Annotated in this window: 49 protein-coding genes; 12 read left to right on the top strand and 37 right to left on the bottom strand. The window is 58.9% G+C overall.

Going from position 1 to position 53102, the window contains the following annotated elements:
• Positions 1-226 precede the first annotated feature (226 nt).
• The 6 genes from Q668_RS01320 to Q668_RS01295 form a co-directional block, all read right to left on the bottom strand.
• Entirely contained in the window at positions 227-844 is a 618-nt protein-coding gene (locus Q668_RS01320; protein WP_022987783.1) for a sulfite oxidase heme-binding subunit YedZ, read from the bottom strand.
• Positions 844-1815, bottom strand: a complete 972-nt coding sequence (gene msrP / locus Q668_RS01315; RefSeq protein ID WP_022987782.1) for a protein-methionine-sulfoxide reductase catalytic subunit MsrP — start codon at positions 1813-1815, stop codon at positions 844-846. Before msrP ends, Q668_RS01320 begins: the two co-directional genes overlap by 1 nt.
• Before the next feature lie 90 nt (positions 1816-1905).
• Complete coding sequence (gene pssA, locus Q668_RS01310; protein WP_022987781.1) at positions 1906-2718, bottom strand: CDP-diacylglycerol--serine O-phosphatidyltransferase; 813 nt, start codon at positions 2716-2718, stop codon at positions 1906-1908.
• A gap of 90 nt (positions 2719-2808) precedes the next feature.
• Positions 2809-3825, bottom strand: coding sequence for a ketol-acid reductoisomerase (gene ilvC, locus Q668_RS01305; protein WP_022987780.1), 1017 nt, complete (start codon positions 3823-3825; stop codon positions 2809-2811).
• A 64-nt stretch (positions 3826-3889) separates the two neighbouring features.
• On the bottom strand, positions 3890-4381 hold the full coding sequence (gene ilvN, locus Q668_RS01300; RefSeq protein WP_036218832.1) for an acetolactate synthase small subunit: 492 nt from the start codon (positions 4379-4381) through the stop codon (positions 3890-3892).
• A 2-nt stretch (positions 4382-4383) separates the two neighbouring features.
• Positions 4384-6102, bottom strand: a complete 1719-nt coding sequence (locus Q668_RS01295; protein ID WP_036218829.1) for an acetolactate synthase 3 large subunit — start codon at positions 6100-6102, stop codon at positions 4384-4386.
• A 470-nt stretch (positions 6103-6572) separates the two neighbouring features.
• Here Q668_RS01295 and Q668_RS01290 point away from each other — a divergent pair, with 470 nt between their 5' ends.
• A complete protein-coding gene (locus Q668_RS01290; RefSeq protein WP_022987777.1) occupies positions 6573-7049 on the top strand; it encodes a DUF4124 domain-containing protein in 477 nt (158 codons plus the stop codon).
• Between the two features lie 86 nt (positions 7050-7135).
• On the opposite strand, the gene clpB is transcribed toward Q668_RS01290, so the two are convergent.
• The 3 genes from clpB to rluD all read right to left on the bottom strand — a co-directional run bounded on the left by clpB (position 7136) and on the right by rluD (position 11593).
• Positions 7136-9712, bottom strand: coding sequence for an ATP-dependent chaperone ClpB (clpB, locus tag Q668_RS01285; RefSeq protein WP_022987776.1), 2577 nt, complete (start codon positions 9710-9712; stop codon positions 7136-7138).
• 158 nt (positions 9713-9870) lie between these two features.
• Positions 9871-10626: a peptidoglycan editing factor PgeF gene (gene pgeF / locus Q668_RS01280; protein ID WP_022987775.1), complete on the bottom strand. Its 756-nt coding sequence runs from the start codon at positions 10624-10626 to the stop codon at positions 9871-9873.
• Complete coding sequence (gene rluD / locus Q668_RS01275; RefSeq protein WP_022987774.1) at positions 10616-11593, bottom strand: 23S rRNA pseudouridine(1911/1915/1917) synthase RluD; 978 nt, start codon at positions 11591-11593, stop codon at positions 10616-10618. Before rluD ends, pgeF begins: the two co-directional genes overlap by 11 nt.
• A gap of 63 nt (positions 11594-11656) precedes the next feature.
• Here rluD and Q668_RS01270 point away from each other — a divergent pair, with 63 nt between their 5' ends.
• A complete protein-coding gene (locus Q668_RS01270; protein WP_022987773.1) occupies positions 11657-12490 on the top strand; it encodes an outer membrane protein assembly factor BamD in 834 nt (277 codons plus the stop codon).
• A gap of 11 nt (positions 12491-12501) precedes the next feature.
• Here Q668_RS01270 and Q668_RS01265 read toward each other — a convergent pair whose 3' ends face one another.
• A complete protein-coding gene (locus tag Q668_RS01265) occupies positions 12502-14166 on the bottom strand; it encodes an NAD+ synthase (RefSeq protein ID WP_022987772.1) in 1665 nt (554 codons plus the stop codon).
• 90 nt (positions 14167-14256) lie between these two features.
• On the opposite strand from Q668_RS01265, the gene Q668_RS01260 reads away from it, so the two are divergent.
• The 3 genes from Q668_RS01260 (at position 14257) to Q668_RS16570 (ending at position 18000) form a co-directional block, all read left to right on the top strand.
• Positions 14257-15903, top strand: coding sequence for a sensor histidine kinase (locus tag Q668_RS01260; RefSeq protein WP_022987771.1), 1647 nt, complete (start codon positions 14257-14259; stop codon positions 15901-15903).
• Positions 15904-15953: 50 nt separating this feature from the next.
• Positions 15954-17360, top strand: coding sequence for a sigma-54-dependent transcriptional regulator (locus tag Q668_RS01255; protein WP_022987770.1), 1407 nt, complete (start codon positions 15954-15956; stop codon positions 17358-17360).
• A gap of 73 nt (positions 17361-17433) precedes the next feature.
• Entirely contained in the window at positions 17434-18000 is a 567-nt protein-coding gene (locus Q668_RS16570; protein WP_022987769.1) for a GspH/FimT family pseudopilin, read from the top strand.
• A 15-nt stretch (positions 18001-18015) separates the two neighbouring features.
• Here the strand turns inward: Q668_RS16570 and Q668_RS17580 are convergent, their stop codons facing one another.
• The 11 genes from Q668_RS17580 to murJ all read right to left on the bottom strand — a co-directional run bounded on the left by Q668_RS17580 (position 18016) and on the right by murJ (position 31208).
• Entirely contained in the window at positions 18016-18468 is a 453-nt protein-coding gene (locus Q668_RS17580; protein WP_022987768.1) for a type IV pilin protein, read from the bottom strand.
• Complete coding sequence (locus tag Q668_RS01240) at positions 18461-21526, bottom strand: pilus assembly protein (protein WP_022987767.1); 3066 nt, start codon at positions 21524-21526, stop codon at positions 18461-18463. The genes Q668_RS17580 and Q668_RS01240 overlap by 8 nt, the downstream gene beginning before the upstream one ends.
• 38 nt (positions 21527-21564) lie before the next feature.
• Positions 21565-22098, bottom strand: a complete 534-nt coding sequence (locus Q668_RS16565; protein ID WP_022987766.1) for a PilX N-terminal domain-containing pilus assembly protein — start codon at positions 22096-22098, stop codon at positions 21565-21567.
• 2 nt (positions 22099-22100) lie between these two features.
• A complete protein-coding gene (locus Q668_RS01230) occupies positions 22101-23114 on the bottom strand; it encodes a PilW family protein (RefSeq protein ID WP_022987765.1) in 1014 nt (337 codons plus the stop codon).
• Complete coding sequence (locus Q668_RS01225) at positions 23114-23527, bottom strand: prepilin-type N-terminal cleavage/methylation domain-containing protein (RefSeq protein ID WP_081697535.1); 414 nt, start codon at positions 23525-23527, stop codon at positions 23114-23116. The genes Q668_RS01230 and Q668_RS01225 overlap by 1 nt, the downstream gene beginning before the upstream one ends.
• A 214-nt stretch (positions 23528-23741) precedes the next feature.
• Positions 23742-24692 carry a 4-hydroxy-3-methylbut-2-enyl diphosphate reductase gene (gene ispH / locus Q668_RS01220; protein WP_022987763.1) on the bottom strand — a complete coding sequence of 317 codons (951 nt, stop codon included), beginning with the start codon at positions 24690-24692 and terminating at the stop codon, positions 23742-23744.
• A gap of 2 nt (positions 24693-24694) precedes the next feature.
• Positions 24695-25147 carry an FKBP-type peptidyl-prolyl cis-trans isomerase gene (gene fkpB, locus Q668_RS01215; protein WP_022987762.1) on the bottom strand — a complete coding sequence of 151 codons (453 nt, stop codon included), beginning with the start codon at positions 25145-25147 and terminating at the stop codon, positions 24695-24697.
• A gap of 5 nt (positions 25148-25152) precedes the next feature.
• Entirely contained in the window at positions 25153-25677 is a 525-nt protein-coding gene (gene lspA, locus Q668_RS01210; protein ID WP_036218826.1) for a signal peptidase II, read from the bottom strand.
• The gene (gene ileS, locus Q668_RS01205) at positions 25677-28496 is read right to left on the bottom strand and encodes an isoleucine--tRNA ligase (protein WP_022987760.1); all 2820 of its coding nucleotides are present in this window, start codon (positions 28494-28496) and stop codon (positions 25677-25679) included. Before ileS ends, lspA begins: the two co-directional genes overlap by 1 nt.
• 33 nt (positions 28497-28529) lie before the next feature.
• Complete coding sequence (gene ribF / locus Q668_RS01200; RefSeq protein WP_022987759.1) at positions 28530-29498, bottom strand: bifunctional riboflavin kinase/FAD synthetase; 969 nt, start codon at positions 29496-29498, stop codon at positions 28530-28532.
• Positions 29499-29618: 120 nt separating this feature from the next.
• Complete coding sequence (gene murJ / locus Q668_RS01195; RefSeq protein WP_081697538.1) at positions 29619-31208, bottom strand: murein biosynthesis integral membrane protein MurJ; 1590 nt, start codon at positions 31206-31208, stop codon at positions 29619-29621.
• 267 nt (positions 31209-31475) lie between these two features.
• On the opposite strand from murJ, the gene rpsT reads away from it, so the two are divergent.
• Positions 31476-31745 carry a 30S ribosomal protein S20 gene (rpsT, locus tag Q668_RS01190; RefSeq protein WP_022987757.1) on the top strand — a complete coding sequence of 90 codons (270 nt, stop codon included), beginning with the start codon at positions 31476-31478 and terminating at the stop codon, positions 31743-31745.
• A 75-nt stretch (positions 31746-31820) separates the two neighbouring features.
• Here the strand turns inward: rpsT and proB are convergent, their stop codons facing one another.
• The 4 genes from proB to rplU form a co-directional block, all read right to left on the bottom strand.
• Positions 31821-32945 (bottom strand): glutamate 5-kinase, encoded by a 1125-nt coding sequence (gene proB, locus Q668_RS01185; RefSeq protein WP_022987756.1) that lies wholly within the window; start codon positions 32943-32945, stop codon positions 31821-31823.
• 26 nt (positions 32946-32971) lie between these two features.
• Entirely contained in the window at positions 32972-34165 is a 1194-nt protein-coding gene (gene cgtA / locus Q668_RS01180; protein ID WP_022987755.1) for an Obg family GTPase CgtA, read from the bottom strand.
• Positions 34166-34301: 136 nt separating this feature from the next.
• Positions 34302-34562 (bottom strand): 50S ribosomal protein L27, encoded by a 261-nt coding sequence (gene rpmA, locus Q668_RS01175; RefSeq protein ID WP_022987754.1) that lies wholly within the window; start codon positions 34560-34562, stop codon positions 34302-34304.
• A gap of 35 nt (positions 34563-34597) precedes the next feature.
• Complete coding sequence (gene rplU / locus Q668_RS01170) at positions 34598-34909, bottom strand: 50S ribosomal protein L21 (RefSeq protein ID WP_022987753.1); 312 nt, start codon at positions 34907-34909, stop codon at positions 34598-34600.
• A 241-nt stretch (positions 34910-35150) separates the two neighbouring features.
• Between rplU and ispB the strand changes: the two genes are divergently transcribed.
• Positions 35151-36119 (top strand): octaprenyl diphosphate synthase, encoded by a 969-nt coding sequence (ispB, locus tag Q668_RS01165; RefSeq protein ID WP_022987752.1) that lies wholly within the window; start codon positions 35151-35153, stop codon positions 36117-36119.
• 7 nt (positions 36120-36126) lie between these two features.
• Here ispB and Q668_RS01160 read toward each other — a convergent pair whose 3' ends face one another.
• Positions 36127-37113, bottom strand: coding sequence for a glutathione S-transferase family protein (locus Q668_RS01160; protein ID WP_022987751.1), 987 nt, complete (start codon positions 37111-37113; stop codon positions 36127-36129).
• Between the two features lie 303 nt (positions 37114-37416).
• Between Q668_RS01160 and Q668_RS01155 the strand changes: the two genes are divergently transcribed.
• Both Q668_RS01155 and Q668_RS01150 read left to right on the top strand, forming a co-directional pair.
• A complete protein-coding gene (locus Q668_RS01155; RefSeq protein ID WP_022987750.1) occupies positions 37417-38331 on the top strand; it encodes a LysR substrate-binding domain-containing protein in 915 nt (304 codons plus the stop codon).
• 93 nt (positions 38332-38424) lie between these two features.
• Entirely contained in the window at positions 38425-39951 is a 1527-nt protein-coding gene (locus tag Q668_RS01150) for a WS/DGAT/MGAT family O-acyltransferase (RefSeq protein ID WP_022987749.1), read from the top strand.
• Positions 39952-39989: 38 nt separating this feature from the next.
• Here Q668_RS01150 and Q668_RS01145 read toward each other — a convergent pair whose 3' ends face one another.
• Complete coding sequence (locus Q668_RS01145) at positions 39990-40640, bottom strand: DUF2057 family protein (RefSeq protein WP_036218822.1); 651 nt, start codon at positions 40638-40640, stop codon at positions 39990-39992.
• Between the two features lie 138 nt (positions 40641-40778).
• Here Q668_RS01145 and Q668_RS01140 point away from each other — a divergent pair, with 138 nt between their 5' ends.
• Positions 40779-40982 carry a DUF6316 family protein gene (locus tag Q668_RS01140; protein WP_022987747.1) on the top strand — a complete coding sequence of 68 codons (204 nt, stop codon included), beginning with the start codon at positions 40779-40781 and terminating at the stop codon, positions 40980-40982.
• 9 nt (positions 40983-40991) lie between these two features.
• Here Q668_RS01140 and Q668_RS01135 read toward each other — a convergent pair whose 3' ends face one another.
• From Q668_RS01135 to glyA, 8 genes are all read right to left on the bottom strand, one after another.
• Positions 40992-41501, bottom strand: coding sequence for a phosphatidylglycerophosphatase A (locus Q668_RS01135; RefSeq protein WP_022987746.1), 510 nt, complete (start codon positions 41499-41501; stop codon positions 40992-40994).
• 14 nt (positions 41502-41515) lie between these two features.
• Positions 41516-42466 (bottom strand): thiamine-phosphate kinase, encoded by a 951-nt coding sequence (gene thiL / locus Q668_RS01130; RefSeq protein ID WP_022987745.1) that lies wholly within the window; start codon positions 42464-42466, stop codon positions 41516-41518.
• A gap of 3 nt (positions 42467-42469) precedes the next feature.
• Positions 42470-42946 carry a transcription antitermination factor NusB gene (gene nusB, locus Q668_RS01125; protein WP_022987744.1) on the bottom strand — a complete coding sequence of 159 codons (477 nt, stop codon included), beginning with the start codon at positions 42944-42946 and terminating at the stop codon, positions 42470-42472.
• The gene (gene ribE, locus Q668_RS01120; protein ID WP_022987743.1) at positions 42946-43422 is read right to left on the bottom strand and encodes a 6,7-dimethyl-8-ribityllumazine synthase; all 477 of its coding nucleotides are present in this window, start codon (positions 43420-43422) and stop codon (positions 42946-42948) included. The genes nusB and ribE overlap by 1 nt, the downstream gene beginning before the upstream one ends.
• A gap of 48 nt (positions 43423-43470) precedes the next feature.
• Positions 43471-44586, bottom strand: a complete 1116-nt coding sequence (gene ribBA, locus Q668_RS01115) for a bifunctional 3,4-dihydroxy-2-butanone-4-phosphate synthase/GTP cyclohydrolase II (protein ID WP_022987742.1) — start codon at positions 44584-44586, stop codon at positions 43471-43473.
• Positions 44587-44649: 63 nt separating this feature from the next.
• Positions 44650-45765: a bifunctional diaminohydroxyphosphoribosylaminopyrimidine deaminase/5-amino-6-(5-phosphoribosylamino)uracil reductase RibD gene (gene ribD / locus Q668_RS01110; protein ID WP_022987741.1), complete on the bottom strand. Its 1116-nt coding sequence runs from the start codon at positions 45763-45765 to the stop codon at positions 44650-44652.
• Positions 45762-46280: a transcriptional regulator NrdR gene (nrdR, locus tag Q668_RS01105; protein ID WP_022987740.1), complete on the bottom strand. Its 519-nt coding sequence runs from the start codon at positions 46278-46280 to the stop codon at positions 45762-45764. Before nrdR ends, ribD begins: the two co-directional genes overlap by 4 nt.
• A 74-nt stretch (positions 46281-46354) precedes the next feature.
• Positions 46355-47608, bottom strand: coding sequence for a serine hydroxymethyltransferase (glyA, locus tag Q668_RS01100; protein ID WP_022987739.1), 1254 nt, complete (start codon positions 47606-47608; stop codon positions 46355-46357).
• A gap of 413 nt (positions 47609-48021) precedes the next feature.
• On the opposite strand from glyA, the gene ettA reads away from it, so the two are divergent.
• Positions 48022-49683, top strand: a complete 1662-nt coding sequence (gene ettA, locus Q668_RS01095; protein ID WP_022987738.1) for an energy-dependent translational throttle protein EttA — start codon at positions 48022-48024, stop codon at positions 49681-49683.
• Positions 49683-51059 (top strand): DNA repair protein RadA, encoded by a 1377-nt coding sequence (gene radA, locus Q668_RS01090; protein ID WP_022987737.1) that lies wholly within the window; start codon positions 49683-49685, stop codon positions 51057-51059. Before ettA ends, radA begins: the two co-directional genes overlap by 1 nt.
• Before the next feature lie 201 nt (positions 51060-51260).
• Here radA and Q668_RS01085 read toward each other — a convergent pair whose 3' ends face one another.
• A complete protein-coding gene (locus Q668_RS01085) occupies positions 51261-51629 on the bottom strand; it encodes a PilZ domain-containing protein (protein WP_022987736.1) in 369 nt (122 codons plus the stop codon).
• 323 nt (positions 51630-51952) lie between these two features.
• Positions 51953-53017 carry a uroporphyrinogen decarboxylase gene (hemE, locus tag Q668_RS01080; RefSeq protein WP_022987735.1) on the bottom strand — a complete coding sequence of 355 codons (1065 nt, stop codon included), beginning with the start codon at positions 53015-53017 and terminating at the stop codon, positions 51953-51955.
• Positions 53018-53102 lie beyond the last annotated feature (85 nt).

The following is a 53102-nucleotide window of genomic DNA, read 5'->3' as shown; positions in this document are numbered from 1 at the left end:
TTTCGAATAATTTCTGAAGCATTTTTTCGAATACTTTCAATCGGTTGCATTCCTTCCGAAAGTTGCCGTAAGTGGCTTGTCCCTCAGAAGTGGTGCGCATTCTACAGGCGTAAGAAAAACTGTCAACGCCCTTTTCCGAAAAAACCTGGCAGGCTTCGGTTTCCACCTACATGCCTGATCAATCGCTCACCACAATGACTATTTATTGTCCATTTTGTGACGTATTTCAAGTTCTTTTTAGTGGCACCAGAGACGAAACACCAAACCACCTGGCCCGCACCACCAACAATCCCGCCAGAATTACCGCGTAAACCACCATTTCGGTAATGTCACTTCTTGCCTGCCAGAGGAAGTGCACCCACGCGAGTATCGCAGCCGGATAAATCAAACGGTGCAACGGCTTCCACCACCGCCCGGTACGCTTCATCATTCTCCGGGTAGATGTAATCGCCAGGGGCACCATCGCCAGAAATGCGGCAGCACCGGCAATAATGTAAGGGCGCTTGGTAAAGGTCGCCCAAAGATCCATCCAGCCCAGAATCAGCTGCAGGAAGGCCAGCAGATGCAACGCGGCATAGAAAAAGGCAAACAACCCCAGCATCCGCCGGTAACGCAACCAGCCCGACCAGCCGGTTACTTTCTTTAATGGGGTAATAGCGAGCGTAACCAGAAGCAGCTGGAATGCGGCAATGCCAAGCGCTTCCGTAATGACCTGCCCGGGGTCCGGCCCCAGGTTGGCATTGACAATGTCTGCCACCAGGAAGCCCAGCGGCAGCAGGGCCAAACCAAACACCAGGCACTTTCCGACAATACCGCGCCACTTGTTTGCCACAGCGGACGCCATCAGTAATACCTGGACAGGTCCATGCCCTTGTAAAGGCCGGCCACCTGCTCGCCGTAGCCATTAAACTTTTCCGTCTCGATCCAGTTGGGCCGGAACACGCCCGAAGGCAAACGGCGCTCCATCTTCTGGCTCCAGCGCGGGTGATCCACTTCCGGGTTCACGTTGGCATAGAAACCGTATTCGCTTGGCGCAATCATTTCCCAGCTGGATTTCGGCTGCTCTTTCATAAAGCGGATACGCACAATCGACTTGATACTCTTGAAACCGTATTTCCAGGGCACCACCAGGCGGATCGGCGCACCGTTCTGGTTGGGCAAGGTCTTTCCATACAGACCTACCGCCAGAAACGACAACTCGTTCATCGCCTCATCCATACGCAGGCCTTCCCGATAGGGCCAGTCGATGGTACTGAACAGAGATCGCTGTCCGCGCATCTGCTCCGGGGCATTCAGCGTTTCGAAGTAGACGAATTTCGCATCCGAGTTCGGCTCCAGGCGTTTGATCACCTCCGCCAGCGGTACCCCCACCCACGGGATCACCATTGACCAGGCCTCCACACACCGCAACCGGTAGATCCGCTCCTGGTACTGGTGAGGCTTCAGCAAATCCTCCAGCGCGTACTTGCCGGGATTCGCACACTCCCCTTCTACTTCAACGGACCAGGGGTCCACAGACATTTCCGAAGCGTAGCGGGATGGGTCCTGCTTGCCGGTGCCGAATTCGTAGAAATTGTTGTACGTGGTGATGGCATCATACGGGGCCGGTTTCTCGCCTGTGGAGAATTGCGGCGCAGCCTTGTAGTCCAAAACCGTTCCCGGCCGGGTATCTTCCGCCCGAACCAGTCCCGGAATCGACAGCGCTGCGGCTGAAACAATAGCACCGGTCATGAACTTGCGCCGGTTAACGTAAACAGATTCAGGGGTTACTTCAGATTCGGGGACAGACCAGGAAGGGCGTTGCTTGATAAACATCGGAGGCTCCAGAGTTCGCGGTTAACAGATAGACCGAACATTCCCGGAGAAATTCCCGCCCGGGCGGATCCGGGCGGGAGGCAGTTGTCGTCAGGCGCGCTTTGGCTTTTTGCGGAACAAGGCACGGACCGGACCCGACAACGCATAGATCAGGAACGCAGTGAACAATACGGTGGCCGGGTCTACAGCGATCACTACCAGTATCAAAACCACCAGCAAGATAGCGGCGAAAGGCACCCGGCCCCGCAAATCCAGGTCTTTGAAGCTGCGGTAAAGAACGTTGCTCACCATTAGCACGCCGGCACCGCCGACGACCACAATAGACAGCAAGGTCAGCCAGGCGGACGGTTCAAACTGATGGAAGCACCAGACCAGGCCTGCCACACAAGCGGCTGCAGCCGGGCTCGGCAAACCCACAAAGAACTTTTTATCAACAGAGCCAATCTGGGTGTTGAAGCGAGCCAGCCGCAATGCCGCGCCGGCCACGTAGATGAACGTAATAGCCCAGCCCACTTTATCCAGCCCGTTCAGGGCCCAGAAGAAGGCCACCATACCCGGAGCCACGCCGAAGGCCACCATATCGGCCAGGCTGTCATACTCTTCACCGAACTTGCTCTGGGTGTTGGTCATCCTGGCCACCCTGCCGTCCAGACCATCCAGAACCATCGACACGAAAATAGCGATGGCGGCGTTATCGAACACGCCGTTAGCGGCAGAGACAATGGCATAGAACCCGGAAAACAGGGATGCGGTGGTCAGGGCATTGGGCAGCAGGTAGATGCCCTTGCGGCGCACCTTGGCTCCCTCAACCAACTCTTCCTCGACAACCTCGCCACTTTCAAGGTCCAGCTCTGCAGCCTTGTTCGGTTCAGGCTTGTCGACAGATTTATTCTCTTCAGTCATTCCATAAACTCCGGAAAGCATTTGGGCGGAGTATATACGAAAAACGCGGCCACTAGGGCCGCGCTTTCAAACCGTACCGGAAATTCCGGATCAGTTCTTTTCTTTATCCACGATCTTGTTCGCGGAAATCCACGGCATCATGGAACGCAGCTTCTCGCCCACAGTCTCGATCTCGTGAGCCGCGTTCTGGCGACGACGAGCAGTCATGGACGGATAGTTCAGGGCACCTTCAGAGATGAACATCTTGGCGTATTCGCCACTCTGGATGCGCTTCAGTGCGTTACGCATGGCTTCGCGGGACTGCTCGTTGATCACCTCCGGGCCGGTTACGTACTCGCCGTACTCAGCGTTGTTGGAGATGGAGTAGTTCATGTTGGCGATGCCGCCTTCGTACATCAGGTCAACAATCAGCTTCAGCTCGTGCAGACACTCAAAGTAAGCCATTTCCGGAGCGTAGCCTGCTTCAGTCAGGGTTTCGAAACCGGCTTTAACCAGCTCAACCGCGCCACCACACAGAACCGCCTGCTCACCGAACAGGTCAGTTTCGGTTTCGTCTTTGAAGGTGGTTTCGATGATACCGGTACGGCCGCCGCCGATGCCGCTGGCGTAGGACAGGGCTACGTTCTTGGCGTTGCCGGAAGCGTCCTGGAAGATCGCGATCAGGTCAGGAATACCGCCGCCCTTGGTGAACTCGGTGCGTACAGTGTGGCCCGGTGCCTTCGGAGCAACCATGATCACGTCCAGGTCTTTGCGCGGAACGATCTGGTTGTAGTGGATAGCAAAGCCGTGAGCGAAGGCCAGGGTAGCGCCCTGCTTCAGGTTCGGCTCGATTTCGTCACGGTACAGCTGGGCCTGGAACTCGTCCGGAGTCAGCACCATAACAACGTCAGCGGAAGCAACGGCAGAAGCCACGTCGCTGGTCTTCAGGCCGTAGGCTTCAGCCTTGGCGATGGAGGAGGAGCCGGCACGCAGGCCAACCACTACGTCTACACCGGAGTCCTTCAGGTTGCACGCGTGCGCGTGGCCCTGGGAGCCGAAGCCCAGAATGGCAACTTTCCTGCCCTGGATGATGGAAAGATCACAATCCTTATCGTAATAAACCTGCATGAGAAACCTCTGTTATCAGTAACAGCCCTTAAGGGCCATAGTGTTCAAATTTTTCGGGCAGCCCTTACAGGCTGAGAACCTTTTCGCCACGGGCGATGCCGGATACACCGGTACGCACCACTTCCAGCACGCCAGACGTGCCTACAGCCTGGATAAAGCCATCAAGCTTGCTGCTGTCGCCGGCCAGCTGAACGGTATAAACCGAACTGGTTACGTCGACAATCTGGCCCCGGAAGATATCCACGGTGCGCTTGATTTCCGCACGCTGGGAACCGGTTGCCTTCAGCTTGACCAGCATCAGCTCACGCTCGATGTGGGCACCTTCGGTCAGGTCTACCAGCTTGACCACTTCAATCAGCTTGTTCAGCTGCTTGGTGATCTGCTCGATAACCTTGTCGGAACCGCTGGTGGTGACGGTCAGGCGAGACAGGGTCTCGTCTTCGGTCGGCGCCACGGTCAGCGTTTCGATGTTGTAGTTGCGCTGGGAAAACAGCCCAACCACGCGGGACAGTGCGCCCGGCTCGTTTTCAAGCAAAACAGAAATGATTCGACGCATGATCACACCCTCTCCGTTTTGCTGAGCCACATATCCTTCATGGAACCACGGGCAACCTGCATCGGGTACACATGCTCGAAACGGTCCACGTAAATATCCACAAATACCAGCTTGTCTTTCATCGCCAGGACTTCCTTGAGCTTGGGCTCCAGGTCTTCCTTGCGATCAATGCGCACGCCAACATGGCCATAGGCTTCCGCCAGCTTGATGAAGTCCGGCAGAGACTCCATGTAAGACTGGGAATGACGGGACTCGTAGTTCATGTCCTGCCACTGCTTGACCATGCCCAGGGCCTGGTTGTTCAGGTTGATGATCTTCACCGGCAGATCATACTGCTTGCAGGTGGACAGCTCCTGGATGTTCATCTGGATACTGCCTTCACCGGTGAAGCACAGCACTTCATCGTCCGGATGGGTCAGTTTGATACCCATGGCGGCCGGCAGGCCGAAGCCCATGGTGCCGAGGCCACCGGAGTTGATCCAGCGGTTGGGCTTGTCGAACTTGTAGTACTGGGCAGCAAACATCTGGTGCTGGCCCACATCGGTGGTTACAAAGGCATCACCGTTGGTGAGCTTCCAGAGCATCTCGACCACTTCCTGCGGCTTGATCACATCCGGGCTGGTTTCGTAACGCATACCGTGGAACGCACGCCACTCTTCGATCTGCTTCCACCAGGACCCCAGCGCTTCGGCATCCGGCTTGTCCTTCGACTCTTTTACCAGCGACAGCATTTCTTTCAGTACCGCATCCACCGGGCCAACAATGGGCACGTCTGCATCTACGGTCTTGGAGATAGATGCCGGGTCGATATCGATATGAATAATGCGCGCACCCGGGCAGAACTTCTCGGTGGCGTTGGTTACGCGGTCATCAAAGCGCGCGCCCACACAGAGAATCAGGTCTGAATGGTGCATCGCCATGTTGGCTTCATAGGTGCCGTGCATACCCAGCCAGCCCAAATGCTGCTTGTCGGTCGCCGGATAGCAGCCGATGCCCATCAGAGTATTGGTGATGGGAAAGCCCAGGGTCTGGGTCAGCTCGGTCAGCTGACTGGAAGCCTTGCCCAGGATCACACCGCCGCCGGCATAGATGATCGGGCGCTTGGCCGCCATCAGCATGTCTACGGCTTTCTTGATCTGGCCGGCATGGCCACGAACTGCCGGGTTATAGGAGCGCAGCTTGACCTTCTTCGGATAGGCATACTCATAGCGCTCGTTCGGGGTGGTCATATCCTTGGGGATATCCACCACAACCGGGCCGGGGCGGCCGGTAGAGGCAATATAGTAAGCCTTGCGGATCACTTCAGGAATTTCTTCCGGATGGCGCACACTGAGGTTGTGCTTAACCACCGGGCGGGAAACACCGATCATGTCGGTTTCCTGGAAGGCATCTTCACCAATCAGTGTAGATGCAACCTGGCCGCACAGAACCACCATGGGGATGGAATCCATGAATGCGGTGGCAATGCCGGTAATAGTGTTGGTGGCTCCAGGACCCGAGGTCACCAGTACGGTACCTGGTTTTCCGGTAGCACGGGCGTAGCCGTCGGCCATGTGGACCGCCGCCTGTTCGTGCCGCACCAGAATATGCTTGACTTTGTCCTGCCTGAACAGCGCATCATAAATATGAAGGGCTGCACCACCCGGATAGCCGTATATGTATTCGATCCCTTCATCCTGCAGGGAGCGGATCAGCATATCGGCGCCAGACAATAACTCCACGATTTCTACCCTCTTCTACGAGTGAATGAGCCGGGTTACGCCCCGGTTGCCTGGATTCTCGGTTTCCATGCTTCTTGTGAAAGCGGAACCGGCGTACTCCTCCACACCATTTTTAAGAGGTTGTCTCCTGGCCAGCCGCCCTCCTGAGGGTTGCGGAGAACGACCAATCAACGGGTTGCACGTAAGCAACAACCAGTGCCCGCCAGCGGGTGGCGAACGCAGTGTGGTGATTAACGGGGGATACTCGCTCGGGATTGCCTGCCGTATTGACCCCAGTCTTCAGGCAATCTGCAATTCTGACAGCGCGAAACTCACTGTCAATAGGCGCTGTGGCTTAATTGCCACCATTTTCTTAGACACAGGGCCCCGGTTGGCCAATAATGGTGCAAGAGATTTGAACCAGACAGAAGAAAATCCGCATTCGGGGTGGCATCATGCCACCAGGCAGTAATCGAATAACGAGTGGACCTATGAACCGAAAAATCCTGATGCTGGCCGCGATCATGGCCGCCGCCCCGGGCTTCGCCGCCGGCGCCTCCGTATACAAATGGACCGACGACAGCGGCGTAACCCACTTCGGGGATCGCCAGCCTAATGGCGCATCTGCAGAGATTGTTAACGTGCGCACCGGCAAGAGTTCCGGCGGCCAGGCGTCCCGGGTGAGCCCGCAACAGCAGGTTCAGGAAATCCAGGAGCGCCAGCAGGCTGAAGCCCAGCAGCGCCAGGAAACCGCCCAGGAAGAAGCCCTGCGCAAACAGCGTGAAGCCAACTGCGCCACCGCCCGCTCCAACCTTGAAGTGATCGAGAGCAACGCCCGGATTCGCGTTGAGGAGAACGGCGAGATGCGCTACCTGACCCCGGAAGAAATCGAGGAACAGCGCAAGCAGTTTGAAGAGATTGCCGCCGAGAACTGTGGCCCGATGGAAGAACGAGCCGAGCAGCAGTAAAACAAAAAAGCCAGCCGGGCAACCCGACTGGCTTTTTCGTTCCCGGTTGATAGCCGGGGCCCAGTAGCCCCGGCACTGCGCAGCACTTACTTGCGAGCAAACACCACGGCGTTGTCCTGAACCGTCGCCACGATGGTATCCCCCGGCATAAACTCCCCTTTCAGCAGCTTCTGCGCCAACGGGTTTTCGATCAGCCGCTGGATCGCCCGCTTCAGCGGACGGGCACCGTAGACCGGATCGTAGCCCACCTCGGCCAGCAGTTGCATGGCGTCTTCGGCGATCTCCAGTTGCATGTCCTGATCCTGCAGGCGCTGCGCCAGGTTCGCGATCTGGATCCGGGCAATGCCCTGGATCTGGTTTTCCGCCAGCGGATGGAACACCACCACTTCGTCCACTCGGTTGATGAACTCAGGGCGGAAGTGAGTACCCACCACTTCCATCACCGCAGACTTCATGTCTTCGTAGTTCTCCTCGCCCGCCTTCTCCTGAATGATGTGAGAGCCCAGGTTGGAGGTCATCACAATCACCGTGTTGCGGAAGTCCACGGTGCGGCCCTGGCCATCGGTCAGGCGGCCATCGTCCAGCACCTGCAGCAGGATGTTAAAGACATCCGGGTGGGCTTTCTCTACCTCATCCAGCAACAGCACGGAATAGGGCCGGCGGCGCACCGCTTCGGTCAGGTAACCACCCTCTTCGTAACCCACGTATCCGGGAGGCGCACCAATCAGCCGGGCCACGGAGTGCTTCTCCATAAACTCGGACATATCAATGCGAACCATCGCTTCTTCGGTATCGAACAGGAACGACGCCAGCGCCTTGCACAGTTCGGTTTTGCCCACACCCGTGGGGCCGAGGAACAGGAAGGAACCGTTGGGGCGGTTCGGGTCCGACAACCCGGCCCGGGACCGGCGCACGGCGTTAGACACTGCTTCCACCGCTTCTTCCTGGCCAATCACCCGGCCGTGCAGCGCCTCTTCCATGCGCATCAGCTTATCGCGCTCGCCTTCCAGCATCTTGGACACCGGAATACCGGTCCACTTGGAAACGATTTCGGCGATTTCCTCATCGGTTACCCGGTTACGCAGCAGTTCCATCTTCTGCATCTCGGCCTGGCCGGCCATTTCCAGCTGGCGCTCCAGTTCCGGAATCTTGCCGTACTGAAGTTCCGACATCCGCCCCAGGTCACCGGAGCGGCGGGCGGTTTCCAGGTCAATGCGCGCCTGCTCCAGGTCGCTCTTGATCTTCTGGGAGCCGTGCAGGGCCGCTTTCTCGGCATTCCACACTTCTTCGAGGTCCGAATATTCCCGCTCAACGCCGGCAATCACATCCGACAATTCAGACAGTCGCTTCTTGGAGGCGTCGTCTTTCTCTTTCTTCAGGGCCTCGCGCTCGATCTTCAGCTGAATCAGCCGGCGTTCGAGGCGGTCCAGCGCTTCCGGCTTGGAATCCATTTCCATGCGGATCTGACTGGCGGCTTCATCCACCAGGTCGATAGCCTTGTCCGGCAACTGGCGGTCGGTGATGTAGCGATGCGACAACTTGGCGGCAGCGATGATGGCGCCGTCAGTTACCTCAACCCCGTGGTGCACTTCGTAGCGTTCTTTCAGGCCCCGCAGGATGGCAATGGTGTCTTCCTCGCTGGGCTCGGAGACCAGCACCTTCTGGAACCGGCGCTCAAGGGCCGCGTCTTTCTCGATGTTTTCCCGGTATTCATTCAGGGTAGTGGCACCCACGCAGTGCAACTCACCCCGGGCCAGTGCAGGTTTAAGCATGTTACCGGCGTCCATGGAGCCTTCCGCCTTACCAGCGCCCACCATGGTGTGAATCTCGTCGATGAACAGGATGATCTGGCCTTCCTGCTTCGACAGCTCGTTCAGCACCGCCTTCAGGCGCTCCTCAAACTCACCCCGAAACTTGGCGCCGGCAATCAGCGAGCCCATATCCAGGGACAGCACCTTCTTGTCTTTCAGGCCATCGGGCACTTCGCCGTTCACAATGCGCTGCGCCAGACCTTCCACAATGGCAGTCTTACCCACACCCGGTTCACCAATCAGCACCGGGTTGTTCTTGCGCCGGCGCTGCAGAACCTGGATGGTACGGCGGATTTCATCGTCACGGCCGATCACCGGGTCCAGCTTGCCTTGTTCGGCCCGCTCGGTCAGATCAATAGTGTACTTGGACAACGCCTGACGATTTTCTTCTGCACCTGCATCGTTCACGGTTTCACCACCACGCACCTGATCAATAGCCTTTTCCAGGGCGGCTTTGTCTACGCCCTGCTCCCGCAGAATGCGGCCCAAAGAACCCCGGTCTTCCAGCGCCGCCAGCAAGATCAGCTCGCTGGAAACAAACTGGTCGCCCCGCTTCTGGGCCTGCTTGTCCGCCATATTCAGCAGCCGGCCCAGATCATTGGATACCGACACATCGCCGGCGTTGCCCTGCACTTCCGGCAGGTTTTCAATTTCCTGGGCGACGGCCTGGCGCACCCGGCCAGCCTCTGCACCCACCTGTTGCAGCAGCGGCTTTACCGATCCGCCCTGCTGATCGAGCAGCGCCTGCATAAGATGCACCGGCTCAATAAAATTATGGTCTTTGCCTACCGCGATCGACTGCGCATCCGCCAGGGCGGACTGCAGTTTGCTGGTCAGCTTGTCGATTCTCATGAGTTCAGTTCCCCGAATTTTTTGCGAATACGCACCACGGCCCGTTGCCTTCGGCGTATTCCGATTGCTTTGACATTTAATGTAGGGGCAGGTAGGGGGACTTCAAGCTGGGGGCTGACTATTTCGACGAAAACTTGACGGCCGTCAGCTGCGACCGGTCAGCCCAGCCAGATAATCGACGCCATACGGCCCGTCTGGCCATCGCGGCGGTAGGAGAAAAACCAGTCCTGGTCGCGCACAGTACACAGGCTACCGCCGGATAGCGAGCTAACCCCGGCGTGCCGCAGGCGTTGGCGGGCAAGGTGGTAGATGTCGGCCATGAAATGGCCGGGGCGGGCACCGGCTGATTTGAAGGCACTAGCGGCTTCGGGGGACTGCTCGATAAAGGCTTCGCGCACTTCCGGGCCCACTTCGAACTGCTTCGGGCCTATGGCGGGGCCCATCCAGGCCACCAGCTCCGAAGGCTCCACCGCCATGGCGGCCACCAGGTTTTCCAGTACACCGCCACACAGGCTGCGCCAGCCGGCGTGGGCCGCGCCCACCACCGTGCCTCTGCGGTCCGCCAGCAGCACCGGTAGGCAGTCAGCCGTCAGGATGGCGCAGGCCATTCCGGGAATACGGGTAAAGCTGGCGTCTGCATCCGGGCGGGAGCCCACGGTGGCAGGCGTTAATTCAACCACTTCGGTGCCATGCACCTGATTCAGCCAACCAATGCGATTGCCGTCCAGCCCGGCGAAGCGGGCCAGGGTTTGGCGGTTTTCCAGCACGTGGCCAGGATTATCACCCACGTGGTCGCCCAGATTCAGGCTGTGCCAGGGCGGCCGGCTGACGCCACCTTTACGGGTAGTACACAAGGCCCGCACCCGGCGTGGCGCAGGCCAGTCCGGGCGCAGTACATCGTGCTCAGCAATCATTCTCTTCCAGTTCCCGGGCATGCTTGCGCAGGGTTTCGATCAGGTGAACCATGTCTTCCGGCAGGGGCACTTCCCAGCTCAGAATCTCACCGGTTTCCGGATGCTCCAGGGTCAGCTGCCGGGCGTGCAGGGCCTGGCGATGGAATGCCGCCAGCACATCCCGCAACTCTTCGGTGGTGCCTTTGGGCAAACGCAGACGACCGCCATAAACAGGATCACCTACCAGCGGATGGCGCACGTGGGTCATGTGTACCCGAATCTGGTGCGTGCGGCCGCTTTCCAGCTTGCAACGAACATGGGTATGGGCGGCAAAGCGCTCAATCAGCCGGTAATGAGTCACTGCCGGCTTACCGGACGACACCACAGCCATGCGCTTGCGATCCTGCGGGTGCCGGCCAATGGGCGCATCCACCGTAGCGCCACCGGCAAGAGAACCCACTACCACGGCCTCGTATTCCCGGCCCATGGTACGTTCCTGCAGCTGGTTAACCAGCGAGGTGTGGGCAATCAGGCTGCGGGCCACCACCATTATGCCGGAGGTGTCTTTATCCAGCCGGTGCACAATGCCGGCCCGGGGCAGGTTTTCCACTTCCGGCGCATAGTTCAGCAGCGCATTCACCAGCGTGCCATCGGCGTGGCCGGCAGCTGGGTGAACCACCAGCCCGGCGGGCTTGTTGATCACCAGCAGGTGCTCGTCTTCATAAACTATATCCAGGGTGATCGGCTCGGCTTCCCAGGTAACCTGTACTTCCGGCTCGGCGTCCAGGTCCAGAACGTCGTCCATCATGACTTTGTCCCTGGGCTTGCGGGCTTCGCCGTTCACCGTGAGCGCCCCGCTTTTGATCCAGGACTGCAGGCGCGAGCGGGAATGCTCGGGCATGAGTTCGGCCGCAGCCTGATCCAGCCGCCGGTCGCTCAGTTCCGGGGGGATGGTGTAATGTCCGGTAATACGGTTATCGGAAGACATTCGGCCTCTTTTTGCTACAATGCGGGGTTCATTCAAGTTGCGACCATTATACGGGATTCCGGCATGAGATCAGTTGTCCGATTACTGCTAATTTCCACTATCATTGCGCTGGCCAGCGGCTGCGCCTCTAATCGCGAAGTGGAAGTACTGCCGGAAGAGACTTACTACGACAACGCCCGCCAGGCCATGAACTCCGGCAACTTCAACGAAGCCGAAGAAAACCTGGACGCCCTGGAAACCTATTATCCGTTCGGCCGCTACGCCGAACAGGCCCAGCTGGACCTGATCTTCGCCCGCTACCAGAACCTGGACCTGGAAGGCTCCCGGGCGGCGGCTGACCGCTTTATGCGCCTGAACCCCCAGAGCGACCACCTGGACTACGCCATGTACATGCGCGGCCTGGCGTCTTACAACCTGGACATGGGCCTGGCTGCCCGCTACTTCCCGATTGATGTGGCCGCCCGCAGCCCCGGCGAACAGTTGCAGGCGTTCCGGGATTTCTCCCAGCTGCTGAACCGCTTCCCGGACAGCGAATACGCCCCGGATGCCCGCCAGCGCATGATCGCCATCCGCAACCGCATGGCCGAGCTGGAACTGCACGCAGCCCGCTACTACATCAAGCGCGAGGCCTTTGTGGCGGCCAACAACCGGGCACGTTACGTGGTGGAGAACTTCCCGTCTTCCCCGGCGGTTGAAGAAGCCCTGATTCTGCTGGCCGACACTTTCCGCTTTATGGACCTGAAGAAAGGCGCCAGCGATGCCATCGCTACCCTGCGGCAGAACTTCCCCAACAGCGAAGCCTTTGATGAGAACGGTGAGTTCCAGTCTGACCGCCTGCGCCGCCAGAACCGATCCCTCACCAACGTGGTTACCTTCGGCCTGATGGGAGACGAGTAAGGCCTGCGGCCTTACTTACCAATCTTCCAGCCGTTGGTAATCGGATACCGGCGGTCTTTGCCAAACCCGCGCTCGGTAATGCGCACCCCGATGGGTGCCTGCCGGCGCTTGTATTCGTTGATGTCCACCAGCCTTACCACCCGTTCGACATCCGCCCGCTCAAAACCTTCCGCGACAATGGCCTCGGCACTGTAATCACGCTCTACGTACAGGTTCAGAATCTGGTCCAGAATGTCGTATCCCGGCAGGCTGTCCTCGTCTTTCTGGTCCGGCGCCAGCTCTGCGGACGGCGGCCGGGTAATCACCCGCTCCGGAATGACCTGCGACAGGCTGTTGCGGTACCAGGCCAGGCGGAACACCAGGGTTTTCGGCACATCCTTGAGCACATCGAAACCGCCCGCCATATCGCCGTACAGGGTGGAATAACCCACCGCCATCTCGCTCTTGTTACCGGTGGTCAGCACCAGAGAACCGAACTTGTTGGACAGCGACATCAGCAACACGCCCCGCAGGCGGGCCTGCAGGTTTTCTTCCGTGGTATCCGGCCTCGTGCCTTCAAAGGGCTTGGCCAGGGTTTGCATGAACACGTCGTACATAGGCTCGATGGAGAACACATCGTACTGAACGCCCATGGCCGTGGCCTGAGCCTCCGCATCTTCCAGGCTGGCGCTGGAGGTATAACGAAACGGCATCATCACCGCCCTCACCCGGTCCTTGCCCAGGGCATCGGCAGCTACCGCCAGGGTCACGGCAGAATCGATACCACCCGACAACCCCAGCACCACGGATTTAAAGCCGTTCTTGTTCACGTAATCCCGAACACCGATCACCAGTGCGTTGTACACATTGGCTTCCAAAGATGGTTCCGCCGGCAACGGCTGGGAGATCGGCTGGCAGTGGTGCTCACACAGGAATTCCACCGGGAACAGACCGTCGGCAAACTGGGGCGCTTCAACGGCCAGCGCACCGGCATGGTCGACCACCATGGAGCCGCCATCAAACACCAGTTCGTCCTGCCCGCCCACCAGGTTGGTATAGACAATGCTCACCCGGTTATCCGCCGCCTTGCGTTCCAGCAGCGCCTTGCGCCGGGCCTGTTTGTCGATATCGTAGGGGGAGGCATTCAGGTTCAGGATCAGTTGCGCACCGGCGGCTGCGGCATCTTCCAGCGGGCCGTCTTTCCAGATGTCTTCACACACGGTGATGCCGACCGGCACACCCTTTATATCCATAACCAGAGTATCGCGGCCTTCAGCGAAGTAGCGCTTTTCATCGAACACCTGGTAATTGGGCGGGCAACGCTTGAAATACCGGCCGCGGATTTCGCCTTTCTCGACAACCACCGCGGCGTTATACAACAAACCGCCGGAACGCACCGGCGCGCCGATCACCATGGCCGGCTCCAGGTTGGCCTGCTGCAAACGCTCCAGGGCCTCGGCAATGCGCAGGTCCAGGCTCGGCCTCAGTAGCAGGTCTTCCGGCGGGTAGCCGGTCAGGCACAGCTCAGGGAACAGCACGATATCGGCCTGGTGCTGCTCCTGGGCCTGCTGCGTGGCCTTCAATACCAGCTCGGTATTACCCGGAATATCTCCAACCAGAAAGTCCAGCTGGGCCATAACCACCCGCAGCTTGCGGGGGGAGTCTGAATCGGCGGATGCGGTTCCGGGTGTGGCCATGCAAAGGCTCCTGTAACTTGTTGCCATGAAAAGGCTATTATAACCCCGCAAAGGCAAGGATTTCTTCCGGGCAGAGGCAATAACCCCTTCATGGCAACCGAGCTTACCAACACAACCCATGCCCGCTCCCCGTTCGGGCCACCGGCAAAATACCAGCAGGCGCGCCTGTTCCGGATCTACAACCACTACCGGGTAGTCATCAGCCTGCTGCTGGTTGCCCTGCTGTTTGTAGACCCTTTCACCGCAGACACCCGTTTCCGCTGGCTGGATTACTACCAGGCCGGGGTGGTTTCGTACCTGGCCCTGAATGGCTTTATCGCCCTGCTTCTGCTGGCCGGCTTCCAGCCTCGGCAGCGGCACATTACCCTGTCCATACTGGCAGATATCCTGGTGATGCACGGCTTGCTGCTGGCCAGTTCCGGCATTACCAACGGGCTGGCCAACCTGGTGATTGTCGCGGTTGCCGCCGGCAACATCCTGACCCCCACCCGCATGGGCACCTTCTACGCCGCACTGGCGGCCATCTGCTCGCTGGGCATCTCCGGCTGGGCCGTGATCACCATCAACGAAAGTGCCGACGACATCGTTCGGGCCGGTTCTTTGGGCATCCTGTATTTCGCCACGGCGGTGATTCTGCAGGGCATTTCCAAACGGGTGATCCGCAGTGAAGCCCTGGCCAGCAGCCGGGCCAAGAGCATTGCCGAGCTGGAACAGATCAACCAGCAGATCATCCAGCGCATGCGCACCGGCATTCTGGTGCTGGACCGGTACGGGCACATTCGCCTGGCCAACGCGGCGGCAGAAGAACTGCTGTTCGGCGCCGCCAGCCACCAGGCGGGCGAATCCGGCCACCACCGGGAACTGCCCCCGCCCCTGAAAAGGGGCCTGGAACTCTGGTTGAGAAACCCCGGCAGGCGCATCGAGCCCTTCCAGCCGTCAAACACCTCTCCGTTATTACAAGCCAGCCTGACCCAGCTGGACCAGGAGCAAGGCGACCTGATACTGATGTTCATCGAAGACATGAGTAAGGTTACCCAGCAGGCCCAGCAAATGAAGCTGGCCTCACTGGGCCGCCTGACCGCCGGCATCGCCCATGAAATCCGCAACCCGCTGGGCGCCATCAGCCACGCGGCCCAGTTGATGGAAGAATCTCCCAACCTGGACAAGGGCGACCAGCAAATGCTGGATATCATTCGCCGCCATTCCCGGCGGGTGAACGGCATTATCGAAAACGTACTGGACTTGTCCCGCCGCCGGGCAGCAGATACCGAACTGGTGGATGTAGCCAGCTGGCTTGAAGAGTTCCGCCAGGACTTCCTTCAAACCCTGGACGACGACACCCCCGTACAGATTGAACTCTTCTGCGATGACGCCATACCCGCCGCCCGGTTCGATAAAAGCCAGGTTGAACAGGTGCTGGTAAACCTGTGTGACAACGGTTTGCGGTACAGCAAACAGTACAGCGGCCAAAACAGGATACAATTAGCCGCAGGCACCAGCGCCGATGGCGAGCGGGCCTTTGTGGATGTTAAGGATTTCGGCCCCGGTATTGCCCCGGAACACCGCAACTCCGTGTTCGAACCGTTTTTCACCACCGACAAAAGCGGCACCGGCCTTGGCCTGTACCTGGCCCGGGAACTGTGCGAAGCCAACCAGGCGCACCTGTCGCTGGTGGAAGACGGCGAACCCGGCTGCCGGTTCCGGATTACCTTTGCCCATCCGGGCCGGATGATCTGACCGCCGGGCTGCCAACGCACTGCCATTCATCAAAGAACTGAACACAGATAATGACAAAACAAACCGCGCTGATTGTAGACGACGAACCGGATATCCGGGACCTGCTGGAAATCACCCTCACGCGCATGGGCATAGAGGCCTACACCGCGCCCGACCTGGCCAGCGCCCGGAGTTTACTGGCCCAACACCAGCCCAACCTGTGCCTGACCGACATGAACCTGCCAGACGGCAACGGCATAGAACTGGTGCAGTGGATTCAGGAACACAACCCCAACACCCCGGTAGCGGTGATTACCGCCTACGGCAGCATGGACACTGCCATTGAATCGCTAAAAGCCGGCGCCTTTGACTTTGTCTCCAAACCGGTAGAACTGCCCCGCCTGCGGGAACTGGTGAACAGCGCCCTGAAGCTGTCCGAGCCCAAACTACAGCCGGCCGAAGAGAACGACGAGCCCGGCCTGCTGCTGGGAGAATCCCCGCAAATCCGCAAACTGCGCAATCAGACCCGCAAACTGGCTCGCAGCCAGGCCCCGGTGTTTATCAGCGGCGAATCCGGCAGCGGTAAAGAACTGGTTGCCCGGATGATCCACCTGCAAGGCCCGAGAGCCGACGGCCCGTTCATCGCCGTCAACTGCGGTGCCATACCGTCCGAACTGATGGAAAGCGAATTCTTCGGCCACAAAAAAGGCAGTTTCACCGGCGCCATCGACAACAAACCCGGCCTGTTCCGCAGCGCCGACGGCGGCACTTTGTTTCTGGACGAAGTGGCCGACCTGCCCCTGGCCATGCAGGTAAAACTGCTGCGCGCCATCCAGGAAAAAGCCGTGCGCCCGGTCGGCGACAGCCAGGAAATCGCCGTAGACATCCGCATCCTGAGCGCCACCCACAAAAACCTGGCTGAGCTGGTGCAGTACGGCAATTTCCGCCAGGACCTGTTCTACCGTATTAATGTGATCGAACTGGCGGTCCCCCCACTGCGCGACCGGAGTGAAGATATTTCGCTGCTGGCCCGCCACATTCTCGAACGCATTGCCCGCGAATACGAATGCGAGCCCGCGACACTGACACACGATGCCGTTAACCGCCTGCAGAATTACGACTTCCCCGGCAACGTGCGGGAGCTGGAAAACATCCTGGAACGGGCCTTCACCCTGTGCGATGACGATGCCATCGACGCCGAAGATCTGCACCTGAATGGCGGGGTGGCGCCCGATATGCCAGCCCCGGCGGCTGACCCAGCCAACGCTGGCACTTCAACATCAAACAACAAAACCACGCCCGCCAACACCATACCCGATGGCGAAATGAACCTGGAAAACTTTCTGGAGGGCATTGAACGCCAGGCTATCGAGAAAGCGCTGGAAGCGACACGCTGGAATAAAACGGCGGCGGCCCGGCGTTTGGGCATCAGTTTTCGGGCATTGCGGTATCGGTTGAAGAAGCTGGGGATGGATTGATTGCCCGCCAGTTTGGGCTATAGTCGGTGTGAGCCGGATGCTCGCCCATTGAATACAAGACAAGGAACTGTCTATGGCACCTGCACGGATTTCAGCTGGCTTCACGTTGGTGGAGTTGATGATTGTGATCGTACTCATCTCAGTGATTGCCAGCTACGCGATTCCCTCCATGGGAAGCCTCATCGAAAACTCCCGCCGGCATTCCGCAGTCAGCGACATGATCACACTGATTAACCTGGCCCGAAACACGGCCATCATGGATCAGCAAACCGTCACCGTTTGCCCGCTAGATTCAGCCAATCAGTGCACTGACAGCTGGAATACACTACCAATCACCGTCTTTCGGGACCCAAACGCTGATCGGGTTCTTGCTCACGAAGACGATATCGTGCGTATCACCCATCTCGCGAAAGGCGGCAGCTGGGAGGGGAATACCGCTAACCGGCCGTATTTTCGATTCTTTGCTTCCGGCATGGCCAGTTACGCGATCGGCAATCTGGTCTGGTGCCCGGATGATAACGACAGCCACCTGGCTGCACAGATTGTCGTTAACATGGGTGGCCGACCGAGGCTTTCCGAGGATGAAGACGGTGACGGCCTTCTGGAAGATGCCAGCGGTGATACGGTGACCTGCAGCTAGAGTCCTCCCGGTTACTCATTCATACCAGGCATTCTCGCTGGCACCGATGCTTCCGGAGTTGTCCGCATCCCATTCGCGCACGCCGTTGGAGTGGAGCTGCAGAAAGCCGTCGCCCGACTGGCCGTTTTTAGGCGTTGCCCGCAACGTGAATGAATTAGCCTGTAAATCCTGAATGGTGAGATCGTAGAACTTGGCGTTACCATCCAGGGGCGCCTCATCGGGAAACAGATCGCTCGGTGGAGCGCCTGGCACTCCACTGCCGTCATCTGCACCTGCATAGGTGTTGTTCTGGGTGTAGTAACGCTCCATGGCACTGGCAAACTGCATAAGCACCCCCTGGGCGTCACCACGTCGGGCTTTTTCTACGTAGCCTTGATAGTTCGGGTAAGCGATAGCAGCAACAATACCGATGATGGCAACAACGAACATCAGTTCAATCAGAGTAAAACCGCAACAAGATTTATTCATAGAGCTCCTGCCAGCTTTGCCTTCCCAGTTGGCCCTGAGCCCGGCCAGTCTCTACCCGTTCCTTCCAAAGCTTGCCATCCCAACGCGGCATGAACGCATCCGAGCCAATAATGCTTGCTTCAGAGACTTTACCACCCCTGACTTGTATACCCACAAAGGAATCCTCCAGCTTTGCCCAAACCGGCTGATCCGGAGTTGTGCCATCCAGACCGAATGCCATCAACCAGCTTTCACCACCGTTATCACAAGGATCGGCGCTTGGTGTTTGCGTATTCACAAAAACCGTTCGCCCCCTGACCTGGGGCGCCTGCACGATCCGCTCTCCAGGCGCCGGCAAATCCACGTACCATCCTGCGTACTTGGCGGCATCAAAACTGTCTCCATTAGAAGTCCTTACCTTCTGTGTATTGCCATCAATACTCAGCGACGTCCTGATCAAATCACGGCGAGCCAGGTCAGAGCGCGTTATCCCGGCGTGCTTATCAAAAATCCCATAAAAACTCTGCACCGTACTGTCAGCAATATCACCTTGATGCAGGTATTTGCCTGTTCCAAACAGCACCATTGTTTGCCGTTCCGGATACCGGATAACCGCAGGTGGCGATGTAATGGGTTGAGCAGCACCATCAACGCGAGCAGTCAGCAAAGGCTTTTTATAAGCATTTGCCCAGGCTTTCTGGCCATTCTGAGCCGCAACCCAGAGATTACCCTCCAGGTCACCGGCATAAACCCGGTCGATAATGCTGTCGCCATCCAGATCAACTTGCCGTATCGGCGACAACCCGGTTGCGCCTTCGCCCGTTTCAAAAGCGATAAAACGGTAGTTCACGCCCTCTTGCCAGGTCCCGGATAATCCGCCTTCAATGTCCAGCATGAATAAACCGGTTGCCGGCGACTCGGCGCCATAACCATTAGGCAAAAACACGGTCCACCGCTTCTCGCCCTTACCCCAATCGGCCAGGCCTATTTTCGGTGGCTCAAGCTGATAGCCCATGCGGGCGTCATCCGTTGAGCTGAATTCCCACATGGGAAGGCCGGCTGCAACATCTGCAAAGATCTTGGGCTCTGTAACGTCCAAAGCAAAAATGCCCTTGGCCCCGGTGCGAACACCACCCACCAAAACGGTGCGCCAACGTTTAAAGCCATCACTGGCACCACGGGTATGAACATCTGAGACTACGGGCGTGAGATCCACATAATAGCGGTGCTGATACCCGGGGTTAGTCAGATAGTGGAGACCACGATCATCCGCGGAAGACGCCAAAAACTCGGGAATATAAGCAAACAGCTCTTCCCCGGTATCGGCGGAAAAACCATGGAGCATGCCGTCATTAGCCCCCACATACACCATGGCCTGCCGACCATCGTATTGGCCCCGAAACTTACTGTAGCCCGCAAAGGGGCCATTGCCCGGCCATGGGAGGGACGGAGATTGAACGTAAACCGGCCGGGAATGAACCATGTCCCCAAGCAAACTTTCGCGCTGGCGCAAGCCTGCTACGGCATGCCCTTGAAAATACCTGACACGTTCAGCTGCGGTGAAATCCCCTTGGTTCAAATCATCTCGCATGCGATTGCTAAAGCCAGAAATACTTGCCGGCGCAAAAGCGACACCGTTACCAGTATCGCCGTTGTAGGTATAAAGAGCCCTGGGATTTGCTTGCAAATCACGGCCATCCAGCACTTCCCCTGCCTGCCAAAGATGAACACTGGCTTGATTCGGCTCGTAACCTATCTCCGAGGCATCCGTTGCTTTCAAACTACCGGTCCAGTGAGACGGGTTAAAACTGGCTCCGAACAAGGCTGAGTCGGGTGCGGTAGTGGTGGAACCAGATGTCAGCCCCGACTCGCTTGCCTCATTATTTGCCAGAAGATGCTTAAATGCGCCGGCAAGACGCTCACCGATATTTTCCTGGCCATCAATTCGATAAATGGTAACGGGTTGCTCACCCTCAAGATCAGGACGAACATCCTCTATGCGGCCAACCACAGCAGGATCGGGATGCTGCACCACAGGCGATTCGGCTGACCGGGCTCCGCCGAATGCAACAATGGCATTCGCCTGGCACCTGTACTGAACCGGATCGTCAGTCCCGCTGGTATTTTGAAACAACCGAAGCGCCAGTGCCTGAAGCTCCCCAAAAGCCCCACTACCGGCATGCCAGTCAGCCTCGTTCAAGTAATCAATAACCCTGCCGAGCCCTTGAGCAACCGGCCCTGTGCCACTTTCACCGGCAACCACCGCGCTATAACCCAGAAACCCGGCATGACGCTGAACCAACCCTTCCGGTTCTGAACTGCCGTTACCGGTAACACAGTTGTCTTCCAGGCCAATGCTTGCGTCACACACTTTCACCCTGGCACTGATTCGGTAAGAATAATGGTCCGCTTCGTTCCGGCCATCGGCATAGGGATACTCTTCCGGATTAAAGTCCTGCACGGGCCGCTCCGCCTCACTGCCAGAAACACCGGGGGTCACGATGATTGAGGGCCCGGCCCCGCCGGCCAGAACCGAGATTTCTGACACCGGGTAGCCGAGCTCCGTTTTAAAAGGCGCAGCACCCTGAACTACTTGAGTACCTCGAATAGTGCGTTGATGCGCCACTGTATTGTTTGTGGCCAACGCGGGCTGTAGCCAGATTTCATCATCCTCATCCCGAACCCGATTACCACCCGTCAAGGTCTGTCGATAATGATCTGCGGGTGTCGCTGTCACCCAATTAAGAAAATTGCCGCTCCACTCACCATCACCACCACAATAGCGATCTTCAGCCCGCCTGGCAGGGCGAAAGTGCCGCTCAGCCTCTCGTGCATCGAAGTGATAGAGATAGCACTTGCCTGGATCAAAATATCCAGTAAAAACGGCATCACTGCTGTAAGCACCACCATGAAGAAAACCCTCGCCACCAGCCATCGGTGCAAACACAACGGCTCCCGGCACACCTTGCGTATCTGCCAAATAAAGCGGCTTCTGCGGCATGGTTAACGCTTCAGCCCCCTGCACAAATCCGGAAGCAACGGCCATTCCCGTGGCCAGCCATAAAGTCCATTTACTCATAACCATTCCTTGCGTTCTTAATCTCCTGGGACGTTCAATCACATCTCTCTTGCGTAATAACTCTCTATCAGTCTTTGACCTTTCTCGTTTGCGCCAGCTGTCCACACCACAATCCGAAAGGCCTGTGCATTCACCTGCGGCCGGGTATGGCCGTACCCTTCAACCGCAAGACCAGTGACAGTATCTGTTCTGGTCAAGTCACCCACATGCTGAATGAAGTATTTCGGAGCAGTGCCGGAAACAGCTGTCGCGCTGCGCACGCCAACGCCGCTTTCCCAATCATGGGTTAAAGCCCCAGGCGCCGTGTCTGATGGGCCATACAGCCCATCCGTCCCGTCAAAAACGGCCAGCGTGTCGATACCGTCAAGGAACTTTTCGGCATCGTGCAAACCGGACTCAACAATCTCAATCGAGGTGATCCCACCAGCCATTCCAGCCACCATTCGTTGCTGCATAATGCTGCTCTGCATGGTGGAAGACGCCAGTAGCGTGAGAACAAGCAATAGCAACATGGAGAGAATCAACGCTGCTCCAGATTCGTGCCCACGGATCAACATCTTGTTGGTTTGCATCTTTAAATCCGGTTTCGTAATGCCGTTGTTGCGGTGTACACGCGATAAAGAAAGGTGTCATTCTCGCCGCTTGTTGTCTCCAGCGACGGGTCAGCCAGGCAATCCAGCCAACCTGGATAACAATAACTTTGATCGCCATCGGTCAGCCCCTGGATTCCGGAGCGGACTAAAAAGCTCATCCTGATAACAACGGCCTGATCAGCGTGATCCGGATCGCCTGGCGGAGACCAGACATCCACTCGCCCATCGCCATTGGCATCGCGCCCCAATTCAAACTGGAAGTCCCGAACGCCTTCCAACAGCGCAACAGGGTCAAGCAACACACCGTCCAACACCAATTCACGGCGCCCCGTTCTGGTGTTGTCTCTGAGGTAAAATATTTTTTGGTCGAGCAAATAAACCATCGCCCCCCGGGGATCGTCGTTATAGGAAGGAGTGATGGTCTTCGTGGCATTACCTGGCCCTTCACTGACATTGCCGGTGTTGTGAACCAGAACGCCATTGTTGCTGTTCACGTTGGTTACCTGAAACATGTGTCCCCGGTGACAATTGGTCACCACAACAATGTCGTTTTCAGCGAACCCACTCGCATCCTGTACTTTCAGGTTGGCTGCCGTGGGGCTCGGCTGCTGAGTCACGTTCACCCCACTTCCACTGGCAAGGCCACCGAGTATCAGCTGATCAGACTCATCCGGCCCTGTACCGTTCTCCCCATCCAGCCCCCGTAACAGCAAACCGAACTCTGACCCACTGCTATCATTCAGCAGGCTCGTGACACTGCCCTGTAATACCTCTTTTGATCCCTGGCACCCCCAGTAATCCGCGTTGCGAATTGCACGGGATAAAACTGACAGGGCCATGCGCCCGTTTTCCTGAGTGCGGGCACTGGCTGTCGCCACATCAAAGGTTTGCTTGTTGGCCAGAAAAATACGGGTAAGGCCCGCCACCAGAAGTAAAGACAGGGTCAGTGCAATCATCACCTCTACTAACGTAAAACCACGATGAATGATCCGCATCACTCACCTAGCCTCGCGGTTACGGTAAAGGTTTGCTCTTCGACATCGTTGTGGAGTTGTCTTTCCGGCCACGTGATCGAAATAACGGCCGAAGAAACAGCGGCACCTGTATTAAAAACAACCTCGCCCTTGGCAGAAGGAATATCGTGAGCCAATTGCTGCTCCCAGGCCTGCAGGTCGTCAGCGCCAAGCGGCCTGCTGTTATTGGCACGAATCAGATCAGCCATGGACTGAGCATGAAAGGCGACCTGAGACCTCAGATGTGTGTTGTTGATCTGTTTGAGGGCCAGGTACTGCATGCTGATCACACCCATCAGGCCAATCAGCAAGATAAGAAGGGAAACCACCACTTCAATCATGGTGAAGCCAAGCTGCGAATTCCGGCAGCCTGGACTTTTGAGAGGTAAGCACATCCTTGCGCTCCTTTTTTTCCTATATTTTTATTACAAGCAGCCAGCTAGAGCGGCTGACGCGGCAATTTGACCTTAATAGTATCAACCAGCTCTTATATTGGTTAAAAGCGGCTTCATGCGTAAGTTTCATAACTCAAAAGCTTGCAAAAATCAACTAACGAGATCTTTAGCGAAAGAATACAGTGAAGAGTAGACGACACCAGGCTAAGTGTCGCTAAACCTCGACGGCATCAATCCGCAGTTCGCGGGGCATGGAGAACACAATATTCTCCTCTCGCCCTGCCACTTCATGGGGCTCTTCGCCGCCTAGTTCTTTCAGGCGGTTAATCACTTCGGCAACCAGCACTTCCGGGGCTGAAGCTCCGGCGGTCACGCCAATGGCAAACTTGTCTTCAAGCCATTGCGGGTCAATCTGCGAGGCTTCGTCTATCAGGTAGGCCGGGGTGCCCATGCGCTCTGCCAGTTCCCGCAGGCGGTTGGAGTTGGAGCTGTTGGGGGAGCCCACCACCAGCATGATGTCGCAGTCGCCGGCCAGTTGTTTTACGGCATCCTGCCGGTTCTGGGTGGCGTAGCAGATGTCGTCTTTGCGGGGGCCTTCGATTTGCGGAAACTTGGCGCGCAGGGCGTCGATTACCCGGGCGGTGTCGTCCATAGACAGCGTGGTCTGGGTAACGAAGGACAGCCTGCTGGGATCTTTCACGTCCAGCTTTTGTACGTCGGCTTCGTCTTCCACCAGGTAGATGTCGCCGCCGTTGCTATGGTCGTACTGGCCCATGGTGCCTTCCACTTCCGGGTGGCCATGGTGGCCGATGAGGATGCACTCGCGGCCATCGCGGCTGTAGCGCATGACTTCCATGTGCACTTTGGTGACCAGCGGGCAGGTGGCGTCGAACACTTTCAGGCCGCGGCGGGCGGCTTCGTTCTGTACCGCCTGGGAGACGCCGTGGGCGCTGAAGATCACCAGTTTGTCATCCGGCACTTCGTCCAACTCGTCTACAAAGATGGCGCCGCGCTCCCGCAGGTTGCTCACCACAAACTTGTTGTGGACCACTTCGTGGCGCACGTAGATGGGCGCCCCGAACACGTCCAGTGCGCGGTTTACGATTTCTATGGCGCGGTCTACACCGGCACAGAAGCCACGGGGGTTAGCGAGTCGGATTTGCATAGTCAGTGTGTCGGCCCTGCTGGTTCAACGTCGATAATCTGCACTTCAAACTGCAGTGTATGCCCTGCCAGCGGGTGATTAAAGTCCACATCCACCTGATCACCTTCCACCCGTTTAACCACACCGGGCAGTTCCTGCTGGCGCGCGTCGGCGAAGGAGACCACTACGCCGGGCTCCAGCACCATGTCGGCGCTGAATTCATGGCGCTTGAAGGTCTGCACGTTGCTGGGGTTGTGCTGGCCGAAGGCTTTTTCCGGCGGTACTTCAAAGGTTTTGTGGTCGCCGGCTTTCAGGCCCATCAGGTAGGCTTCAAAGTTTTCCGGCAGGTTTTCGTCGCCGATTTCCAGGGTAGCCGGTTCTTTGTCGAAGGTGGTGTCCACGGTTTCGCCGTCTTCAAACTTGAGGGCGAAGTGCAGTTTTACGCGGGTTCCCTTGTCGATGGGCAGTTCTTTCATGGCAATCAGTTGCTCCTGTCGGCATTGCCGCTGTCGTCAGCGGGTTTGCGGAATGCGTCGATGATCATCATGGCAGCGCCGATGGTGATGGCAGTGTCGGCCAGGTTGAAGGCCGGGAAGTGCCAGTCCTGCCAGTAGAAATGCAGGAAATCCACCACGTAGCCATGCACCACCCGGTCGTATACGTTGCCAATGGCGCCACCGAGGATCAATACGATGGCGATGGCAGTCCAGGTTTCATGGGCTTTGAGTTTTCTCAGCCAGCCTGTCAGCACCACGCTGACCACAACAGCCAGAGTCACGAAGAACCAGCGCTGCCAGCCGGCGGCGTCTGCCAGGAAGCTGAACGCGGCGCCGGTGTTGTGCAGCAGGGTCAGGTTGAAGCTGGGCAGCACCGGTACCGGGTTACCGTAGGTGAGCATGGCGGTGGCCATGGCCTTGGTACCCAGGTCGATGGCGACCACCAGTACTGCCAGCCACAGCCACTTCAGTTTGCTGCCTGCCCTGCCCTCAGTCATGACAGCGTCCATCAGGCGTAGGCGCGGGTTTCGCCCGGGCCTTCCACGTTGGTTACGCAGCGGCCACACAGGTCACTGTACTGCTCGTTCTGGCCCACGTCTTCACGGTGATGCCAGCAGCGCTCGCACTTGGCGTGGGAAGCCGGGGTTACTTTCACCAGCAGGCCTTCCACGTTGGTTTGCTCCACGCCGGCCGCATCGCTCACCGGCTTTACGGTGGCTTCGGAGGTGATCAGCACAAAGCGCAGCTCTTCACCCAGGTGGTTCAGGCGCTCGGCCAGGCTATCTTCGCAGTACAGGGTCACCTCAGCACTCAGCGAGCCCTTGATTTCACCGCGGGCCCGAACGTCTTCCAGGCACTTGTTCACCGCTTCTTTCACGGCGTAGATTTCACGCCAGTAGTCACGGCCCAGCTCGAAGTCTGCCGGCAGTGCCGTCAGGCCTTCGTACCAGGTTTCGTAGAATACGGTGTCGCCACGTTTGCCCGGCAGGTGCTGCCAGATTTCGTCGGCGGTGAAGCTGAGGATCGGGGCAATCCAGCGTACCAGGGCTTCCGCCACATGGTACAGGGCGGTCTGGCAGGAGCGACGCGCCAGGCTGTCGGCCTGGGTGGTGTACTGGCGGTCTTTGATGATGTCCAGATAGAAACCGCCCAGAGTGGCTTCGCAGAAGTTGTACACCTTCTGGTAAATCCGCAGGAAGGCATAGTTGCCGTAGTCTTCGTGCAGTTCGTTCTGCAGCTGCAGGGCACGGTCCACCATCCAGCGGTCCAGGGCGATCATGTCTTCCGGCGCTACCATGTGCTGTTCCGGATCAAACCCGGTCAGGTTGCTGAGCAGGAAGCGGGCGGTGTTACGGATACGGCGGTAACCGTCTGCCGTCTGGCGCAGGATGTCCTTGGATACAGTCATCTCGCCGCTGTAGTCGGTGGCGGATACCCACAAGCGCAGGATGTCGGCACCCAGTTCGTTCATCACTTCCTGGGGGGCGATCACGTTGCCCATGGATTTGGACATCTTGTGGCCCTTGCCGTCCACGGTGAAGCCGTGGGTCAGCACCTGCTTGTACGGGGCCACGCCGTTCATGGCGATGGAGGTTTTCAGGGATGACTGGAACCAGCCACGATGCTGGTCGGAGCCTTCCAGGTACATATCGGCCGGGAACTGGCCCAGTTCTTCGCGTACCCGGAGTACGGAGTCGTGGGTGACGCCGGAATCAAACCATACGTCCAGGGTATCCAGCACTTTTTCGTACTGGTCGGCGTCTGCGCCCAGCAGTTCGTTCTGGTCGATGTCGTACCAGGCGTCGATGCCGCCGGTTTCCACCGCCTCGGCCACTTTCTCGATCAGCGCCTGAGTGTTCGGGTGCAGCTCCTGGGTTTCCTTGTGAATAAACAGGGTGATCGGCACACCCCAGGTGCGCTGGCGGGAGATACACCAGTCCGGGCTCTGCTCGAACATGGCTTCAATACGGTTCTGGCCCCAGCCCGGAACCCAGCGGATGCCCTTGATGGCTTCCAGGGCATCGGCGCGCAGGTTGAGCTTGTCCATGCTGATGAACCACTGGGGGGTGGCCCGGTAGATCAGCGGGGTCTTGGTACGCCAGCAGTGCGGGTAGCTGTGGCGGAATTTCTCGGCCCGCACCAGCTTGCCTTCACGCTCCAGGGCGGCACAAACCGGCTCGTCGGCCTTGTACACGTGCACACCGGCAAACTCGCCGGCCGCTTCGGTGTAGGTGCCGTCGGCTTTTACCAGGTTGATGGTTCCAATGCCGTAGGCCTTGCCTACTTCAAAGTCTTCCATACCATGGTCCGGCGCGGTGTGTACGGCACCGGTACCGGCATCCAGGGATACATGATCACCCAGCAGCACCGGCACCTGCTTGTCGTACACCGGGTGGTGCAGCAGCTGGTTTTCCAGGGCAGAACCGGCCACGTTGGCCAGCACTTTGTAGTCTTCCACGCCCCAGCGAGCCATGATGCCCTGCACCATGTCGGTGGCCAGGATCATGCGCTCGGCGCCGTGGCCCACATCTACCTGTACCAGTGCGTATTCGATATCGGCACCGATGGACACCGCCTGGTTGGCGGGGATGGTCCAGGGGGTGGTGGTCCAGATCACCAGGGAGACATCGCCCTCGCCTTCGCTGGTTCCGAAGGTGTTCAGCACGGCGTCCTGGTCGACGGCGGTAAAACGCACGTCGATCTGGGTAGAGGTTTTGTCCTGGTATTCAACTTCGGCTTCTGCCAGTGCGGACTGACCAACCACACTCCAGTAAACCGGCTTGAATCCACGCACCAGGTGGCCCTTGGCCACGATCTTGCCCAGCGCCCGCACGATGCCCGCTTCTACTTTCGGGTCCATGGTCAGGTAGGGCTTGTCCCACTCACCCATCACGCCCAGGCGGATAAAGTCGGCTTTCTGGCCTTCGATCTGCTTGGTGGCGTAATCGCGACAGGCCTGGCGGAAGGTTTTGTAGTCCACCTTCACACCGGCTTTGCCGATTTCCTGCTCTACCTTGTGCTCGATCGGCAGGCCGTGGCAATCCCAGCCGGGCACGTAGGGTGCGTCAAAGCCCATAAAGCTGCGGGATTTCACGATCATGTCTTTCAGGATCTTGTTGACCGCATGCCCGATGTGAATGCTGCCGTTGGCGTAGGGAGGGCCATCGTGCAGGATGAACTTTTCCCGGCCTTCGCGCTGCTTGCGCAGGTTGCCGTACACGTTCAGATCCTGCCAGTGCTTGAGCATGTCCGGCTCGCGCTTGGCCAGGTTACCGCGCATGGGAAACGCGGTTTCCGGCAGATTCAGGGTATGCTTGTAGTCGCTCATGTCTTTGTGCGTACTCTTGGTTGGTCAGTTGAATCAGGTTTCCGACGTGGCGGGGTTATCCGCCAGCCAGGCCCGGGCATTGTCAAAATCCCGGGCGATCTGTTGGCGGAGTTCGTCAACAGAGTCGAATTTCACTTCGTCCCGCAGGCCATGGCGGAACACGACTTCCAGGTGCTGGCCATAAAGTGTGCCAGCAAAGTCAAACAGGTGCACTTCCAGCGACGGACGTTTGCCGTCGACCGTGGGGCGCAGGCCGATGTTGGCTACGCCGTCGCACCATTCGCCGGTTTCCAGACGGGCCCGCACCACGTAAACGCCCCGCAGTGCCGGCATCTGGTTCAGCAAAATATTGGCGGTGGGCGCGTTGAGTTGCCGGCCCAACTGGCGGCCATAAACAATGCGGCCATGGATGCGGTAAGGGTGCCCAAGCAGGCGCTCGGCCTCTTCCAGGCCATTCACATTCAGGGCATTGCGCACCCGGGTACTGCTGACACGCTCGCCATCAACGGTCACTGTACGGGTGTTCTCCACCGTAAAGCCCCGCTCCTGCCCCACGCTTTGCAGCAGTTTAAAATCGCCGGCTCGGTCGCAACCGAAGCGGAAGTCGTCACCCACCACCAGGTGACGAACACCCAGGCCGCTGACCAGTACATCTTCAATAAAGCCCATACCGGAATAGCTGCGGAAGGTTTCATCAAAGCGGATGCACAGCACCATGTCCACGCCTTCGGCCAGCAGGGCCTCGAATTTCTGGCGGAACGGCATCAGCCGGGGTGGTGCCTCGGCACCCTGAAAGAATTCCCGGGGCTGCGGCTCGAAAATCATCACCGCCGCAGGCACGCCCAGCTGAGAAGCTTTCTGTTTGACCTGATCAATAATGGTTTTATGGCCCAGATGCACGCCATCGAAGTTGCCGATGGTGGCCACGCAGCCGCCGGCCAGCGGGGAACCCGCTTGCCCGGACAGGCGCTTAAGATTGGTCAGGCCTCGAATCAGACGCATGTACTGCGAACCTTAACTTGCCAGCTGGCTTTTTGGCGCACCGGCCCGAGAGGCGATACGCTGGTGAGAAAACGCGCGATTATACCCCATGCAGGGGTATGGTAGAAATCTTGCGGCAGCTTACTTCTGGCGGAATTGGCGAACCCGCACGCCCGCCAGCGCCAGCGCCACGAAATAGGCCCCAACTCCGGCCACCACCAGAATACCCATATCGGTTGCCCGCTGCAGGCCGCTGGCCGCCAGCCAGTCGGCTACCGGCACATTCAGCCAGAGCACCACCGCAGCCAGGGCGGCATTGGCCACGGCCAGCTGCATCAGGAACTTCGGCCAGCCGGGCTGGCTTTTCCAAGCGCCTTCCTTACGCAGCCCACGCCAGAGCAGATAACCATTCAACCAGGCCGACATGGATGTAGCCAGCGCCAGCCCGGCATGGGCCAGGGGCACAATTAACGCCAGGTTGAACGCCATATTGGCCACCATGGCGATCACCCCGATCTTGACCGGGGTTTTGGTGTCTTCCCGGGAGAAAAAGCCCGGCGCCAGCACCTTGATCAGCATGAAGGCCAGCAAGCCGGCGGAATAAGCCCGCAAACTCTGGGCCGACATAGCCACATCCCGGTCGGTCACCTCGCCGTAATGGAACAGGGTGGCAATCAACGGCTCCGCCAGCAGGGCCAGTGCCACGGCCGCCGGAAGGCCGATCAGCAGAACGGCCCGCACGGCCCAGTCGAGGGTTGCAGCAAACTGGTCTTCCGAAGCCGCCGCGTGCTTGCGGGACAAACTGGGCAGAATGACCGTAGCGATGGCAATACCGAACACACCCAGCGGCAGCTCAGACAACCGGTCTGAGTAATACAGCCAGGACACGCTGCCGGTTTGCAGGAACGACGCCAGCACCGTGTCCAGCAACAGGTTGATCTGGCTGACCGACACGCCGAACAACGCCGGGGCCATCAACTTGAGAATCCGGCTGACACCCTCGTGTTTGTAGTCCACCCGGGGCCTTGGCAGCAGGCCCAGGCGCATCAGGAACGGCAACTGGAAAAACAGCTGCAGGGCACCGGCGATGAAGACACCCCAGGCCAGCGCCATTACCGGCTCATTCATTACCGGAGTCAGGAAAATGGCGGCGGCGATCATAGCCAGGTTCAGCAACACCGGGGTAAACGCAGGTACCGCGAACCGGTCGTAACTGTTCAGGATGCCGCCGGCAAAGGCGGTCAGTGAAATCAGCAACAGGTACGGAAAGGTAATACGCAGCATGTCGCTGGTCAGGGCGAATTTGACGTCATCATCCAGGAACCCCGGGGCAAACACCGCCGTCAGTACCGGCGCACCAAGCATGGCCACCAGCGTAACCGCCAGCAAGACCAGCCCGAGGGAGCCGGCCACTGCATCCACCAGGCGCTTCACTTCGGAGATATCCTGGTTTTCCCGGTAAGACGACAACACCGGTACAAAGGCCTGGGAAAACGCCCCTTCGGCGAACAGGCGGCGCAGGAAGTTGGGAATCTTGAACGCCACGAAGAAAGCATCGGCCCCGGCACCCGCCCCGAAATAGCGGGCAATCACCATATCCCGCACCAGCCCCAGCACCCGGGACAGCATGGTCATGATGCCGACCACGCCGGATGAGCGCAGTAATCCCGGCGCTTTCGGGGGTTCCTTAACGGCAGGCTGTTGTTCTGTTGGTCGGGGTTCCGAAGACATGGTTTGAGCGTCCAGAATACCGGCTTCGGGCCGGGGTGGCGTTTCGGTAATCCACAAGGCGGGGCTTGTTGCGGGCCCGGGCCCCGTGAGACGATGCGGGAGTGTACCACAGGCCTCCGGAGCAGAGGGATTACCGGCGGCTTCGGCCTTGACATTTCGGGCGTTCAGCGGCATAGTTCCGCGTCATTTATTTCGACGCGCTGGTTTTGGCGCGCCCGCGATCTAAACATATTCGATTTTTTAGCAACGAATTTCAGGAGTTTTACGGTGGCAAATTCCCCGCAAGCCAAAAAGCGCGCTCGTCAGAACGAGAAAAACCGCAAGCACAACGCCAGCCTGCGTTCCATGGCACGTACTTACATGAAGAAAGTAGACGCCCAGATCAAAGCTGGCGACTACGAAGGTGCCCAGGCCGCCCTGAAGCAGGCCCAGCCTGTTCTGGACAGCATGGTTAACAAAGGCATCTTCGCCAAGAACAAGGTAGCTCGTCATAAGAGCCGCCTGAACGCCAAGATCAAGGCTCTGAAAGCTGCCTGATCCTTGCGCTCATAAAAAAACCGGCTTCGTGCCGGTTTTTTTGTGCCTGAAATCCGGCTGAAGCGCCGGAAAAGCCTAGACCACTACCAGGTTATCCCGGTGAATCATTTCCTCATCGGAAATATAGCCCAGCACCTCTGCAATGCGATCACTTGAGCGACCGGCGATTGCCCGGGCCTCGTCGGCATCGTAGTTCACCAGCCCCCGGGCAATTTCTTTACCGCTCAGATCTGTGCAGGATACCATCTCGCCCCGGCGAAACTGGCCGGTGACCGCCTTCACACCCACCGGCAACAGGCTTCTGCCGCCCTGACGCAGCACTTTTACCGCACCGTCATCCAGGGTCAGCTTGCCACGGGTTTGCAGGTGGCTGGCAATCCACTGTTTGCGGGCGGCCATTCTGCCCTGCTCCGGCAGCAACAGGGTGCCGATCACATCGCCCTGGCGCAGCCGGGCAATGGCGTGCTCGATGCGACCACCCACAATCACGGTAAAGGCACCGGAGCGGGCGGCCAGCCGTGCTGCCCGAAGCTTGGTAAGCATGCCACCGCGCCCAAGGGCACCGGCACCGCCTCCGGCCATGGCATCCAGGTCCCGGTCTTCGGCCTTGCGTTCGGTGACCAGTTCGGCGTCTTCGTGCTTGCGGGGGTCTTTATTGAACAGCCCCAGCTGGTCGGTGAGGATGATCAGGCCATCGGCCTCGATCAGGTTAGCCACCAGCGCGCCCAGAGTGTCGTTGTCACCGAAACGAATTTCGTCGGTGACCACCGTGTCGTTTTCGTTCACGATCGGCACCACGCCGTAATCCAGCAGGGTGCGCAGGGTGCTGCGGCCGTTCAGGTAGCGTTTGCGGTCGGAAAGGTCGTCGTGGGTGAGCAAAATCTGGGCGGTGTGAATGTCGTGGCGCTTGAACTGGGCTTCCCAGGTTTGCACCAGGCCCATCTGGCCGACCGCCGCCGCAGCCTGCAATTCGTGCAGATGTTGGGGCCGGGTTTGCCAGCCCAGACGGCTCATGCCTTCAGCGACTGAACCGGAAGACACCACCACCACTTCGACACCTTCGCCGATCAGTTCGGCGATCTGGTCTACCCACAGCCCCAGGGCTGCCACATCCAGCCCTTTTCCGTCGTTGGTAAGCAAGGCACTGCCGATCTTGATAACCAGGCGACGGGCCTTTCGGAGCTGGAGGCGTTCACTCATGGTAGCGGTACTGTCTCTTCAGATTGTTACTCGGGGGCGTAGACCACTTCAACGTCGTAATCGTCGTCGTCAAAGTCGTCATCTTCATCGTCTTCACGGGCGGCGCGGCGGGCCTTGCGATCTTCCTCGATCTTGGCACGGGCTTCTTCGTCCATTCGGCGACGACGGGCCGCTTCCTGCTCTGCGAAGTCCGGGTTCTCGGCTTCGGCTTCCGCCTGTTCTTCAATCCAGCGCATGACTGCCTGAACCAGGGGCTTGGTACCTTCACCGGTCAACGCAGAAACCCGGAACACCGGGCCATCCCAGCCAAGCTCGTCCACAATAGCCTGGCAGTGCGCCTCGCGGTCCTCTTCCGGCACCATGTCCACTTTGTTCAGCACCAGCCAGCGCGGGCGGCTGGCCAGGGTTTCACTGAACTTTTCCAGTTCGTGGGCGATAGCCTTTACCGCTTCAACCGGGGAGGAGCCGTCATAGGGCGCCACATCCACCAGGTGCAACAGCAAGCGGGTACGCACCAGGTGTTTCAGGAATCGGATACCCAGGCCGGCACCTTCAGCGGCACCTTCAATCAGGCCGGGAATATCGGCAATCACGAAGCTCTGGTGCGCCTGCACACTGACCACGCCCAGATTGGGAACCAGCGTGGTGAACGGATAATCCGCCACTTTCGGACGGGCCGCGGAAACAGAGCGGATAAAGGTGGACTTACCGGCATTGGGCAAACCCAGCAAGCCAACATCCGCCAGCACTTTCAGCTCCAGGCGCAGGTTACGCAATTCGCCTTCAGAGCCCTTGGAGGTCTGGCGCGGCGCGCGGTTAACCGATGACTTGAAGCGGGTATTGCCCAGGCCGTGAAAACCACCCTGTGCCACTTTCAGTCGCTGGCCTTCCTTGGTGAGGTCACCCAGAACTTCGTGGGTGTCCATATCCACCACGGTGGTACCAACCGGTACCGGCAACACCAGGTCTTCGCCCTTGGTGCCGGTGCAGTTGCGGCCGGAGCCGGGCTCGCCGTTCTGGGCCTTGTGTTTGCGCTGGAAGCGGTAATCGATCAGCGTGTTCAGGCCGCTGTCTGCTTCCAGATAGACGGAACCGCCATCCCCGCCGTCGCCGCCGTCCGGGCCGCCTTTCGGCACGTATTTTTCCCGCCTGAAACTCAGGCAGCCATGACCGCCCTTGCCGGCTTCAACAATGATGGTGGCTTCGTCTACAAATTTCATACGCCAAATGCCTTTGCATAAACTAAAAAGCCCCGCAGCCTCAAGGAAGCTTTGCGGGGCTCCGGATTCACCTGAGGGCTGATCAGATCAGCATATCAGGCAAACCCAAGGTTCGACAGAACCGGATCGCCGCTGCTTACGCAGCCGGAACGATGCTTACGAACTTGCGGTTCTGCGGGCCTTTGGTTTCGAACTTCACCTGACCTTCCGCTTTCGCGAACAGGGTGTGGTCCTTGCCAATGCCTACGTTGCTGCCAGCGTGGAAACGAGTGCCACGCTGACGGATGATGATGCTGCCTGCAGTTACAGTCTCGCCGCCGTAGCGCTTGACACCAAGTCGTTTAGACTCGGAATCGCGACCGTTACGGGTACTACCTGCTGCCTTTTTATGAGCCATTACCAGCCTCCTTCATTAAGGGGTTATTCGAGGGCTTAGCCCTGGATACCCGTGATCTTTACTTCAGTAAACCACTGACGGTGGCCCTGACGCTTCATGTGATGCTTACGACGACGGAACTTGATGATGTTGATCTTGTCGTGACGACCGTGGCTAACCACTTCAGCGGTAACCTTGGCGCCTTCAACTACCGGAGCGCCAACTTTTACGTCGTCGCCGCTGGCAACCAGAAGAACACGATCGAACTCAACAGAGCCGCCGGTTTCAACTTCCAGCTTTTCCAGCTTCAGAGTTTCGCCTTCCTTTACACGGTGCTGCTTACCACCGCTAACAATAACTGCGTACATTCATAGTCTCCGCGATTGACCCATCCCTGCTCTTATCCACCTGGTTCTAAGGGAAGCGCTCTGGCGACCCTATTGCAGGGAGCGCAGGTTGGGATGAGTTGGGCGCGTGATTGTACGAAAAGCCGCCGGGCAATACAAGCCGGATTCCGGTTCAAGTTGACACTGTAGGCAGCAATACCTAGCATTGCCGCGACCTGCCCGAAAACTCAACGAAAACACCAGCAAGGGACGTTTCAGCCCGATGACAGCCCAGCGTATCCATGACACCGTGGCGGATGACTTCAGCCGCGTTAATGACCTGATTATCAAGCGGCTTGCCTCGGATGTCCCGATGGTGGAAAAAATCGCCCACTATATTATCGAGAGTGGCGGTAAGCGCCTGAGACCCTTACTGGTTTTGCTGTCCAGCCGGGCCGCGGGCTACGGCCAGGACGACCACCTGAAGCTGGCAGCGGTCATCGAATTCCTGCACACCGCCACCCTGCTGCACGACGATGTGGTGGACACCTCGGACATGCGCCGGGGCCGCAGCACCGCCAACGCCAAGTGGGGCAACGCCCCGAGCGTGCTGGTAGGTGATTTCCTGTATGCCCGGGCCTTCGAGATGATGGTGGAGCTGGAAAGCCTGCCGATCATGAACGTGCTGTCCCACGCCACGGCGGTGATTGCCGAGGGCGAGGTGATGCAGCTGATGAACGTGAAGAACCCGGACCTCACCGAAGAGCAGTACATGGTGGTTATCCATAACAAGACGGCCATGCTGTTCGAAGCATCTTCCCACACCGGCGCACTGCTGGCCGGAGCGGACCCGGAACAGGAAGCCGCCCTGAAAGACTACGGCAAGCACCTGGGCCTGGCATTCCAGCTGGTGGACGACGTACTGGATTACCTGGGCGATGCCGAAGCCATGGGCAAGAACGTGGGCGATGACCTGGCCGAAGGCAAGACCACCCTGCCACTGATTTACGCCATGGCCAACGGCAGCGACGAAGAGCGACAGCTGATTCGCCAGGCTATTCGCAAGGGTGGGCTGGATGACCTGCCGAAGGTTCTGGACATCGTGAAGGCCTCCGGCGCCATTGAATACACCATGGCGAAAGCAAAAGAACAGGCGCAGATCGCGAAAGACCTGCTGGCCTGCCTGCCGGAGTCCGAGCACCGGCAATCACTGGAGCTGCTGACCGAAGTGGCGGTGGCCCGGGTCAGCTGAGTCTCTATCAGCCGAGGTGCCCTCGCCCGTGAGGCGCATCAAAATCCAGCTCCGGCCCCACCGGCACGATCTGGGTGGGGTTGATGGTGCGCTGGCTCACGTAGTAGTGCTGCTTGATCTGGCGAATATCCACCGTCTCTGCCACGCCCGGCACCTGATACAGCTCCCGCAAATAACCGGACAGGTTCGGATAATCCCGGATCTGCTGGCGATTGCATTTGAAGTGGCTGTAATACACCACATCAAACCGTATCAGCGTGGTGAACAAGCGCCAGTCGGCTTCGGTGATCTGGCTGCCAGTGACATAGCGCTGGCTCTCCAGTTTCGCTTCCAGCCAGTCCAGTGATTCAAACAGCGCCTTGTAGGCCTCTTCGTATTTGTCCTGGGCGGTGGCAAAACCGGCCTTGTATACGCCGTTGTTGACTGTGTCGTATACCCGCTCGTTTACTGCCTCGATTTCACTGCGCAGACTTTCCGGGTACAGGTCCAGATCCGCGTTTACGCCATCCAGTTCATTAAACGCCGAATTGAACATGCGAATGATATCAGCGGATTCATTGCTGACGATGGTTTCCTGCTGCTTGTCCCACAATACAGGAACGGTTACCCGCCCTGAATAATCCGCCGCCGCGCGGGTGTATACCTGATGCATGAACTCTGAGTTGTACAGATGGTCCTGATGCTCCGCATCCCCGGGCCGGAACTCCCAGCCGTTCTCGACCATATCCGGGTGTACCACAGACACACCGATGTGCGGCTCCAGGCCCTTGAGTTTGCGGAAGATCAAGGTCCGGTGCGCCCAGGGGCAGGCCATGGATACGTACAGGTGATAACGGCCGCTTTCCGCCGCGAAACCGCCCTCACCCGCAGGCCCGGCGGAGCCGTCTGGTGTTACCCAGTTACGGAAGCGGGCGGCTTCACGCTCAAACTTGCCGCCGGTTTTGTCGGTGTCGTACCACTGGTCGTGCCATTTACCATCTACTAGTAAGCCCATGTGGGACTCCTTGTTTTTGGCCACGGAATCCACGGAAGGACACGGAAAAAAGAAAAATGATTTGCCACGAAATCCACTAAAGAACACGAAATTAAAGACAAAGATATTTTAGGTTTTTAGTCAGTAATCTTTGTTCGTGTTTTTTCGTGGATTTCGTGGCAAAAAAATCTTTAGGTCTTTATTTTTCCGTGTCCTTCCGTGGATTCCGTGGCAAAGAATTTTTACAACCTGACGACAGACTAACCCCTGCCCTGCTACGCTGATAGCAAGCATTTCTGGCAAACACTTTCAGATAATTCGAACATGCATACAGCCATCACCATAGACGCACTTAAAGTACTGGACGCCATTGACCGCAAGGGCAGTTTTGCCGGGGCGGCGGGGGAGTTGTTCCGGGTGCCTTCGGCCATCAGTTACACGGTTCAGAAGCTCGAAGAAGATCTCAACGTCAGTATCTTTGACCGTAGCGGCCACAAAGCCGTGCTGACTCCGGCAGGGCGTTACCTGCTGGAGGAAGGACGGTCTTTGCTTGAGGCGGCGGAGAACCTGGCCCACTCCACCCGCCAGGTGGCGGAAGGCTGGGAAACGCGGTTGCGGATCGGGTTTAACTCGCTGATGCCGGCAGACTGCCTGCTTCCCGCCATTGAGGCGTTTTACCAGCTCGGGGTGCCGGTGGATGTGCAGATTGTGGAAGAGGTTTTCGCCGGTGCCTGGGATGCCCTGCAAAGCCGGCGCGTGGATATGATTGTGGGTGCAGACCAGCTCAGCAAGCCGGCCGGCAGTTTTACTACCAAGGCGCTGGGCGAGGTGCCGTTTGTGTTTGCGGTGGCCGCCAACCATCCGCTGGCAAACGCGAAAGAGCCTCTGGCGGAGGCGGATATTGCACCCTATCCGGCCGCCGTTGCGGCGGATACTTCCCGCTCACTACCACCCGGCCATGCGGGTATTTTCCGCAGGCAGCGAACGCTTACGGTCAGTAATATTGATCAGAAAATTGCCGTTCAGGAGGCCGGGCTCGGCGTTGGCTGGCTGCCAGTACCCCGCATCCGGGAGCAGCTCGCCCGTGGTTCTCTGGTTGCCAGGGAAGTGCACGAACCAAGGCCGGCCATTGCCATCCACCTGGCTCGGCACAGCGAAGACAAGGGCAAGGCCCTGATGTGGTTCTGGGATTACCTGGGCAATGACAACGGCATCCAGAACTGGCTTCAGCCGGAATAAATACCGGGCAGCCAGGCCAACCGGCAGCCCGGGTGTTTGCGATATACTCGGCCACCCGTATCGTTAAAAGTGACACACAAGGGAGTGCGCTCAATGCGTCAGCTGTCGGAACTGGATGCCTCGTTCCTGTACCTGGAGTCGGAAACCACGCCCATGCATATTGGCGGCGTGTATCTGTTCGACGCCAGCGACCTGCAATACCCCCTGGCATTCAGCACCTTTGTCGCGTATCTGCGCAGCCGCCTGCACGTGGTTCCCCTGTTCCGGCAGAAGCTCAAGGAAATCCCCCTGCGCCTGGGGCGCCCCTACTGGATTGATGACCCGGATTTCAGCATCGAGCGGCACCTGGCCTATGTGAACCTGGGCGAACACGGCAAGCAGTCGAGCCTGATGTCGCTGGCCTCCAAAATCCTGGAAGAACCCCTGAAACGGGACCGTCCGCTGTGGCACATCACCTTCGTGGATGGCTTCAAGCTGGACGACCGGGAAGGCGAGAAAGAAGGCTTTGCCCTGATCGTAAAGCTGCACCACGCGGCTATCGATGCCTTCAGTGGCGAGGAAATCATGGGTAAGCTGCTGGAATACACGCCAGAGCCGCGTGCCATTCCCCAGCCCCGGCCCTGGCTGCCCCGGCCGGAACCGTCTGAAGAACGGGTGTTTCTGCAGGCCGGCGCCAATATGCTGAAAACCCCGATGCAGTTTGCCTCGCTGGCTTACAATGCCGCCGAAGTCACCGCTCGCGGGCTCGTCCACCGGCAGCTTCGCAAGCTGCCCTTGCCGCTACCCCTGTTCACCGCACCCCACAGCCCGTTTAACCGGCAGATCACCGCCAACCGGCGGCTGGTTTCCACCCAGGTAAGTCTGTCCCGGCTGAAAGCCATCAAATCCAGCCTGGCTGACGTAACCCTGAACGATGTGGTTCTGGGCCTGTGTGCCGAAATCCTGCGCCGCTACCTGCTTGTGCAGGATAACGGCACCGACCGCTCACTGGTCGCCATGACACCCATCTCCGTGCGCTCCAGCAGTCTGCGACGGGCTACCGGCAACCAGATGTCTGCCATGCTGCTGGACCTGGCCACCACCGAGCCCAACCCGGCCGCGCGGATTCGCCGCATTCATCGCAACGCGGTGGATTCGGAACCCTACCGCGAAGCCATTGCCGCCGACCGGCTCACCGAACTGCTGCCCTCTACCCTGCTGGCGCTCTCGGCCCGGCTGTATTCGGAACTGCAGGTGGCCCAGCGCTACCAGCCCCTGTTCAACCTGCCCATTACCAATGTACCTGGCCCACAGGTGCCACTGTTCCTGCAAGGCGCCAGGCTGGTACAGCAGTTCAACAGTGCACCGCTGTTCGACAGCATGGGGCTGGTAATTGTTGCGGTGAGCTATCAGGGCCAGCTGACCCTCAACTTCACCCTGTGCCCGGATGTGGTGGCGGATGGCGATGCATTTAAAGCGTTAACCGAGGAAAGCCTGGCCAGCATAGAAGAGGCGGTCGCCTCACTGGGCCCGGATGAAGGTAACGAGTTGCCGGCGAGCGGCAGCCAGAGCCTGACTGACGAACTGATGAACTACATGGAAGGTTTTCTGAAGAATGGTCTGAAGCGCTTCAAACGCTAAGTGAAAAGGCCGGGAACTGTGCCCGGCCTTTTGCGAACTTATTCGAACGCCCAGCGCAGGAACTCACGCTTTTCTTCTTCAGTGGCGTCGCCCCACAGGGCCTTCATCCGGTCCAGCGTTGATCCGGATTGCGCATCACCGCTCACGCCACTACCCGCCGGAACCGGGGTGCGGGCAGCCTTGCGTGCGGCCTGCGCATCCCACTCGCCTGAACTGGCAACCACTTCGCCGCTGCGATTCACCAGATCGGCTGAGAAGTCTTCCATCAGCGTCTCGGCTTCCTGGCGACTGGACGGCCTGGTGAAACTGAACCGATATTCTTCGCCGGCTACCGCATTAAAGCTCACCTGCTGCGGCTTGCTTTCAACGATGTGCACCTTGGACTCGCCGTTATCAACCACGCCGGCCTTGGCCCAGATGGTTTTATAGGTAAACACCACCTGATTCTGGCCCGGCAGCAAGCCGTAATCCAGCGCCAGGTCGTCCATCAGAAAGTTGGTCATTTCGCGACCGTTCACCTGCACAACGGTGATTTCTCCGGGCGACTTCAGCACCGCAGCATCTGCAGCTTCGGCGGGATCACCCTGCCAGGTATCAATGCGCGCAAGGGAGGAAGCACAGCCCACCAGGGTGACGCTGAGCATTAAAACCACCAGCTTGAAAAACCCGCGAACGTGACACATACTCATTTAGCTCCTTTTCCATAGGACGGCCCTTCAGTGGGCCAGGACACGTGACTGACAACTGCCAAGCATTCTGAACATACTCGGGGCTCAGGGCAAGAACGTCAAACCTTAAACTGCGCAATCAAAGCTCGGGAGGTTACCATGGACACCCAGCGAAGAACCGGAGAAGACGGACCACCACCCTTTCGCAGCAGCCGATTTTTCTGTGTTGGCAGCAAGTGGTATTTCACCACCCGGGAAGGCTTTGACAGCGGCCCCTTCGCCACCCGTGAGCGAGCGGAAATCGGGCTGAAGCGGTTCCTGCACGTGGTGCGTATGCTGCCAGACGAGCCGCAGCTGCACTGAACAGCACCGTTAGACGATATAGGGCATCACCCAGGTGTCGATTCCCCACAGGCAGGCCAGCGCCATGATGCCTGCGACGACGTCATCCACCATAATTCCCAGCCCGCCGGGTAGCCGGGCATCCAGCCAGTTTATAGGCCAGGGCTTGAGCACATCAAAGAAGCGGAACAGCATGAACGCCATCAGCACGCCGTAAATCTGGTCCGGGAACAGCCCCAGGGCAATCCACATGCCCACAAACTCGTCCCATACAATGCCACCGTGGTCGTGCACTTTCAGGTCGTCGGCGGTTTTACCGCACAACCAGATCCCCGCCAGAAATGCAGCCAATACCACCAGCCAGTAGGCCATCGGTGGCAACCAGGCGAAGGCATACCACACAGGAATAGCGGCCAGGCTACCCCAGGTGCCAGGTGCTTTCGGCGCAGCACCACTGCCAAAGCCGAAGGCCAGGAAATGCACCGGATGGCGCAAAAAGCCCGGCGGCAGGATGGCGGCAGGAGCATCCGGCTCATGCATCAAGTTATCGTCTGTCAATCAGACCTCCCGAAATGGTCATATCCCTGGGTTTGATAGCCGGCGGGCGCGCCTGCTAACGTCAGCCGCGGCTCCGGCACAATCCGGCCGATCACCGTCAGTTGTTCACGGACTGGCGCAGGCAGCGCGGCCAGTGCTTCCGGGGCGATGGTCAGGCACAGCTGGTAGTCGTCACCGGCGGTCAGGGCCAGGTCCAGCGCCCGCGCTCCCTGCAACTGCCTGAGCTCTTCCGACATCGGAATGCTGGCCACATCCAGTTCGGCGCCCACACCAGACGCCTCCAGAATGTGCTGTAAGTCTGCCAGCAGGCCGTCAGAAATATCGATAGCTGCGCTGGCCTTACCGGCCAGGCTTGCCCCGAGTTTCAGTTGAGGTTGCGGGCTATGGTAGCTGGCCAGCAGGGCCCTTTGCCGTGCGCCCGGTTCCGGATCCTCAAGGTAGTCCAGCGCAGCACCGGCGTTGCCCAGCGGGCCGGTTACGCATACCCGGTCACCCTCTCGGGCGCCGGAGCGCAACAAAGCCTGGCCGGCCCTTACGGTGCCATGAACCTGGATAATGATCGTTAACGGGCCTCGGGTGGTGTCACCGCCGGCCAGGGTAATACCGAACGCCTGGCTGGCCCGGGACAGCCCTTCGGCAAAGCCCGCCAACCAGGCGGAATCTGCTTCTGGCAGGCTCAGGGCCAGGGTAAAGCAGACAGGCTCGGCACCCATGGCCGCCAGGTCACTGACGGCTACTGCCAGTGCCCGCCACCCAAGGTGGGAAGGAGCATAGTGAGGGGGAAAGTGGACACCCTCTACCAGGGTATCCACTGAAAACACCAGGTCCCGGCCCGGCGGCACCCGCTGGATGGCGCAGTCATCTCCGGGGCCAAGCACAAGCTGATCGTTCCTGGCGTTGCTTGCCAGCGGCTGGAAGTACTGCCGGATCAGCTCGAATTCACCCATGAATCAGCGTGGACGGGTTTCGGCCAGCCGCAGGCGGCGGCTCAGTTTGTCCAGCACACTGTTCACGAACTTGTGGCCTTCAGTACCGCCAAAGCGCTTGGCCATTTCGATACCTTCGTTGATCACCACTTTATAGGGCACATCGATACGGCATTTCAGCTCGTAGGCACCCAGGCGCACGATGGCCAGTTCAACCGGGTCCACCTCTTTCAGGGGACGGTCGAGGAATGGCTCGATCAGCCTGTCCAGTTCGGCCTGCTCCCGGTGTACGCCCCGCAGCAGGTCGCGGAAGTACATGATATCCACCTTGCTCATGTCGTTATCAACCATGAACTCGGCTTCAATATCAGAGATCGGAGACTTGCTGAAGTGCCGCTGATACAGGCCCTGCATAGCAAGGGCCCGTGCCCGGCGGCGGTCGCCAGCTTTTGGCTGGCTGGTTTTCCCCGGTTGGGGAGAGGTATCACCCGCTTCGCTCATTACTCACCCAACTTTTTGAACAGACTGACCATTTCCAGGGCAGTAATCGCAGCTTCCGCACCTTTGTTACCGGCCTTGGTGCCGGAGCGCTCGATGGCCTGCTCGATGGAGTCCACGGTCAGTACACCGAAGGTGACCGGCACGTCGGTTTCCAGGCTGACAGCGCCCAGGCCACTGGAGGCTTCACCGGCTACGTATTCAAAGTGTGGAGTACCACCACGAATCACTGCGCCCAGGGCGATGATGGCGTCGTAGTCGGAGGTTTCCGCCACACGCTTGACCGCCAGCGGCATTTCGTAGGCACCCGGTACGCGGATAATGGTGATGTCGTCATCGGCAATACCGTGGCGGCGCAGGGTATCTACCGCACCTTCCACCAGGCTTTCTACAACAAAGCCGTTAAACCGGCCAACCACCAGCGCGTAACGGCCGCTGCACTGGGTAAAATCACCTTCAATTACTTTGATATCTGCCATCTCGGGCTCCTTCGCGGGCTGCCGGAATCAGGGCGGCAGCCGGGTTGATCATTCGTGGGTATAGGGTACGTATTCCACCACTTCCAGGTCGAAACCGGAGATGGCGGAGAATTTCACAGGCGGGCTCAGCAGACGCATTTTGCCCACGCCGATGTCGCGCAAAATCTGGGAACCGGTACCCACGGTAAAGTACACACCGGAGCTGCCCTTGCCTGCTGACTTCGGGCCCTGGTCGTAGAATTCCTGGATACGGTCTTCCAGGTTGTAGGTGTCTTCCGCACTGTTGAGCAGAACCACCACGCCGCGCCCTTCAGTGGCCACTTTTTCAAGGGCATGGTGCAGCGGCCAGCTGCGGGAATCCTTGCGCCGGGCACCCAGCAGGTCGCGCAGGGTGTCGGTAATATGCACCCGCACAAACACCGGCTCATCCGGGCTGATGTCGCCCATCACCATGGCCAGGTGGGTGGCACCCTGAACATTGTCCCGGTAGGTGCGCAACTTGAACACGCCATATTCGGTATCCAGCTCGTGCTCTTCCACACACTCCACGGTTTTCTCGTTCATGGTGCGGTAGTGGATCAGGTCTGCGATGGTGCCGACCTTAAGGCCGTGCTCTTCGGCAAAGCGTTCCAGGTCTTCACGGCGGGCCATGGACCCATCGTCATTCATGATCTCGCAGATCACACCCGCCGGTTCGCAACCGGCCAGCGCAGCCAGGTCACAGGAGGCTTCGGTGTGGCCGGCACGGCTCAATACACCGCCGGGATCGGACATCAGCGGGAAGATATGGCCCGGCTGAACCAGGTCAGACGCCTTGGCATCGCGCGCTACGGCAGCCTGTACGGTGCGGGCGCGGTCAGCGGCCGAGATGCCGGTGGTGACGCCTTCACGGGCTTCGATAGACAGCGTGAACTTGGTGCCGAAGCCGGAGGCGTTCTGCTGAACCATCAGCGGCAGGCCCAGCTGTTCGCAACGCTGCCGGGTCATGGGCATGCAGATCAGGCCGCGGCCGAACCTCGCCATAAAGTTGATGGCTTCCGGCGTGCAGTGTTCTGCTGCCATTACCAGGTCGCCTTCGTTTTCGCGATCCTCGTCGTCCATCAGGATAACCATCTTGCCCTGACGGATATCTTCGATAATTTCTTCAATACTGTTCAGTGCCATACGGTTCCGCACCCTGTCACCCCTGCCCTCACCATTGAAGGCCCGGAGGAATGAATTGAATGTTTAGTGGCGGGCCAGGATCAATCGCTGATCCTCTCCTACCTGGCGGCGATCCAGCACCTTCCATTGCACTTTGTCTGCCATGACTTCGATGGGCAGGTGGGCGGTCGGGCGCCCGGTACTGCCCAGAAAAACCGGTGCCTGGTAGAGCCAGAGTTCGTCTACCAGGTTCTCGTTGATAAAGGTGCCTGCCAGTGTCGGGCCGGCCTCTACCAGTAATTCGTTGATGCCCAGCTCACCCAGGGCATCCAGCAACTCGGAGACATCCACGCCGTTGTCTTTCCAGGCCACGCCGGTGAGGCGAACACCCAGTGCCGCCAAATCCTGCGCCGGGCCGGTGGCCAGGGTGGAGCTGGCACAGAACACCTGCACGTTACCCCCCCGCAGAATCCGGGCTGTGGCCGGTGTGCGGGCATCACGGTCTGCAATCACCCGAAGCGGCTGGCGCGACGGATCGGTGGCATCGCCGGTATCGCCCATTTCGTCCCGGCGCACGGTCAGGGACGGGTCGTCGGCCAAAACCGTACCGACACCTGTCAGAATAGCATCACTCACGGCCCGCAGCCTTTGCACGTCTTGCCGTGCCTCGGGCCCGGTAATCCACTGGCTTTCACCGGAAGCCATGGCGGTGCGGCCATCCAGGCTCGCGGCCATTTTCAGCCGTACCCAGGGCCGTCCGGTGCGCATGCGTTTCATGAAACCCGGATTCAGGCGGGCGGCTTCACCCCCCATCAGGCCTTCAGTCACCCGGATACCGGCGTCCCGCAGCATATCCAGCCCCCGGCCAGACACCGAGGGATTGGGGTCTGTCGTTGCCGCAAACACCTGGGCAACTCCGGCCTCTATCAGCGCCTTCGCACAGGGCGGCGTGCGGCCGTAGTGGCTGCAGGGCTCCAGGGTAACGTAGGCCGTAGCGCCCCGGGCTTCATACCCGGCCTGGCTCAGGGCCCGCACTTCCGCATGGGCCTCGCCGGCTCGCTCGTGCCAGCCTTCACCAACAATCCGGTTACCCCTGGCGATCACGCAGCCAACCCTGGGGTTCGGATGGGTGGAATAACGGCCGCGCCAGGCCAGCTGGATGGCCCGGGCCATCATTGCCCGGTCACGGTCTGAAATCATTCTTTGCCTTTGTCTGACTGGTTATCCGCCAGCACACGGGCAACATCCACGGCGGCATCGCTATTACCCTGAGACAAGCGCTCGATTTCTTCCTTGAACTCGTTGATGTCCTGAAAGCTGCGATACACCGAGGCAAAGCGAACGTAGGCCACTTTGTCGAGCTGGCGCAGTTCAGTCATTACCTCTTCGCCCAGCTGCATGGATTTTACTTCACGCTCGCCGGTGGCTCTCAGGCGGTATTTGATCCGGTTCAGGGCGGCATCGATCTGCTCGATGCTCACCGGCCGTTTTTCCAGTGCCTTCATCAGCCCTGCCCGCAGCTTTTCTTCATCAAAGGGCTGACGGGTGCCGTCCTGCTTGACCACCCGGGGCATCACCAGTTCGGCGGTTTCAAAGGTGGTAAAACGCTCGTGGCAGGACAAGCACTCCCTGCGGCGGCGCACCTGGTCGCCCTCGGCCACCAGACGTGAATCAATCACCTTGGTATCGGCTTCACCACAGAAAGGACAATGCATAATTCACAGGCTCCGGAAAGGAAGAACCCGGGTGGTCCTTGCGGAGCACCCGGGCAGGCACATTACCGTGCGTTTCAGCCGTAAACCGGGAAGCGGGCACACACCGCTTCAACCTGTTCACGTACGCGGCTGATGACGGCGTCGTCTTCAAGGTTGTCGAGGATGTCGCACATCCAGCCAGCCAGGTCACGGCATTCCTGCTCACCAAAGCCGCGAGTGGTCACCGCCGGGGTACCGATACGCAGGCCGGAGGTCACGAACGGCGAACGCGGATCGTTCGGAACGGCGTTCTTGTTCACGGTGATGTGGGCGCGGCCCAGGGCGGCGTCGGCATCTTTACCGGTGATATCCTGCTTGATCAGGCTGACCAGGAACAGGTGGTTTTTGGTGCCGCCGGAAACCACGTCAAAGCCGCGCTCGATGAACACTTCGGCCATGGCGGCAGCGTTCTTCACAACCTGCTGCTGGTAGGCCTTGAACTCGTCGCTCATGGCTTCCTTGAAGCACACAGCCTTGGCCGCGATTACGTGCATCAGCGGGCCGCCCTGACCGCCAGGGAAGACGGCGGAGTTCAGTTTCTTCTGCAGGTCTTCGTCGTCGCAGGCCAGGATCAGGCCGCCACGGGGACCGCGCAGGGTTTTGTGGGTAGTGGTCGCCACTACGTGGGCGTGGGGAACCGGGTCCGGATACACGCCAGCGGCAACCAGGCCAGCCACGTGGGCCATGTCTACAAACAGGTAGGCACCCACTTTGTCCGCGATGGCGCGGAAGCGGGCAAAGTCCAGCTCCTGGGAGTAGGCAGAGAAGCCGGCAATAATCATCTTCGGCTTGTTCTCAACGGCCAGGGCTTCCACTTCGTCGTAATCGATCAGGCCGGTTTCCGGGTTCAGGCCGTACTGGACGGCGTGGTAGATCTTGCCGGAGAAGTTCACGCTGGCACCGTGGGTCAGATGACCACCGTGGGCCAGGCTCATACCCAGAACGGTGTCGCCGGGCTTGAGCAGTGCCATGAATACGGCGGAGTTAGCCTGGGAGCCGGAGTGCGGCTGCACGTTGGCGTAGGCGGCACCAAACAGTTCCTTGGCACGGTCAATGGCCAGCTGCTCGGCAATATCGACAAACTCGCAACCACCGTAGTAGCGCTTGCCGGGGTAGCCTTCGGCGTATTTGTTGGTCAGCACACTGCCCTGGGCTTCCATCACCCGCGGGCTGGTGTAGTTTTCGGATGCGATCAGCTCGATGTGCGCTTCCTGACGCTTCTCTTCCGCCTGCATGGCGTTCCACAATGCGTCATCGAATCCGGCGATTTTCATATCACGATTAAACATGGATGTGCTGCCCCTGTCTGTATGCTGGCCCGGCGCTGCCCCTGTGCATGCCGTAACCCCTGAAATTTTGGGCCGCTATTCTATCGCGAATGCGGGTTGAAAATCATCCTTTATGCCGTCCGCAGATACCGGCACACCGGTGATCCCGGTTTTTGCTCAATTGCTATCCCTTTGGGGTTTAGATACCTTACGGGGTTCTGTTTTCAGGCAGGTTGTGAGTGGGCCTGCCTTAGTGACTTTTTTGCCACGGAATCCACGGAAGGACACGGAAAAAAGATGAAAGATAGATTTGCCACGAAATCCACTAAATGACACGAAAGGAAAAGATAAAAAGCTTTTCTTTTATGCAGTTAATTTTCGTGTTCTTTCGTGGATTTCGTGGCAAAACCCAGCAAAAAGAGGTTTAAGCCAAGATGGCCCAGTACGTATTTAGCATGAACCGCGTGGGCAAGGTGGTTCCGCCCAAGCGGGAGATTCTTAAAGACATTTCCCTGAGCTTCTTCCCGGGCGCCAAGATTGGCGTGCTGGGCCTGAACGGCTCTGGTAAGTCTACCCTGCTGCGTATCATGGCGGGCGTGGACCAGGACTACATCGGCGAAGCCCGGCCGCAGCCCGGTATCAACGTGGGCTACCTGCCCCAGGAGCCGGAGCTGGACGAAGAGAAGACCGTCAAGGAAATCGTGGACGAGTCTGTCGCCCATGTTCACAACGCCCTGGCTGAACTGGACAAGGTATACGCCGCCTACGCCGAGCCGGATGCCGACTTTGACGAGCTGGCCAAGAAACAGGGCGAGCTGGAAGCGATCATCCAGGCCACCGACGGCCACGATATCGAACGCAAGATGGAAGTCGCTGCAGACGCCCTGCGCCTGCCGGCCTGGGACCAGAAGGTGAAAGTACTGTCTGGTGGTGAGCGTCGCCGCGTGGCCCTGTGCCGCCTGCTGCTGTCCGGCCCGGACATGCTGCTGCTGGACGAGCCCACCAACCATCTGGATGCCGAATCCGTGGCCTGGCTGGAGCGCTTCCTGCACGATTACGACGGCACAGTGGTCGCCATCACCCACGACCGTTACTTCCTGGACAACGTAGCCGGCTGGATCCTGGAACTGGACCGTGGCCAGGGCATTCCGTTCGAAGGCAACTACAGCCAGTGGTTGGAGAACAAAGAGAAGCGCCTGGAGATGGAATCCAAGCAGGAGGCCGCTCACCAGAAGGCGATCAAGCAGGAGCTGGAGTGGGTTCGTTCCAACGCCAAGGGCCGCCAGTCCAAGAGCAAGGCCCGCATGGCCCGCTTCGAGGAAATGAGCTCCCAGGAATTCCAGAAGCGCAACGAAACCAACGAACTGTACATCCCGCCCGGACCTCGCCTGGGCGACAAGGTGATCGAAGTAGACGGCATCAGCAAGGCCTTCGGTGACCGCCTGCTGTACGAAAACGTCTCTCTCAACGTACCGGCCGGTGCCATTGTCGGCATCATCGGCGGTAACGGCGCCGGTAAATCCACCCTGTTCAAGATGATCGCGGGCATGGACAAGCCGGACTCCGGCACCATCACCGTGGGCGAAACCGTGGAACTGGCCTATGTGGACCAGATGCGCGACCTGGACGGCAGCAAGACCGTGTGGGAAGAGCTCTCGGATGGCCAGGACATCATCAAGGTAGGCAACTACGAGACCCCGTCCCGCGCCTACGTGGGCCGCTTCAACTTCAAGGGCACCGACCAGCAGAAGCGGGTGGGCGACCTGTCCGGTGGTGAGCGCAACCGCCTGCACCTGGCCAAGCTGCTGAAACAGGGCGGCAACGTGCTGCTGCTGGACGAACCCACCAACGACCTGGACGTGGAAACCCTGCGTGCCCTGGAAGAAGCGTTGCTGAATTTCCCGGGCTCCGCCCTGGTAATCTCGCACGACCGCTGGTTCCTGGACCGCGTGGCCACCCACATCCTGGCGTTTGAAGACGACGGCGAAGTGGTCTACTTCGAAGGTAACTTCACCGAATACGACGCTGACTTCAAGAAGCGCAAAGGGGATTCTGCCATGCAGCCCAAGCGCATGAAGTACAAGAAGCTGGCCTGATGGCAAAGGTAAAAACTGCCTACGTCTGCACCGAATGCGGTGCAGACTATTCCAAGTGGCAGGGCCAGTGCACGGCCTGCCATGAATGGAACACCATCAGCGAAGTGCGCGGCGTATCGGGCCCGGGCAAAGGCGCTCGCAGCGCCCGGTTCGAGGGCTACGCCGGCAGCTTGTCGGCCGTCAAAAGCCTGGACGAAGTCAGCCTGGCTGAACAGGCCCGCATCAGCACCGGCATGCAGGAATTTGACCGGGTACTGGGCGGCGGCCTGGTAGAAGGCTCGGCCGTACTCATGGGCGGCCACCCGGGTGCAGGTAAAAGTACCCTGCTGCTGCAGGCGGTGTGTCAGCTCGCCGCCCAGCACCCTGCCCTTTACGTAACCGGTGAGGAATCCCTGCAACAGGTGGCCATGCGCGCCAAGCGGCTGGGCCTGCCCACCAAAGACCTTAAAATGCTCTCGGAAACCTCGGTCGAGCGCCTGCTGCAGGTAGCCGAAGCGGAAAAACCCCGCATTCTGGTGATCGACAGTATCCAGGTGATGCACGTGGCGGAAATCGAATCCGCCCCCGGCTCGGTCTCCCAGGTACGCGAGAGTGCGGCGTTCCTCACCCGCTTTGCCAAGCAGACAGGCACGATTCTGCTGCTGGTCGGCCACGTCACCAAAGACGGCAGCCTGGCCGGCCCGAAAGTGCTGGAGCACATGATCGACTGCTCGATCCTGCTGGAAGGCTCCAGTGACAGCCGTTACCGCACCCTGCGGGGCATCAAGAACCGCTTCGGTGCGGTGAATGAGCTGGGCGTCTTCGCCATGCTGGAACAGGGCCTGAAGGAAGTAAAAAACCCCAGCGCCATCTTCCTAAACCGGGGCGAAGAAGCCGCGCCGGGCAGTGTGGTGATGGTAGTCTGGGAAGGCACAAGGCCAATGCTGGTGGAAATCCAGGCACTGGTGGATATGGCCCAGGGCAGCTACCCGAGGCGAGTGGCCGTGGGCACCGACCAGAACCGGTTAGCGATGCTGCTGGCCGTGCTGCACCGCCATGGCGGGATGCATGTGGCGGATCAGGATGTGTTCGTGAACGTGGTGGGTGGCGTAAAGGTCAACGAAACGAGTGCGGACCTGGCGCTGCTTGCGGCGGTGGTGTCGTCCTTCCGCAACCGGGCTTTACCGCAGGATCTGGTAATCTTCGGAGAAGTCGGCTTATCCGGCGAAATCCGCCCGGTGCCAAGCGGACAGGAACGCATCTACGAAGCCGCCAAGCACGGCTTTACGCGGGCCCTGGTGCCCAAAGGCAACGCACCGAGAAAGCCTGTGGAGGGCATGAAAGTCATCCCGGTAACAAAGCTATCAGATGCCCTTTCGGCTCTGGAGGAACTCTAAACTTCCGGCCCTAGCCTGCTTGGCGTGGAGCTATGGGCGGTGTGGGAGGGGCTTTCCAAAAAACGCTCCTTGCGGCACATCCATGTGGCGCTTGGGCTCCGCCATCCATGGCTCCGCACATTTTTGGAAAGCCCCTCCCACACCGCCCAGCCAGACCAAGTGCTAGCGTCCAATGAACAAACAAAACCTAGCCAAAGCCTGTTACCCGATAAGCTTGGCGAAATCACGCTCCAATAGAGCCAGATCCCCTAACTTACTGGCCACCAACCGCTCCAGGTTTTCAGTACTTTCAGCGTCTATGTAATCACACCGAAAACCAAGCCGTTCATCATCCGTGTGCCTCAGCTCAACGGCCATAACAATGCCAGTCGCATGGTCGTCTACGTGAATCACCACCTCAAACGGCTTGTTATACGGCAAGGCCTCACCTTCCGGGCGCCTGACCATCACCCCACCGAAAGAAATATCCAGTACCTCGGACGACCAGACCTGGTCTTCACAGAACAATTCACAGGGAGCCCCGAACTCCATTCGGCTGAATTTACGTTTCTCTTTATTTGACGGTGCCAAGACAAAACTCCTGATCGGTTGGCTCTGTTTTGACTATAGACCCGACACAAACAGAAGCACAACACGCCAATAGTCTTTGACTGCGTCAAATAAGGTAAAACGATTTAAACCAAAGAAAAGCAGGGGGCGGTGGCGCTCGGACTATTTCACGGAGTTGGAACAGCGGGCTGGTGGGGGAGCCTCCAAAAAATGTGCGGAGCCATGGATGGCGGAGCCCAAGCGCCACAGGGATGTGCCGCAGGAGCGTTTTTTTGGAGGCTCCCCCACCAGACCGCCTCCCCCAACCCAAGCAGGCTGGGGAAGACAATCACCCAAGTAAGGCTTTACCGGTGATACTCGGCACTCAATTCGACAACGGCATTAATAAACGCCCCGGCATGCTCCGGATCCACATCCGGGGTAATTCCATGCCCCAGGTTGAAGATATGCCCGGAGCCGGAACCATAGCGGGACAGGATGTCTGCCACTTCCTGCCGGATGCGCTCTTTCGGCGCATACAGCATGGCCGGGTCCATGTTGCCCTGCAAGGCAACCTTGTCACCCACGCGGGCGCGGGCGTTGCCGATGTCGGTGGTCCAGTCCAGGCCAACGGCATCGCAGCCGGAATCGGCGATGGACTCCAGCCACTGGCCGCCGTTCTTGGTGAACAGAATCACCGGCACGCGACGACCTTCGCTTTCGCGGATCAGGCCGGCGACGATTTTCCTCATGTAACGCAGGGAGAATTCTTCGTAGGCCCAGCTGCTCAGCACGCCGCCCCAGGTATCGAAAATCTGCACCGCCTGGGCGCCGGCCTTGATCTGGCCGTTCAGGTAATCGATAACGGCATCCGCCAGGTGGTCCAGCAAGCGGTGCATGACTTCCGGCTGGCCGTACATCAGCTTCTTGGCTTCCGAGAAGGTCTTCGAGGAGCCACCTTCAATCATATAGGTCGCCAGGGTCCAGGGGCTGCCGGAGAAACCGATCAGCGGTACCCGGCCGTTCAGTTCACGGCGGATGGTGGAGACCGCGTTCATCACGTAGTCCAGGTCGGACTCGGCATTCATTTTCGGCAGCGCGTCTACGTCTGCTTCAGAGCGAATCACCTTGCGGAATTTCGGGCCTTCTCCGGTTTCGAAGTACAGGCCCAGCCCCAGCGCATCAGGAATGGTCAGGATGTCGGAGAACAGAATGGCGGCATCCAGCGGGTAGCGCTCCAGCGGCTGCAGGGTGACTTCGCAGGCCAGCGGGGTGTTCTTGCACAGGCTGAGGAAGTCGCCAGCCTTGGCCCGGGTTGCGCGGTATTCCGGCAGGTAACGGCCGGCCTGGCGCATCATCCACACCGGGGTGCGGTCTACGGGCTGGCGCATGAGGGCGCGCAGGAAGCGATCGTTCTTCAGCTCAGTCATAATTCCAGTCTTCTCGTCGGTAAATGGTCAGAGACAATGGGAAGCAATGATACCCCGTTTGCGTATCGAGTAGGAGGGGGAGTTG

Origin of the sequence: Marinobacter sp. ES-1 (assembly GCF_000475255.1) — a bacterium.
Lineage (GTDB): Bacteria > Pseudomonadota > Gammaproteobacteria > Pseudomonadales > Oleiphilaceae > Marinobacter > Marinobacter vinifirmus.
The sequence above is the reverse complement of the archived record's forward strand: the minus strand, read 5'-3'. Positions and strand labels throughout refer to the sequence as shown.

Coding starts and splice junctions, on each gene's coding strand:
- Q668_RS01320 (WP_022987783.1), bottom strand. CDS start 844: ATGGCGTCCGCTGTGGCAAACAAGTGGCGCGGTATTGTCGGAAAGTGC.
- msrP (WP_022987782.1), bottom strand. CDS start 1,815: ATGTTTATCAAGCAACGCCCTTCCTGGTCTGTCCCCGAATCTGAAGTA.
- pssA (WP_022987781.1), bottom strand. CDS start 2,718: ATGACTGAAGAGAATAAATCTGTCGACAAGCCTGAACCGAACAAGGCT.
- ilvC (WP_022987780.1), bottom strand. CDS start 3,825: ATGCAGGTTTATTACGATAAGGATTGTGATCTTTCCATCATCCAGGGC.
- ilvN (WP_036218832.1), bottom strand. CDS start 4,381: ATGCGTCGAATCATTTCTGTTTTGCTTGAAAACGAGCCGGGCGCACTG.
- Q668_RS01290 (WP_022987777.1), top strand. CDS start 6,573: ATGAACCGAAAAATCCTGATGCTGGCCGCGATCATGGCCGCCGCCCCG.
- clpB (WP_022987776.1), bottom strand. CDS start 9,712: ATGAGAATCGACAAGCTGACCAGCAAACTGCAGTCCGCCCTGGCGGAT.
- pgeF (WP_022987775.1), bottom strand. CDS start 10,626: ATGATTGCTGAGCACGATGTACTGCGCCCGGACTGGCCTGCGCCACGC.
- rluD (WP_022987774.1), bottom strand. CDS start 11,593: ATGTCTTCCGATAACCGTATTACCGGACATTACACCATCCCCCCGGAA.
- Q668_RS01270 (WP_022987773.1), top strand. CDS start 11,657: ATGAGATCAGTTGTCCGATTACTGCTAATTTCCACTATCATTGCGCTG.
- Q668_RS01265 (WP_022987772.1), bottom strand. CDS start 14,166: ATGGCCACACCCGGAACCGCATCCGCCGATTCAGACTCCCCCCGCAAG.
- Q668_RS01260 (WP_022987771.1), top strand. CDS start 14,257: ATGGCAACCGAGCTTACCAACACAACCCATGCCCGCTCCCCGTTCGGG.
- Q668_RS01255 (WP_022987770.1), top strand. CDS start 15,954: ATGACAAAACAAACCGCGCTGATTGTAGACGACGAACCGGATATCCGG.
- Q668_RS16570 (WP_022987769.1), top strand. CDS start 17,434: ATGGCACCTGCACGGATTTCAGCTGGCTTCACGTTGGTGGAGTTGATG.
- Q668_RS17580 (WP_022987768.1), bottom strand. CDS start 18,468: ATGAATAAATCTTGTTGCGGTTTTACTCTGATTGAACTGATGTTCGTT.
- Q668_RS01240 (WP_022987767.1), bottom strand. CDS start 21,526: ATGAGTAAATGGACTTTATGGCTGGCCACGGGAATGGCCGTTGCTTCC.
- Q668_RS16565 (WP_022987766.1), bottom strand. CDS start 22,098: ATGCAAACCAACAAGATGTTGATCCGTGGGCACGAATCTGGAGCAGCG.
- Q668_RS01230 (WP_022987765.1), bottom strand. CDS start 23,114: ATGCGGATCATTCATCGTGGTTTTACGTTAGTAGAGGTGATGATTGCA.
- Q668_RS01225 (WP_081697535.1), bottom strand. CDS start 23,527: ATGTGCTTACCTCTCAAAAGTCCAGGCTGCCGGAATTCGCAGCTTGGC.
- ispH (WP_022987763.1), bottom strand. CDS start 24,692: ATGCAAATCCGACTCGCTAACCCCCGTGGCTTCTGTGCCGGTGTAGAC.
- fkpB (WP_022987762.1), bottom strand. CDS start 25,147: ATGAAAGAACTGCCCATCGACAAGGGAACCCGCGTAAAACTGCACTTC.
- lspA (WP_036218826.1), bottom strand. CDS start 25,677: ATGGACGCTGTCATGACTGAGGGCAGGGCAGGCAGCAAACTGAAGTGG.
- ileS (WP_022987760.1), bottom strand. CDS start 28,496: ATGAGCGACTACAAGCATACCCTGAATCTGCCGGAAACCGCGTTTCCC.
- ribF (WP_022987759.1), bottom strand. CDS start 29,498: ATGCGTCTGATTCGAGGCCTGACCAATCTTAAGCGCCTGTCCGGGCAA.
- murJ (WP_081697538.1), bottom strand. CDS start 31,208: ATGTCTTCGGAACCCCGACCAACAGAACAACAGCCTGCCGTTAAGGAA.
- proB (WP_022987756.1), bottom strand. CDS start 32,945: ATGAGTGAACGCCTCCAGCTCCGAAAGGCCCGTCGCCTGGTTATCAAG.
- cgtA (WP_022987755.1), bottom strand. CDS start 34,165: ATGAAATTTGTAGACGAAGCCACCATCATTGTTGAAGCCGGCAAGGGC.
- rpmA (WP_022987754.1), bottom strand. CDS start 34,562: ATGGCTCATAAAAAGGCAGCAGGTAGTACCCGTAACGGTCGCGATTCC.
- rplU (WP_022987753.1), bottom strand. CDS start 34,909: ATGTACGCAGTTATTGTTAGCGGTGGTAAGCAGCACCGTGTAAAGGAA.
- ispB (WP_022987752.1), top strand. CDS start 35,151: ATGACAGCCCAGCGTATCCATGACACCGTGGCGGATGACTTCAGCCGC.
- Q668_RS01160 (WP_022987751.1), bottom strand. CDS start 37,113: ATGGGCTTACTAGTAGATGGTAAATGGCACGACCAGTGGTACGACACC.
- Q668_RS01155 (WP_022987750.1), top strand. CDS start 37,417: ATGCATACAGCCATCACCATAGACGCACTTAAAGTACTGGACGCCATT.
- Q668_RS01150 (WP_022987749.1), top strand. CDS start 38,425: ATGCGTCAGCTGTCGGAACTGGATGCCTCGTTCCTGTACCTGGAGTCG.
- Q668_RS01145 (WP_036218822.1), bottom strand. CDS start 40,640: ATGAGTATGTGTCACGTTCGCGGGTTTTTCAAGCTGGTGGTTTTAATG.
- Q668_RS01140 (WP_022987747.1), top strand. CDS start 40,779: ATGGACACCCAGCGAAGAACCGGAGAAGACGGACCACCACCCTTTCGC.
- Q668_RS01135 (WP_022987746.1), bottom strand. CDS start 41,501: ATGCATGAGCCGGATGCTCCTGCCGCCATCCTGCCGCCGGGCTTTTTG.
- thiL (WP_022987745.1), bottom strand. CDS start 42,466: ATGGGTGAATTCGAGCTGATCCGGCAGTACTTCCAGCCGCTGGCAAGC.
- nusB (WP_022987744.1), bottom strand. CDS start 42,946: ATGAGCGAAGCGGGTGATACCTCTCCCCAACCGGGGAAAACCAGCCAG.
- ribE (WP_022987743.1), bottom strand. CDS start 43,422: ATGGCAGATATCAAAGTAATTGAAGGTGATTTTACCCAGTGCAGCGGC.
- ribBA (WP_022987742.1), bottom strand. CDS start 44,586: ATGGCACTGAACAGTATTGAAGAAATTATCGAAGATATCCGTCAGGGC.
- ribD (WP_022987741.1), bottom strand. CDS start 45,765: ATGATTTCAGACCGTGACCGGGCAATGATGGCCCGGGCCATCCAGCTG.
- nrdR (WP_022987740.1), bottom strand. CDS start 46,280: ATGCATTGTCCTTTCTGTGGTGAAGCCGATACCAAGGTGATTGATTCA.
- glyA (WP_022987739.1), bottom strand. CDS start 47,608: ATGTTTAATCGTGATATGAAAATCGCCGGATTCGATGACGCATTGTGG.
- ettA (WP_022987738.1), top strand. CDS start 48,022: ATGGCCCAGTACGTATTTAGCATGAACCGCGTGGGCAAGGTGGTTCCG.
- radA (WP_022987737.1), top strand. CDS start 49,683: ATGGCAAAGGTAAAAACTGCCTACGTCTGCACCGAATGCGGTGCAGAC.
- hemE (WP_022987735.1), bottom strand. CDS start 53,017: ATGACTGAGCTGAAGAACGATCGCTTCCTGCGCGCCCTCATGCGCCAG.